At 70.7% G+C, this 57,671-nt stretch carries 51 protein-coding genes and 2 pseudogenes (1 of these 53 running past the window's edge); 3 read left to right on the forward strand and 50 right to left on the reverse strand.

The genetic code is table 11. The annotated features are described in order from the left end of the window. Positions 1-17: 17 nt before the first annotated feature. Complete coding sequence (locus BMG523DRAFT_RS06285; RefSeq protein ID WP_035731370.1) at positions 18-197, reverse strand: hypothetical protein; 180 nt, start codon at positions 195-197, stop codon at positions 18-20. An 83-nt stretch (positions 198-280) separates the two neighbouring features. Between BMG523DRAFT_RS06285 and BMG523DRAFT_RS27260 the strand changes: the two genes are divergently transcribed. Next, entirely contained in the window at positions 281-616 is a 336-nt protein-coding gene (locus BMG523DRAFT_RS27260; RefSeq protein WP_148214940.1) for a hypothetical protein, read from the forward strand. Positions 617-700: 84 nt separating this feature from the next. On the opposite strand, the gene BMG523DRAFT_RS06295 is transcribed toward BMG523DRAFT_RS27260, so the two are convergent. The 35 genes and pseudogenes from BMG523DRAFT_RS06295 to rimP form a co-directional block, all read right to left on the reverse strand. Beyond that, positions 701-1,459, reverse strand: coding sequence for a hypothetical protein (locus tag BMG523DRAFT_RS06295; RefSeq protein WP_011437910.1), 759 nt, complete (start codon positions 1,457-1,459; stop codon positions 701-703). 19 nt (positions 1,460-1,478) lie between these two features. Continuing rightward, positions 1,479-2,372 (reverse strand): PspA/IM30 family protein, encoded by an 894-nt coding sequence (locus tag BMG523DRAFT_RS06300; protein WP_043590640.1) that lies wholly within the window; start codon positions 2,370-2,372, stop codon positions 1,479-1,481. A 48-nt stretch (positions 2,373-2,420) separates the two neighbouring features. Next, on the reverse strand, positions 2,421-2,615 hold the full coding sequence (locus BMG523DRAFT_RS06305) for a hypothetical protein (RefSeq protein ID WP_023840200.1): 195 nt from the start codon (positions 2,613-2,615) through the stop codon (positions 2,421-2,423). A gap of 178 nt (positions 2,616-2,793) precedes the next feature. Further along, the gene (locus BMG523DRAFT_RS06310; RefSeq protein WP_011437912.1) at positions 2,794-3,261 is read right to left on the reverse strand and encodes a Dps family protein; all 468 of its coding nucleotides are present in this window, start codon (positions 3,259-3,261) and stop codon (positions 2,794-2,796) included. Positions 3,262-3,614: 353 nt separating this feature from the next. Continuing rightward, positions 3,615-3,863: pseudogene (locus BMG523DRAFT_RS06315) on the reverse strand (helix-turn-helix domain-containing protein); the annotation flags it as partial. 121 nt (positions 3,864-3,984) lie between these two features. Continuing rightward, on the reverse strand, positions 3,985-5,286 hold the full coding sequence (locus tag BMG523DRAFT_RS06320; RefSeq protein WP_011437914.1) for a competence/damage-inducible protein A: 1,302 nt from the start codon (positions 5,284-5,286) through the stop codon (positions 3,985-3,987). After that, entirely contained in the window at positions 5,276-6,085 is an 810-nt protein-coding gene (locus tag BMG523DRAFT_RS06325) for a CDP-alcohol phosphatidyltransferase family protein (RefSeq protein ID WP_011437915.1), read from the reverse strand. The genes BMG523DRAFT_RS06320 and BMG523DRAFT_RS06325 overlap by 11 nt, the downstream gene beginning before the upstream one ends. After that, a complete protein-coding gene (locus BMG523DRAFT_RS06330; protein ID WP_043590642.1) occupies positions 6,075-7,646 on the reverse strand; it encodes a MiaB/RimO family radical SAM methylthiotransferase in 1,572 nt (523 codons plus the stop codon). The genes BMG523DRAFT_RS06325 and BMG523DRAFT_RS06330 overlap by 11 nt, the downstream gene beginning before the upstream one ends. Before the next feature lie 4 nt (positions 7,647-7,650). Next, positions 7,651-8,520, reverse strand: a complete 870-nt coding sequence (locus BMG523DRAFT_RS06335) for a helix-turn-helix domain-containing protein (protein WP_043590643.1) — start codon at positions 8,518-8,520, stop codon at positions 7,651-7,653. A 106-nt stretch (positions 8,521-8,626) separates the two neighbouring features. Next, a complete protein-coding gene (locus tag BMG523DRAFT_RS06340; protein ID WP_235462909.1) occupies positions 8,627-11,149 on the reverse strand; it encodes a DNA translocase FtsK in 2,523 nt (840 codons plus the stop codon). A 372-nt stretch (positions 11,150-11,521) separates the two neighbouring features. After that, complete coding sequence (locus tag BMG523DRAFT_RS06345) at positions 11,522-13,207, reverse strand: ribonuclease J (protein WP_011437919.1); 1,686 nt, start codon at positions 13,205-13,207, stop codon at positions 11,522-11,524. Beyond that, positions 13,204-14,262 carry a 4-hydroxy-tetrahydrodipicolinate synthase gene (gene dapA, locus BMG523DRAFT_RS06350; protein WP_011437920.1) on the reverse strand — a complete coding sequence of 353 codons (1,059 nt, stop codon included), beginning with the start codon at positions 14,260-14,262 and terminating at the stop codon, positions 13,204-13,206. The genes BMG523DRAFT_RS06345 and dapA overlap by 4 nt, the downstream gene beginning before the upstream one ends. 517 nt (positions 14,263-14,779) lie before the next feature. Then, a complete protein-coding gene (locus tag BMG523DRAFT_RS06355) occupies positions 14,780-15,964 on the reverse strand; it encodes an acetate/propionate family kinase (protein ID WP_043590647.1) in 1,185 nt (394 codons plus the stop codon). A gap of 32 nt (positions 15,965-15,996) precedes the next feature. Next, positions 15,997-18,405, reverse strand: coding sequence for a phosphoketolase (locus BMG523DRAFT_RS06360; RefSeq protein ID WP_011437922.1), 2,409 nt, complete (start codon positions 18,403-18,405; stop codon positions 15,997-15,999). A gap of 65 nt (positions 18,406-18,470) precedes the next feature. Next, a complete protein-coding gene (gene thyX, locus BMG523DRAFT_RS06365) occupies positions 18,471-19,256 on the reverse strand; it encodes an FAD-dependent thymidylate synthase (protein WP_051623787.1) in 786 nt (261 codons plus the stop codon). Between the two features lie 445 nt (positions 19,257-19,701). Next, entirely contained in the window at positions 19,702-21,024 is a 1,323-nt protein-coding gene (gene hisS / locus BMG523DRAFT_RS06370; protein WP_011437924.1) for a histidine--tRNA ligase, read from the reverse strand. 204 nt (positions 21,025-21,228) lie between these two features. After that, positions 21,229-22,857, reverse strand: a complete 1,629-nt coding sequence (locus BMG523DRAFT_RS06375; protein ID WP_051623788.1) for a UDP-glucose/GDP-mannose dehydrogenase family protein — start codon at positions 22,855-22,857, stop codon at positions 21,229-21,231. Beyond that, positions 22,835-23,902 (reverse strand): UDP-glucose 4-epimerase GalE, encoded by a 1,068-nt coding sequence (galE, locus tag BMG523DRAFT_RS06380; protein ID WP_011437926.1) that lies wholly within the window; start codon positions 23,900-23,902, stop codon positions 22,835-22,837. The genes BMG523DRAFT_RS06375 and galE overlap by 23 nt, the downstream gene beginning before the upstream one ends. A gap of 26 nt (positions 23,903-23,928) precedes the next feature. Then, the gene (locus BMG523DRAFT_RS06385) at positions 23,929-24,273 is read right to left on the reverse strand and encodes a hypothetical protein (RefSeq protein WP_035911383.1); all 345 of its coding nucleotides are present in this window, start codon (positions 24,271-24,273) and stop codon (positions 23,929-23,931) included. 409 nt (positions 24,274-24,682) lie between these two features. Then, positions 24,683-25,633: a UDP-glucuronic acid decarboxylase family protein gene (locus BMG523DRAFT_RS06390; protein WP_023840212.1), complete on the reverse strand. Its 951-nt coding sequence runs from the start codon at positions 25,631-25,633 to the stop codon at positions 24,683-24,685. A gap of 498 nt (positions 25,634-26,131) precedes the next feature. Then, positions 26,132-26,632 (reverse strand): hypothetical protein, encoded by a 501-nt coding sequence (locus tag BMG523DRAFT_RS06395; RefSeq protein ID WP_011437928.1) that lies wholly within the window; start codon positions 26,630-26,632, stop codon positions 26,132-26,134. Continuing rightward, complete coding sequence (locus tag BMG523DRAFT_RS06400) at positions 26,629-26,853, reverse strand: hypothetical protein (protein WP_023840213.1); 225 nt, start codon at positions 26,851-26,853, stop codon at positions 26,629-26,631. The genes BMG523DRAFT_RS06395 and BMG523DRAFT_RS06400 overlap by 4 nt, the downstream gene beginning before the upstream one ends. 65 nt (positions 26,854-26,918) lie before the next feature. Further along, positions 26,919-27,653, reverse strand: coding sequence for a 4-hydroxy-tetrahydrodipicolinate reductase (gene dapB, locus BMG523DRAFT_RS06405; RefSeq protein ID WP_011437929.1), 735 nt, complete (start codon positions 27,651-27,653; stop codon positions 26,919-26,921). A gap of 101 nt (positions 27,654-27,754) precedes the next feature. Continuing rightward, complete coding sequence (locus BMG523DRAFT_RS06410; RefSeq protein ID WP_049761120.1) at positions 27,755-29,134, reverse strand: pitrilysin family protein; 1,380 nt, start codon at positions 29,132-29,134, stop codon at positions 27,755-27,757. Between the two features lie 33 nt (positions 29,135-29,167). Continuing rightward, positions 29,168-31,357 carry a polyribonucleotide nucleotidyltransferase gene (locus tag BMG523DRAFT_RS06415; RefSeq protein WP_011437931.1) on the reverse strand — a complete coding sequence of 730 codons (2,190 nt, stop codon included), beginning with the start codon at positions 31,355-31,357 and terminating at the stop codon, positions 29,168-29,170. 285 nt (positions 31,358-31,642) lie between these two features. After that, positions 31,643-31,912 carry a 30S ribosomal protein S15 gene (rpsO, locus tag BMG523DRAFT_RS06420; protein ID WP_011437932.1) on the reverse strand — a complete coding sequence of 90 codons (270 nt, stop codon included), beginning with the start codon at positions 31,910-31,912 and terminating at the stop codon, positions 31,643-31,645. A gap of 194 nt (positions 31,913-32,106) precedes the next feature. Next, complete coding sequence (locus BMG523DRAFT_RS06425) at positions 32,107-33,036, reverse strand: bifunctional riboflavin kinase/FAD synthetase (protein ID WP_011437933.1); 930 nt, start codon at positions 33,034-33,036, stop codon at positions 32,107-32,109. Between the two features lie 66 nt (positions 33,037-33,102). Further along, entirely contained in the window at positions 33,103-34,086 is a 984-nt protein-coding gene (gene truB, locus BMG523DRAFT_RS06430; protein WP_011437934.1) for a tRNA pseudouridine(55) synthase TruB, read from the reverse strand. Then, positions 34,083-35,207, reverse strand: a complete 1,125-nt coding sequence (locus BMG523DRAFT_RS06435; RefSeq protein ID WP_023840216.1) for a bifunctional oligoribonuclease/PAP phosphatase NrnA — start codon at positions 35,205-35,207, stop codon at positions 34,083-34,085. The genes truB and BMG523DRAFT_RS06435 overlap by 4 nt, the downstream gene beginning before the upstream one ends. Positions 35,208-35,268: 61 nt before the next feature. Next, on the reverse strand, positions 35,269-35,775 hold the full coding sequence (rbfA, locus tag BMG523DRAFT_RS06440) for a 30S ribosome-binding factor RbfA (protein WP_011437936.1): 507 nt from the start codon (positions 35,773-35,775) through the stop codon (positions 35,269-35,271). A 94-nt stretch (positions 35,776-35,869) separates the two neighbouring features. Further along, positions 35,870-36,166: pseudogene (locus BMG523DRAFT_RS06445) on the reverse strand (DUF503 domain-containing protein); the annotation flags it as partial. 78 nt (positions 36,167-36,244) lie between these two features. Beyond that, positions 36,245-39,448, reverse strand: a complete 3,204-nt coding sequence (gene infB, locus BMG523DRAFT_RS06450) for a translation initiation factor IF-2 (protein WP_043590650.1) — start codon at positions 39,446-39,448, stop codon at positions 36,245-36,247. 282 nt (positions 39,449-39,730) lie between these two features. Beyond that, the gene (locus BMG523DRAFT_RS22745) at positions 39,731-40,000 is read right to left on the reverse strand and encodes a YlxR family protein (protein WP_011437939.1); all 270 of its coding nucleotides are present in this window, start codon (positions 39,998-40,000) and stop codon (positions 39,731-39,733) included. A 7-nt stretch (positions 40,001-40,007) separates the two neighbouring features. Continuing rightward, positions 40,008-41,105, reverse strand: coding sequence for a transcription termination factor NusA (nusA, locus tag BMG523DRAFT_RS06455; RefSeq protein ID WP_011437940.1), 1,098 nt, complete (start codon positions 41,103-41,105; stop codon positions 40,008-40,010). After that, a complete protein-coding gene (gene rimP, locus BMG523DRAFT_RS06460; RefSeq protein WP_011437941.1) occupies positions 41,102-41,908 on the reverse strand; it encodes a ribosome maturation factor RimP in 807 nt (268 codons plus the stop codon). The genes nusA and rimP overlap by 4 nt, the downstream gene beginning before the upstream one ends. 289 nt (positions 41,909-42,197) lie before the next feature. On the opposite strand from rimP, the gene BMG523DRAFT_RS06465 reads away from it, so the two are divergent. Both BMG523DRAFT_RS06465 and BMG523DRAFT_RS06470 read left to right on the forward strand, forming a co-directional pair. Further along, entirely contained in the window at positions 42,198-42,929 is a 732-nt protein-coding gene (locus BMG523DRAFT_RS06465; RefSeq protein ID WP_152987833.1) for a hypothetical protein, read from the forward strand. Beyond that, the gene (locus BMG523DRAFT_RS06470) at positions 42,926-43,450 is read left to right on the forward strand and encodes a DUF4439 domain-containing protein (protein ID WP_011437943.1); all 525 of its coding nucleotides are present in this window, start codon (positions 42,926-42,928) and stop codon (positions 43,448-43,450) included. The genes BMG523DRAFT_RS06465 and BMG523DRAFT_RS06470 overlap by 4 nt, the downstream gene beginning before the upstream one ends. 31 nt (positions 43,451-43,481) lie before the next feature. On the opposite strand, the gene BMG523DRAFT_RS06475 is transcribed toward BMG523DRAFT_RS06470, so the two are convergent. The 14 genes from BMG523DRAFT_RS06475 to rpsB all read right to left on the reverse strand — a co-directional run. Beyond that, positions 43,482-43,937: an Rrf2 family transcriptional regulator gene (locus BMG523DRAFT_RS06475; protein ID WP_011437944.1), complete on the reverse strand. Its 456-nt coding sequence runs from the start codon at positions 43,935-43,937 to the stop codon at positions 43,482-43,484. A gap of 153 nt (positions 43,938-44,090) precedes the next feature. Continuing rightward, positions 44,091-45,128: an ABC transporter permease gene (locus BMG523DRAFT_RS06480; RefSeq protein ID WP_011437945.1), complete on the reverse strand. Its 1,038-nt coding sequence runs from the start codon at positions 45,126-45,128 to the stop codon at positions 44,091-44,093. Continuing rightward, on the reverse strand, positions 45,118-45,915 hold the full coding sequence (locus BMG523DRAFT_RS06485; RefSeq protein WP_011437946.1) for an ABC transporter ATP-binding protein: 798 nt from the start codon (positions 45,913-45,915) through the stop codon (positions 45,118-45,120). Before BMG523DRAFT_RS06485 ends, BMG523DRAFT_RS06480 begins: the two co-directional genes overlap by 11 nt. 157 nt (positions 45,916-46,072) lie before the next feature. Then, the gene (locus BMG523DRAFT_RS06490) at positions 46,073-47,146 is read right to left on the reverse strand and encodes an ABC transporter substrate-binding protein (RefSeq protein ID WP_011437947.1); all 1,074 of its coding nucleotides are present in this window, start codon (positions 47,144-47,146) and stop codon (positions 46,073-46,075) included. Between the two features lie 258 nt (positions 47,147-47,404). Further along, positions 47,405-48,256 (reverse strand): GNAT family N-acetyltransferase, encoded by an 852-nt coding sequence (locus BMG523DRAFT_RS06495; protein WP_043590654.1) that lies wholly within the window; start codon positions 48,254-48,256, stop codon positions 47,405-47,407. A 13-nt stretch (positions 48,257-48,269) separates the two neighbouring features. After that, the gene (gene ispG, locus BMG523DRAFT_RS06500) at positions 48,270-49,424 is read right to left on the reverse strand and encodes a flavodoxin-dependent (E)-4-hydroxy-3-methylbut-2-enyl-diphosphate synthase (protein WP_011437949.1); all 1,155 of its coding nucleotides are present in this window, start codon (positions 49,422-49,424) and stop codon (positions 48,270-48,272) included. Positions 49,425-49,533: 109 nt separating this feature from the next. Further along, positions 49,534-50,718, reverse strand: a complete 1,185-nt coding sequence (locus BMG523DRAFT_RS06505; protein ID WP_011437950.1) for an RIP metalloprotease — start codon at positions 50,716-50,718, stop codon at positions 49,534-49,536. A 31-nt stretch (positions 50,719-50,749) separates the two neighbouring features. Beyond that, complete coding sequence (gene dxr / locus BMG523DRAFT_RS06510) at positions 50,750-51,985, reverse strand: 1-deoxy-D-xylulose-5-phosphate reductoisomerase (RefSeq protein ID WP_035731407.1); 1,236 nt, start codon at positions 51,983-51,985, stop codon at positions 50,750-50,752. 206 nt (positions 51,986-52,191) lie between these two features. Further along, positions 52,192-53,514, reverse strand: coding sequence for a PHB depolymerase family esterase (locus tag BMG523DRAFT_RS06515; RefSeq protein WP_235462911.1), 1,323 nt, complete (start codon positions 53,512-53,514; stop codon positions 52,192-52,194). Beyond that, positions 53,501-54,766, reverse strand: coding sequence for a 23S rRNA (adenine(2503)-C(2))-methyltransferase RlmN (rlmN, locus tag BMG523DRAFT_RS06520; protein ID WP_051623789.1), 1,266 nt, complete (start codon positions 54,764-54,766; stop codon positions 53,501-53,503). Before rlmN ends, BMG523DRAFT_RS06515 begins: the two co-directional genes overlap by 14 nt. Positions 54,767-54,867: 101 nt before the next feature. Next, a complete protein-coding gene (locus tag BMG523DRAFT_RS06525) occupies positions 54,868-55,809 on the reverse strand; it encodes a phosphatidate cytidylyltransferase (RefSeq protein ID WP_011437954.1) in 942 nt (313 codons plus the stop codon). 138 nt (positions 55,810-55,947) lie between these two features. Next, a complete protein-coding gene (gene frr, locus BMG523DRAFT_RS06530; protein WP_011437955.1) occupies positions 55,948-56,505 on the reverse strand; it encodes a ribosome recycling factor in 558 nt (185 codons plus the stop codon). Positions 56,506-56,788: 283 nt separating this feature from the next. After that, positions 56,789-57,403, reverse strand: coding sequence for a translation elongation factor Ts (gene tsf, locus BMG523DRAFT_RS06535; protein ID WP_011437956.1), 615 nt, complete (start codon positions 57,401-57,403; stop codon positions 56,789-56,791). 265 nt (positions 57,404-57,668) lie between these two features. After that, a protein-coding gene (gene rpsB, locus BMG523DRAFT_RS06540) for a 30S ribosomal protein S2 (protein ID WP_043590656.1) crosses the window boundary here: on the reverse strand, positions 57,669-57,671 show its 3' end. It continues 882 nt past the right edge of the window; only the last 3 of its 885 coding nucleotides appear in the window; the start codon falls outside the window, past its right edge; it ends in the stop codon at positions 57,669-57,671.

A 57,671-nucleotide genomic window follows, 5' to 3' on the forward strand; every position in this document is an offset into this window, starting at 1 on the left:
TACCCGTTCCTGACCACCTACGGGCCGACGACGACGTTCGCGGTCGTCCGCGACCTGGTGAGCCCGGAGTTGTTCGCCTGCGCGGCCGACGCCGCGCGGGCGTGTGGCGGCCATTCCGAGAACGTGCTCAGGAAGGCGCTGAACGTCCTGACCGCGATCGTGATCCATACCGGTGGCAGCCTGAACGAGGTGACCACAGGCGACCTCCTCGCGTTCCAGTCAGCCACGGCGCCCAGCCGCGGCCGCAAGATCAAAATCCGGATAAGTCGGGCCGTGGGACCTGCCCCCGGCCTGGTTCGACCAACTCGCCCCCGGCGGTACGCTCGTGGTCCCGCTGCACTGGCGGGGCCAGGCCCGCAGTGTCGCCTTCGCCCGTCAGGACACCCATCTCCGGGCGGAAAGCAGCCAGCTCTGCGGGTTCATTCCCATGATCGGTATCGTGTCGACCGGCGAGCAGACCGGCACGATCACTGACAACGTGGACCTGTGCTGGGATGCCGACCAGAACATCGCCCCGGCCGCCCTGCACGAGATGTTCACTGGACCGAGACCACCGCGTGGTCCGGCGCCTCCGTCGTCGCCAACGAGCCGTTTGACCACATCTGGCTGTGGCTGACCGCCACCTCACCCGGCACCTGCCGCATCGCAACTGAAATCTTCGCTGGCAACCGACACCCGGGATCACCGTCGACATCCGCGATCAACCGGAAAGTTCACGCAGTGCGGCAGCGTAGCCACGCAGAGCCTCGATCTGCTGGGTCAGTCGGGCCAGGTCCGGCGAAGACGCGACCACCGTGCCCACGACCTCGCTGGCCGCTGCCAGCAGGTCGTCCAGAGTGGCCACCGACGCCGACATTTCGGCCACCAGGTCCTTCCTCGTCGCCAGGATCTCGGCTCGTCGAGCGGGATACGTCACCGCTCGGGCCGCCCTTTCACACGCGACGACCCGCATGGCGGTGACCCGCAGCCCGTCCACCAGATCGGCGGCGCCGGCCACGGCCGCCCGCACCGGGCCGCGGGCGGCGCCGGGAGCAAGCGTCCGGGCCATCGCGACGAGCGCCGCCAGACCCGCCTCGCCACGGCGCAACGGCTCGGCGGCCGCCGAGTGCCGCAACGCCCAGGGAGGCGGAGCGGGAGCGCTCGGCAGGGCGAACCCGCGGTCCTCCCGCCGGATGACGGCCGTCTCCCAGCCCGCGAGACCCGCCCTGATGATCGCCGCAGCGCCCACGACCAGCCAACCCCAACCGTCCACGACGGCGGCGACCGGCGTCACCGAGGCCACGGCGATCCATCCGAAGGCGGTCACCGCCGCCCGACGACGCGCCCACCGGACGCCACGCCCGGCGCGCCGTTCGGTCCGCAGCAACGACCGGCGTTCGACATCGGCACGCACCCAGTCCGGCAACGCCGGCCGCAGTGCCCCGCCCGGCGCCCCGTCCCAACCCGGCCAGCCGGTCACGGCCGGTCCGCCATCCGACTCACGGCGTCCCACCGCCGGTGGGCTTGGCCGCGGAACCAGGCGACGCCGCGGAACCAGGCGACGCCGCGGAACCAGGCGACGCCGCGGAACCAGGCGACGCCGCGGAACCAGGCGACGCCGCGGAATCGGGCGATGCGGCGGAACCGCCCGCGCCAGCGGGAAGCTGGCCCCCGGCCGCCATGTCACCGCGCAACTCGGCGAGGCGGGAGGAGGCCCGGGCGTCCATGGTCGCGCGCCGCACCTCGATCATCCGCGCCTCCATCCCCTGGGAGGCGAGCTCGTGACGCCCAAGAGCGACCGCGTAGCGCTGCTCGACCTTGTCGCGGATCTCCCCGAGGGTGGGCGTGTCCCCCGCCGGGGCGAGCGAGGACATCCCCTCCATCGCCTTGGTCATCTGCTCCTGCATGGCGGCGTGCTCGATCTGTGTCAGCAGGCGGGCACGCTCGGCGAGATGGCGTTGCATCCGCACGGTGTTGTCCTCGACCGCGGTTCGGGCCTGCTGGGCGGACGCGGCGGCCTGGCGGTGCAGGTTCTTCAGGTCCTCCAGCGATGCTTCCGCCGAGACCAGCTGGCTGGCGAATGCCTGGGCCGTCTCCTCGTACCCGGCCGCGGTGACCAGGTCACCGGCCGCTCGCGCGTTGTCAGCCAGCAGCAACGAGGACCGGGCGGACTCGGTGAGGTTCGCGACCTCGTCCACCTGGCGTGCCATGCGCATCTCCAGCTGACGCTGGTTACCCACGACGAGCGCCGCCTGCTGGACCAGCGCCTCGTGCTGCTGCCGGGCCTCCATGATGGCCTGGTCGATCTGCACCCGCGGGTCGGCCTTCTCGTCGAACTTCCGGTTCGCCGAGGCCGACAGATAGCGGTAGATCTTGCGGACGACATTCGCCATACATCGATCGTCGCACGCCGGAGCCGCGGCGGTTACCCCGCGGCGGACTCAGACGGGCGGCTGCAGCGCCGTGCGGCCGCGTCCCGCGCAGACCAGACACGTCCGGCAGGCCGGCACAAAGCCGCCGCGCATGGTGGCGAAGACCACCAGCAGCTCGCCCAATCCGTTGCAGCTCTTGCACACCTGGACCAGCCGGCACTCCGACCAGCCGTCGTCGTCCTCCGGCCACGCGGGGGTATTCACGTGATCTTCTTTCCCTGCGGGCCATGCCCGGGAGTCCGCCCGGGAACGACGATCGACACCAACCTGCGCCACGAGAACTATCTCGGGATAGTCGCGGAGGGGTCCGCCAGCCGCCACCAGACAACCCTTTTCGGGGGAGGGCCCTTTCGGGGAGGGCAAACCGCCACCGGCGCGGGACTCACACCATCGCCTGGAACATCCAGTGCTGCTCCTCCAGGTCGTGGACGATCTCGATGATCAGGTTCTGGGTGACCGGGTCGGCCTTCTCGGTCGCGTCCATGCGGGTACGCATCCTCGTGACCACCCCGGCGAGGACCTCGGTTGTCTGCCGGATCACCTTCTCATCCGGGATGTACCCCACCTCCACTCCCGGCAGGTGGGTGCTTCGGGCGACCGTCGAGGACTGACCGTCCGGGTTGACCCCGATCGCGACGGCACGTTCGGCGGTGGCGTCCGCGTAACGACGCGCCAGATCGACAACCTCGTCGAGTTGGCGATGCACACTACGGAAGGTGCGCCCGGTGACGTTCCAGTGCAGCTGCTTGGCGGACAGGGACAGGTCGATCAGGTCGATCAACGTGCCCTGGAGGGCCTCACCGGTGACACTTCGTGCCCCGTCGGACAGCGGGCTGCGGATGGCACTCATACTCGACCTCTCTCACGCCGGAGACATCTGCTCCCTGCGGCGTGCCCCGTGAAGAGATCCGTATGCGACCAGAACACCCGACGTCCAGAACGCCCCGACGTCCAGCACAGCCCGACGTCCAGCACAGCCCGACGTCCAGCACAGCCCGACATCGCGAACGAGACACACATCGAGACCTACCTCATCGGGACCTACATCACGAACGGAGCGCACGTCATGAACGGAGCAGACCCCGAACGTGAACGGGACAGCCGACGTGGCAGGACACCGGAAGACGCCGGACGCGCAACTCAGGCCGCCCGGTCGACGACCGCGGCGCGGGCGGGAACCACCACGGTGGGCGCGCCGACCCGCGCGGCGACCGCCAGTTCGGCGAGTTCGAGATCCTCACTCACCTCGCGCAGCAGGTCCGCGAGCCGTACTCCCAGTGCGTCACAGATGGCGGCGAGCAACTCGGAGCTGGCCTCCTTCTGCCCACGCTCGACTTCCGAGAGGTAGCCGAGCGACACCCGTGCCGCCGACGACACCTCCCGAAGCGTGCGGTGCTGATCCTGACGGCGGCGGCGCAACGCCTCGCCGAGCATGCGTCGGAGCAGGACCATCGAGCCTCCTCCTTCGTCCGCGGGATGCGTTCACCGTATACCCACCGCCGCGACCATCGGGCCCTCGTTGACGGGACTGTAACTGTGTAAGCACCTCAGATCCGGTGATTGGTCTCGCGCATCAGGGTGCGCCGTCTCCGGTTGTGGTCATCTCGCTGTTCGGCAGCCCGGCGAGCATCCGACGCACCAGGTCCAGCGCGGACACCACCGCGTAGGTGCGGATGCGCGGCCGGTCCCCGGGCAGCCGTACCGACCGGGTGACGGTGCCGTCCGGTCCGGCCAGGCCGATATGCAGCGTTCCGACCGGTTTGTCCTCCTGCGGCTGCGGGCCCGCGACTCCCGTGGTGGCCAACCCGTAGGTGGCGCCCAGCCGGGACCGGACCCCCGCCGCCATCGCGGCGGCCGTCCTCGACGACACCGCGCCCTCGGCGGCCAACAGCCCCTCGTCGACACCGAGCGCCGACGCCTTGACCTCCGTGGCGTAGGAGACGATGCCGCCACGGAACGCGGCGCTCGCACCGGGGACGTCGGTCAGCCGCCCGGCGAGCAGCCCCCCGGTGATGGACTCCGCGACGGCCAGCGTCGCCGACCGCTGGACGAGCAGCCCCAGGACCACGCCTTCGAGGGAGTCGTCCGCACCGCCGTACACCCCGGCGCCCAGTGCGGTCCGGGCCGCGGTCTCCACCGGTGCGATCAGCATCTCGGCCTCGGCCCGATCCCGGGCCCGGGCCGTGATACGCACCCGGGTCTGGCCACCACTGGCCAGGAACGCGATGCGCGGATTGCCGATCCGGGCAAGCCGGTCGACCTCGTCCGCGAGGGCCTCGGCGACGGCCGACTCCCACATGCCCGCCGTGCGCAGCACCCGGTGGACGACCACCGCGGGCTGCCCGGCCCGGCGCAGGATGTCGGGCAGCACGCTGGCGGTGAACATGCCGTTCATCTCGAACGGCACACCGGGCATCGCGTAGACGACGCCAGTCCCGATCTCCATCCGTATCCCCGGGGCTGTTCCGGTGCCGTTCGGCAGCGGTTGTGCCCCCTCGGGCAGGTCCGCCTGCCGGTAGTTCATCTGGGGCACGCGCCGGCCACCGTCACCGCGGCCCATGTCCCGGAACCGTCGCCGCAGCATCGACTCCAGGAAGTCGTCCCGGCGCAGGCCGACGCCGGCCGCGGCGGCGATGCCCTCGCGGGTCAGGTCGTCCTGGGTGGGACCGAGCCCTCCGGTCATGATGACGACGTCAGCCCGGTCCAGTGCCACCCGGATCGCCGTGGCGATCATGTCGATGTCGTCACCGACGACCGTTGACGTCGTGACGGTCACTCCGACGTCGGCCAGCTGCCGACCCAACCAGGCCGCGTTGCCGTTGACGATGTCGCCGTAGAGAAGTTCGTCCCCCACCGCCAGCAGCTCAGCGCGCATCGGTCCGCCCCTCCGTCTTCCTGATGGTCGGTCCGGCCGCCGTCGACGGGTCGGACCCGGCCGGCCCCGCCATCCGGTGGCGCACCGAGGGGCCGGTGCCGGGCGAGAGGCCGGTGGATGGTGCGCCCCTCGGCGGGGTGACACCGCCGGAATCCCGCGAGGCCCGCCGCCGCAGCGTGAGAGCTCGACAGACGTAATCGATCCCGGTGACCATGGCGACCACCACGCCGGCCGCGAGAATCACGGCCCGGCTCGTGGCGGCAACGCCCGCCAGCGGAAGCACGTAGAGACCGATCGCGACGTTCAGCAGCAGGGTCTTGGCCTTGCCCCCACGGCTCGCCGCGATCACCCCGAAGCGGATCACCCACAAGCGCAGGAGGGTGACACCGACCTCCCGCAGGAGGATCAGTGCGGTGACCGGCCAGGGCAGCTCGCCGAGCACGGACAGCGAGATCAACGCGGCACCGGTCAGCGCCTTGTCGGCGATCGGATCGACCAGGATGCCGAAGTCGGTGACGAGGTGCCAGCGGCGGGCGATGGAGCCGTCGATCTGGTCGGTCATCGCGGCCACCGCATAGGCGCCGAAGGCGGCGTACCGCCAGGTGTGACCGTCGGGCCCGGCGAACAGGAAGACCACGAAGACCGGCACCAACACCAGCCGCGTGATCGTCAGCAGGTTGGCGACGTTGACCACCGGGGCCGCGGGGACCACCGGGGCAGAAACGGGCTCCGCGGGGAGCGGCGACGGCCCTTCGCCGCGCTCCCCCTGGCGTCGGCGCCCGACGCCGTCACGTCCCATCCGCGACGCCCCGGCCCACGAGGGCCGCCGCCCGGTCCGGCGTCGGCCGCGCGACCGCAGCCGTGGGACGGGCCCGATCGAGCACCGCGATGAACTCCGCGATCAGATCGACACCCTCGGTGGCGACCACCCGGGCCTCGACGAGATCCCCCACCCCGACGAGATCCCCCACCCCGAGGCGCTCCGGCCCGTCATCCGCCGCGCCGCCCGGGGACAGTCGCACGACGCACCCGCCGTCGACCTCCGCCTGCTGGTGGGCGGCGCAGCCGGTGGCCAGACCACCGGCGACCTCCTCCACCAGGACCTGTACCCGGGAGCCGATCCGCGCGTCCGCCCGGGCGGCGGTCAGCTGCTCGACGAGGTCGGTGACGCGTACCCGGCGGCGCTCGATCAGCTCATCGGGGATCTTGTCTGTCAGCCCGGCGGCCTCGGTACCCTCCTCGTCGGAGTAGCCGAACACGCCGACGGCGTCGAGCTCGGCGGCCTCGAGGAACTCCGCGAGGATGTCGACATCCTCGGGGGTCTCCCCCGGGAACCCGACGATGACGTTGGATCGCGCCCCCAGCTCGGGCGCCAGCGCGCGGGCGCGGGCGAGCAGGTCGAGGAAGTGCCCACTGCCACCGAAGCGGCGCATCCGGCGCAGCACCGGCGGGCTCGCGTGCTGGAAGGACAGATCGAGATAGGGCGCGAGGCCCGGAGTGGTCAGCAGCACCTCGAGCAGCGACGGACGCATCTCGGCGGGCTGCAGGTAGACCGTGCGCACCCGGACGATGCCCGACACCGCCGCGAGTTGCGGCAGCAGCTTCTCCAGCGCGCGCAGATCCCCGAGGTCCTTGCCGTAGGAGGTGGAGTTCTCGCTGACCAGGACCAGCTCGCGGGCACCCTGACCGGCCAGCCATTCGGCCTCGGCGAGCACGTCGTCGGGTGACCGCGAGACGTGGGAGCCGCGGAACGACGGGATCGCGCAGAAGGCGCAGCGCCGGTCACACCCGCTGGAGATCTTCAGGACGGCGACCGGCCCGGTCGTTAACCGCCGGCGCAGCGGAACGGCTCCGGTGGACACCGCGGCCGGCGGGAGAGCGGGGGCGGCCCGGTCCACCGGGGTGATCGGCAGCATCGTCCGCCGGTCACGCGGGGAGTGCGCGGGCACCGGGGTACCGGCCAGCACGGCCGCGAGGTGCGTGGCGATGTTCGGATAGGCATCGAATCCGAGGACCGCGTCCGCCTCGGGCAGGCTCTCGGCGAGCTCGGTTCCGTAACGCTCGGCCAGGCAGCCCACGGCCACCACCGCGCGCGGACCCGGGCCGGCGCCGTCCGCGGGACCGGACGGACCGCCACCGGCCCGCAGGCCGTCCGCCGCAAGCAGAGCGTCGATGGAGTCCTTCTTCGCCGCGTCGACGAATCCACAGGTGTTGACGAGCACGGCGTCGGCGTCGGCGGCGTCGGAGACGAGCTCCCACCCGTCCGCGCCGAGCCGGGCGGCCAGCTCCTCCGAATCCACCTCGTTCCGGGAACAACCGAGCGTGATCAGAGCTACCCGGCGATGGAGGCGTGTGGACACCAGGTCAGGCTACCGGGACCGGCGCGGGCGGTGGCGCGGCCACGAGACCGCTACGCTGTTCGTCGCCGACCTCGCAGGCGCCGGAGGCTGCGGCGCTCACCCGGATCGTCACGACCTGCCCGAGCCCGCCCGGCGCCCCGAGGCTCCTGCCGTTGCACGACACATCGACCGCACCGGCATTGCCCACCCTGATGTGCAGGGCCCCCGACGCCGTCACCGTCCGGCTGTCGCCGGACTGCAGGAGCTGGGAGAGCAGGACATGCTCGGCGTCGTCGCGCACCTCCAGCCAGCTCTGCGCGTCGCGTACCGTCAGGACGACGTTCACCCCTGTCGGCGCGGGCGTGGTCACGCTGGGAGCGGCCGGGCTCGTCGAGACCGGCGGGACGCTCACGGTCGGAGTGAGCCCCACGGCCCCTCCCGGCCCCGGCGCGGCCCTGTCGTCCGAGGAACCGGAGGAACCTGGCAGCAGCAACGCGAGAGCCGCGATGACGCACACCACGACCAGCGAAACGATCATTGCCGGACCCCACCGGAACCCGCCGCGCCGCCGGCGGGACCCCCCGCGCAGCGGATCGAACTCGGCCGAGGGGATAATCACCAATGGGCCGGTGTGGTGCTCGTGCGAGGCGTCGTAAGCCGCCAGCACCCGCCCGGGATCGAGCCCGAGGGTGGTGGCGATGCTGCGCAGATGCCCGCGGGCATACACCGTGCCGCCGCACTGCGAGAAGTCGTCCCGCTCGATCTGATCGATCAGACCCGCCCTGACCCGGGTGCGCTCGCTGACCTGGGAGACCGTGAGACCGCGGTCACGCCGCGCCGCGGCCAGGATGGACCCGACGCTGTCCCGCGGCTGCGGATCGTCCGCGGACTGCATGAGCGAACCTCCGCAACCGTCTTTTCCGCCTACCGTGGGCGCGAGGCCTTCAGTTTACGGTGCGTCCCCCGGCGCTGAAAGCGGGGACATTCCACCGGAGGCTTCCTCATCCGTTACGCAGGGTTGTGAGCAAACCCTCCAACTCGTCCGGCATGACCAGCACGTCACGCGCCTTCGATCCCTCACTTGCGCCGACGATGCCCCGGCTCTCCATCAGGTCCATCAGCCGCCCGGCCTTCGCGAACCCGACCCGCAGCTTGCGCTGCAACATCGAGGTGGAGCCGAACTGCGTGCTCACCACGAGCTCGACGGCCTGCAGGAAGAGCTGCAGATCGTCTCCGATCTCCTCGTCGATCTCCTTCCTGGCCTCGCCGCCGGCGTCGAACACGTCCTCCCGGAACGCCGCCGGCGCCTGTTCCTTCGTGTGGTCGACGATGGCCGCGATCTCATCCTCGGAAACGAAGGCACCCTGGATACGGGCGGGTTTACCCGCTCCCATCGGCAGGAAGAGCGCGTCCCCCAGGCCGACGAGCTTCTCCGCGCCGGCCTGGTCGAGGATCGTCCGGCTGTCCGCCAACGACGCTGTCGCGAAGGCGAGCCGGGACGGCACGTTCGCCTTGATCAGGCCGGTCACCACGTCGACGGAGGGCCGCTGGGTGGCGAGCACCAGGTGGATGCCCACCGCCCGGGCCATGGCGGTGATCCGGCAGATGGCGTCCTCGACGTCGCGCGGCGCCACCATCATCAGGTCGGCGAGCTCGTCGACGATGGCCAGGATGTAGGGGTAGGGCACGTAGACACGTTCGGATCCCGGCGGGGCGGCGATCTCGCCGTTACGCACTTTGCGGTTGAAGTCGTCGACGTGACGCACCCCGCACGCGGCCAGGTCCTCGTACCGGTTCTCCATCTCCTTCACGACCCATTGCAACGCATCGGCCGCCTTTTTGGGATTCGTGATGATCGGCGTGATCAGATGGGGAATACCCTGATAGTTCGTCAGCTCGACCCGCTTGGGGTCCACCAGCACCATGCGCACCTGGTCAGGGGTGGCCCGGGCCAGCACCGAGGTGATGAGGGTGTTGATACACGTCGACTTGCCGGCTCCGGTCGCCCCGGCGATGAGGATGTGCGGCATCTTGGCCAGGTTGGCGAGCACGTAGCCGCCCTCGATGTCCTTGCCGAGACCGACAACCAGCGGATGCGGGTTACCGATCGCCTCCCCGCTGCGCAGGACGTCGCCGAGCGACACCAACTCCCGGTCGGTGTTGGGAATCTCGATACCGACCGCGCTCTTGCCCGGGATCGGACTGATGATCCGCACGTCCGGGCTCTTCACCGCGTACGCGATGTTCTTCGTGAGCTGGATGATCCGCTCGACCTTGACCGCGGCACCGAGCTCGACCTCGTAGCGGGTCACCGTCGGTCCCCGGGTGAAGCCGGTGACCTGGGCGTCCACTTTGAACTGGGCGAACACGTCGGTCAGCGAGGCAATCACCCCGTCGGTCGCGGCCGAGCGGACCTTGGGCGGCGTACCGGAACGCAGCAGGGTCGGCGACGGCAGCCGGTAGTCACCGTCGGTCGGGGGGACCAGATGCTCGATCTCGCCGCCGAAGTCCGCGGAACCCGGACCGGGGACGCCGGTCGCGGTGTCCGCCGCACCCGCGGTCACCCGGGCTGTCCGGGCCCGGGCCCTGCGCTGCGACCCGGGCGGTGCGGCCCCCGCTACCGGTTCCCCGCCACCGGCGGCCGCACCGCCCGGGTCGGGGGCCGTGGTCACGTAGCCGGTGTCCGCCTCCGGGCCGGCGAGCTCGCCGAACAGGTCGAGGGCGAGATCCCCGGCGGGCGGCCCGGCGGCATCGGCGGCATCGGCGGCATCGCCATCACCCGGGGACGTTCCCCCAGGCGGGGTCGCCCGACCACCACGCCGACGCCGACCCCTACCCGCCCCGGCCGCCCCGGCTGCGAGCAGGCCGTCGGACAGCTCCGAATCGTCCTCGGGGTCGTCGCGGAAGTCCGCGTCCGCGTCGTACTCGCCGGCATCCCGGGCGGGACCGCGCACCCCGATGGTGAGCCGATCAACGAGTTCACCGAGCCGCTCGGGCACCTGGCGGACAGGGGTCGCCGTGATGACGAGAACGCCGAAGAACGTCAGCAGCAGCAACAGCGGAACGGCGACGTACGGCGTCACCGCGCTCGCCAGCGGGAGGCCACCGAGCAGCCCGACGACGCCACCGGCCGCCCGCATCCGGGCGACGCCGTCCGAGAAGTCGGGCAGGCCACGGGCGATGTGCACCATGCCGAGCAGACCGACGGCGACCGCCGTCCACCCGATCACCACCCGGCCCCGGCTATCCGGATCGGTCGGGGACCGGACCAGCCGCCACGCGGCGCCCAGGCCGAACAGCGGCAGTACCCAGGCGCCGGCGCCGACCAGCAGCTCCAGGATCGCGGCCACATACCTCCCCAGCGGCCCGGCGGCGGAGAACCACACCGAGGCGCCGGCCAGGATCGCCCCGCCGAACGCGGTCAGGCCGAGCCCGTCACGCCGGTGCCCTGGATCGATGTGCAGCTCACGGGCGCCCCGACCGGCCCGGCGCAGCACGGTGCCCAGCGCCGTCGCCGCGCCCATCCACAGCCGGTAGACGCTCTTGACGACTGTCTGGCCGATCAGCAGCGACAGCGGGGGGCGACTCGCCCGCGCCGGTGGACGGGCCGGTGTCCTACCGCGGCCGGCCGCGCGGGAGCTGCCCGACCGGCCAGAGCCGCCCGACCGGCCAGCCGCCGTCGATGCGCGTGCCTTGCCGCCCTGACCGCCGCCTCGCGAGGTACCTTCACCCCGCGAGGTGCCTTGACGCCCACCACCGCCCCTCGGCCGGGACGTGGCCGTCTCCGTCTGCGCACGCGTCCGCGCGCCACTGGTCCGTGTGGCCACCGTCGAAACGGTACACACGAGCGTGCCCGAGTACTGGCAACCCCGACGAACCGGGCGCGCCGCAACGCCTCAGACCTCGAGAACCACCGGAACGATCATCGGACGGCGCCGGTAGTTCTCGTTGACCCAGCGACCGACCGTACGCCGCACGAGCTGCTGCAGGGCCGTCAGATCGTTCATCCCGGTGCGCATCGCGTCCACCAGCCCGTCGCTGACCAGTTTGGAGACGGAGTCGAAGGCGCCCGGCGCATCGGAGAAGCCGCGGGCGGAGAGATCCGGGCCGACGACGACCTTGCCCGCCGCGGCGTCCACCACGACGGTGATCGTGATGAAACCCTCCTCGCCGAGGATCCGGCGGTCCTTCAGGCTCGGCTCACCGACGTCCCCGACCGCGGCGCCGTCAACGTAGACATAGCCGCAGGGAACAACGCCGGTGATCCGCGCCCGGCCGTCAAGCAGGTCGATGACCATGCCGTCCTCGGCGAGCACTACGTGGTCCGGGGGCACCCCGGTCGCCTCGGCGAGCTTGGCATGGGCCCGCAGGTGCCGCCATTCGCCGTGGACCGGCATGACGTTGGACGGCCTGGTGGCGTTCAGAACGTAGAGCAACTCGCCCGCCGGGGCGTGACCCGAGGTGTGCACCTTCGCCACGCCCTTGTGAACGACCTTGGCGCCGTAGCGGGTCAGCCCGTTGATCACCCGGAACACCGCGTTCTCGTTGCCGGGGATGAGGCTGGAAGCGAGCACGACCGTGTCGCCGGCCTGGATGCGGATCTGGTGATCCCGGTTGGCCATCCGGGACAGGGCCGAGAGCGGCTCCCCCTGGGAGCCCGTGGAGATCAGGCAGATGTTGCGGTCCGGCAGCGCGTCCACGTCCCGGGCGTCGACGATCAGACCCGGTGGCACCCGCAGCAACCCGAGGTCGCGGGCCACTCCCATGTTGCGGACCATCGACCTGCCCACGAAGCAGACCGACCGGCCGTGCTCCTCGGCCGCGTCGAGCACCTGCTGCACCCGGTGCACATGGCTGGCGAAGCAGGCGATGATGATCCGGCGGGTCGCCTCGCGGAAGACTCCGTCGAGCACCGGGGCGATCTCCCGCTCGGAGGTGACGAACCCGGGCACCTCGGCGTTGGTCGAGTCGGACAGCAGCAGGTCCACACCCTCGCGGCCGAGCCGCGCGAAGCCCCCCAGGTCGGTCAGCCGGCCGTCGAGCGGCAGCTGGTCCATCTTGAAGTCGCCGGTGTGCAGGACGAGCCCGGCCTCGGTGCGGATGGCCACGGCCACGGCGTCCGGGATGGAGTGGTTGACCGCGAAGAACTCGCACTCGAACGGCCCGAAGGCGTGCCGCTCCTCCTCCCGGATCTCCTGAGTGACCGCCTTGACGCGGTGCTCGGCGAGCTTCGCGTTCATCAGCGCCAGGGTGAGCCGGGTGCCGATCAGCGGGATGTCACGCCGTTCCCGCAGCAGGTAGGGCACCGCCCCGATGTGATCCTCGTGTGCGTGGGTGAGGATCACCGCCTCGATGTCGTCGAGGCGATCCCGGATGGCGGTGAAGTCGGGCAGGATCAGGTCGATCCCCGGCTGGACGTCCTCCGGGAACAACACCCCGCAGTCCACGATCAGCAGCCGGCCGGCGTGTTCGAAGACGGTCATGTTGCGACCGATCTCCCCAACCCCACCGAGCGGGATGATCCGAAGGCCGTCCGCGCGCAGCGGCGGCGGCGGGCCGAGGTCGGGATGCGGATGGCTCATGAGACCTCACCCGCCGCGGCGACGGCCAGCCCGACGGACGACCCGGACCCGGACGACCCGGACCCGGACGAGGCGCCGGCCGGCGCGCCCCGCCCCCCGGCCTCGACGCCGCCAGGCGCGCCCGGCGGCCCGGCGGCGTCGAGGAGCGCCTCGGCGAGGTCCGCCCGCAGCCGCGCGACCTCGGCGGGAGTGGCGTCCACCAACGGTGGCCGGACCGGCCCCGCGGGCAGCCCGGCCAGCCGCAGCGCGGCCTTGGCCAGGATCACGCCCTGGGTGCGGAACATTCCTTCGTACGCGGGCAGCAAGCCCTGATGCAGCGCGATCGCCCGACCCACCTCACCGGCCCCGAAGGCCTCGATCATGGCACGGATCGCGGGTGCGGCCACGTGCCCGACAACACTGATGACTCCGCATGCCCCGATGGACAGCAACGGCAGATTGAGCGCGTCGGTGCCGGAGTAATACGCCAGACCGGTCCGCGCCAGCACCCAGGAGGATGCGGGCAGATCGTCCTTAGCGTCCTTGACCGCGACGATACGCGGGTGTTCGGCCAACCGCACCAAAGTCTCCGACGCCACCGGAACCCCGGTCCGGCCGGGGATGTCGTAGACGACGACCGGTAGCCCGGTCGCCTCGGCGACGGTGACGAAATGCCGCAGCAACCCGGCCTGCGGTGGCTTGTTGTAGTAGGGCGTCACGACGAGCAGGCCGTGCGCGCCCGCGGCTTCGGCGGCCCGCGCCAGTTCCACGCTGTGCGCGGTGTCACTCGTCCCGACACCGGAGATCACGCGGGCACGGCTTCCCACGGCCTCGACGACGACCCGCACCAGGCGGTCCTTCTCCTCGTCGGTGGTCGTCGGAGACTCCCCGGTGGTGCCGTTGACCACGAGCCCGTCGTTGCCGGCGTCCACCAGACGGCTCGCGAGCTGCGCGGCACCCGCCTCATCGAGACCGCCGTCCGCCCGGAACGGCGTGACCATCGCTGTGATCACGCGCCCGAACGGCGCCGGCGGCAACATTGACATACCGGTCACGCTAGACGGCACCTCCGACATCACCTCGGCGACCGACGTCACCCGCCGGACCGCCGAACCTCCACGTTCACTCCTCCGACACCGCCGGGCCGGCACCGGTCCATCCTCCGCCCACGCCGCCTTTCCCGCTCCGCCGGCCCGAGCCGGGTCTGCTCCCCGGACCCGCCCACAAGCACCACCGGCGACCGGCGCGAGACCCGCGGGGGCCGCCGGGCCACCACACGCGGATACCATCCGGCCCAGCCCGGGGACGGCGCACCGCGCGGTGTCGAGCACCGCGACCGGGTCGGACGCCGATCGGACCCTGCCGTCACCGGATGGAGACGGATCGCGACCGGCCGGGCCCCGCTCGGGGACGACGGGACGACCGGCGAAGACAACACCGCACCGCACCGGACCGCGCAGCACCGTCCCACTCGCCGCGACAGAGCCTCCAGAGTACCGCCACCGGATCGTCCGGGCGGTGCCATCCGGCGGCGCGCGGGTCCGCCAGGATCGCACCCGCCACCCGGGACATTACCGTAATGCCGGACTACCATCACCCATTGCCACCAGCGAGGGCCGCCCGGGTCCCGCGGGCGATCTCCAGGTCCTCGCGTGCCTCGATCACGAGCGTGCGCACGGCGGCCCCCGGCACGCCGATCTCGCGCTCCGTGCCACCAGATGGGCCCGTACCACCAGATGGGCCCGTACCACCAGATGGGCCCGTGCCGCCCGGCAGACCCGTACCACCGGCCCGGGCCGGATCGTTACGCTCGGGATCCACCGCCACGCCCAGGTAGCCGAGTCCGGCCGCGGCCCCGGCCCGCACGGAGGCGGAGTTCTCCCCGACGCCGCCGGTGAACACCAGGGCGTCCAGCCCGCCCAGCGCGGCGGTCATCGCGGCGATCCCGGCGCGCAGCCGGTGCAGGTAGACCGCCAGCGCCAGCGCGGCGGCAGGCTCACCCGCGGCGACGCCGGACTCGACATCCCGCATGTCCGCCGTCCCCGCGAGCGCGCGCAGCCCCGCCGAGGTGAACAGGCGATCGGTGAGCTCGTGCGCGCTCAGTCCCGCCTCCGTCTGCAGCCACAGCAGCGCGCCGGGATCCACGGTGCCGGACCGGGTGGCCATCACCAGGCCCTCCAGCGGGGTGAAGCCCATCGTGGTGTCCACCCCCACCCCGTCGAGAACGGCGGCGAGCGACGCGCCCGAGCCGAGATGACAGGTCACGATGCGCCGCGCCCCGGTGAGCGCGGCCGCCCGCCGGGAGACGTGGGCGTGGGACAGGCCGTGGAAGCCGTACCGGCGGATGCCATACCGCTCCCGCCACTCGGCCGGGATGGCGTAGGTGATGGCCTCCGCCGGCATCCGGCTGTGGAACGCCGTGTCGAAGCAAGCGACCTGCGCCACCTCGGGCACGGCCGCCCCGACCTCGTCGAGGGCGGCAAGTGCCGCAGGCTGGTGCAGGGGGGCGAGGGCGGTCAGCCTCCGCAGCCGCTCGGCCACGGCCCGGTCGACGACCACGGGTGCGGTGAAATCCGTCCCGCCGTGCACGATGCGGTGCCCGACCGCGCCCGGCTGGCCACCCTCGTGGGTGAGCTCGCGCAACGCGGCGATGACCCCGGCCGGGTCCACCCGACCGGCTGGCGCGGTGAGATCGCGCGCGGCGAGCAGGACGTCGTCCGGGCCGATCAGCCGCAGCTTGAGGCTGGCCGATCCGGCGTTGACCACCAGGACGTTCATCGCGACGGGGCGGGGCTCGGTAGGGGCGGGGCTCAGTAGGGCCAAGTCCAGTTCCGGATCTCCGGGGCGTCCTCGCCGTGGTCCCGGGTGTAGGTCCGGGCCGCGAGCCGCGCGTCGATCATCTGCTGCCGGACGTGCGCGGCGCGGGCGCCCAGGCTCGGTACCCGGTCGATGACGTCCGCCACCAGGTGGAACCGGTCGAGGTTGTTCAGCATGACCATGTCGAACGGGGTGGTGGTCGTCCCCTCCTCGATGTAGCCACGGACATGCAGGTTGTGATGGTTGTGCCGCCGGTAGGTCAGCCGGTGGATCAGCCAGGGATAGCCGTGGTAGGCGAAGATGATCGGCCGGTCGGTGGTGAACAGCGCGTCGAAGCGGGCGTGCGAGATGCCGTGCGGATGTTCCGCCTCGTCCTGCAGGGACATCAGGTCGACGACGTTGACGACGCGCACCTTCAGATCGGGGAAGTGCTGGCGCAGGAGGTCCACCGCGGCGAGGGTCTCCAGGGTCGGGATGTCCCCGGCACAGGCCATCACCACATCCGGCAGCCCGTCGCCGGGCGCGTCGTGGTCGTTGCTGGCCCAGTCCCAGATGCCCAGGCCACGGGTGCAGTGGGCGATCGCCGCCGGCATCGACAGGTAGTTCAACGCCGGCTGCTTGCCGGCCACGATCACGTTGATGTAGTGCCGGCTGCGCAGGCAGTGGTTGCCGACGGAGAGCAGGGTGTTCGCGTCCGGGGGCAGGTACACCCGGACGACCTCGGCCTTCTTGTTCACGACGTGGTCGATGAATCCGGGGTCCTGATGGGAGAAGCCGTTGTGGTCCTGCCGCCACACGTGGCTGGTCAACAGGTAGTTCAACGATGCGATCGGGCGCCGCCACGGGATGTGCCGGGTGGTCTTCAGCCATTTCGCGTGCTGATTGACCATCGAGTCGACGATGTGGATGAACGCCTCGTAGCAGGAGAAGAACCCGTGCCGGCCGGTGAGCAGATAGCCCTCCAGCCAGCCCTGGCACAGATGCTCGGAAAGCACCTCCATGACCCGACCGTCCACGGCCAGGTGCTCGTCCGTCGGTTCCGTCCCGGCGTTCCAGACGCGGTCGGTCACCTCGAAGAGCGCACCCAGCCGATTGGAGGCGGTCTCATCCGGGCCCATCACCCGGAAGGTGCTCGGATTGGCGGCCACCACGTCCCGTAGGAACGCGCCCAGGATCCGGGTCGGCTCGGCGAGGGTGGTCCCGGGGGCGGTGACGTCGACCGCGTAGTCACGGAAGTCGGGAAGAGTCAGATCACGCAGCAGCTCGCCCCCGTTGGCATGCGGGTTCGCACTCATCCGCCGGGGACCGCGGGGGGCGAGCGCGGCGAGTTCGGCCCGCGGGGCGCCGCCGGCATCGAAGAGCTCCTCCGGCCGGTAGGAGCGCAGCCACGCCTCCAGCTGGGCCAAGTGCCCGGGGTTGTCGTGCAACTGCGCGACGGGCACCTGGTGGGACCGCCACGTGCCCTCGACCGGCAGGCCGTCAACAGTGGCCGGCCCGGTCCACCCCTTGGGGGTCCGCAGCACGATCATCGGCCAGGTGGGGCGCTCGGTGCGGCCGTGGCGGCGGGCCCGGTCCTGGATCTCGTGGATCTCGCCGACGGCGGCGTCCAGGACGCCCGCCATCCGCTGGTGCACCGCGGCCGGGTCGTCCCCGACCACGAAGTACGGATGGTACCCGTAGCCACGCAGGAGCGCGGTCAGCTCCTGCTCGGGGATGCGGGCCAGGATCGTCGGATTGGCGATCTTGTAGCCGTTGAGGTGCAGGACCGGCAGCACCGCGCCGTCGCGACCCGGGTCGAGGAACTTGTTGGAGTGCCAGCTCGCCGCGAGCGGGCCCGTCTCGGCCTCCCCGTCCCCCACGACGGCGCAGACCACCAGGTCGGGATTGTCGAAGGCCGCGCCGTAGGCGTGGGTCAGCGCGTAACCGAGCTCGCCGCCCTCATGAATGGACCCGGGAGTCTCCGGCGCGACGTGGCTGGGAATTCCGCCGGGGAAGGAAAACTGCCGGAACAGCCGCCGCATCCCCGCCACATCCCGGCCGATCGAGGGGTAGACCTCGCTGTAGGTGCCTTCCAGGTAGGCGTTCGCCACGATGCCGGGACCGCCGTGACCCGGACCGATGATGTAGATGGCGTTCAGGTCCTTTGCCCGGATCACGCGGTTCAGATGGGCGTAGATGAGGTTCAGGCCGGGAGTCGTGCCCCAGTGCCCGAGCAGGCGCGGTTTGACGTGCTCCGGACGCAGCGGCTCGGTGAGCAGGGGATTGTCGAGCAGGTAGATCTGTCCGACGGACAGATAGTTCGCCGCTCGCCAGTAGGCGTGGATGAGGTCAAGCTCCGCCGGGGACAACGGCCCCGCGGCCGGATCCGCCCCGCTCCGCTCGGCGTCGACGACGCTCGTCATCGGCTGTACTCTTTCTCTTTCTCCCAGTAAATCAATAGACGGCCGGCGGCGGGAAGGTCCGGCGCTCAGCCCTCCCCCACCAGCGGGCTGGAGGCGACCTCGGTGCCGTCATCCAGCGTCGAGATCCGGAAGTCGGCGAACACGTTGGGCGCCACCCGGAGCAGTTCCCGCAGGACGGCGACGGCAAGCCCGCGGATCTCCACGTCGGCATGCTCACTCGCCCGCATCCCGATGAAGTGCCGCCACGCCCGGTAGTTCCCGGTGACCACGATCCGGGTCTCGGTCGCGTTCATCAGCACCGACCGGGCCGCCTGGCGCGCCTGCTTGCGCCGTGAGATGGGCGCGGAAACGTCGGCGAACCGCTTCTCCAGACCTTCCAACAGGCGCCCGTAGGCCTCCAGCGAGGCCGCCGCGGCCTGTTGGAACAGGGCGTGCAGCTCCGGATCGGCCGCGATGACCTCCGGTTCCACCACGGCGGCGTCCCGCTCGGGGACGTAGCGCTGGGAGAGCTGGCTGTAGGAGAAGTGCCGGTGCCGGACCAGCTCATGGGTGAGGCTGCGCGACACCCCGGTGAGATAGAGCGATACGGTCCCGTGCTCGAGCACGGACAGATGCCCGACGTCGAGAATGTGCCGTAGGTAGCCGGCGTTGGTCGCGGTCGCCGGATTCGGCTTGTTCCAGCTCTGGTAGCAGGCCCGCCCGGCGAACTCGGCGAGGGCCTGACCGCCGTCGGCGTCGGTGCTCCAGGCCACGTCGTCCGGGGGGATGAACTCGGTCTTGGCGATCACCTGGACCCGAAGCCGCACGGACGTCGGTTCGGACGTCGGCTGCGACACTGCCACCTCCATCATCCATCATCTGGACGCGGGACCCGTTGCCCGGTCGCTGGCGGACTCCGCCCACGATAGACGGCGCCCATCCGCCGGGGCGCGGGGACCTCACCCGGCGGCGGCATGCACCCGGACGCCAGGCCTGCAATCACCCGACCGGGCCAGCAATCGCCCAACCGGGATCGTGTCGGCATCCACTTACCCGTCCGGTCACCCGATCGACGCGCGGGGATTGGCAGTCACGACCCGCGTGGTACACCGGAGGTGGACGCCTCGTCAGTCCCCAGCGACGAGGAGTCGCAGTGCCCGCCCTCACGGCGTGGCATGGCGCGGCCGGGGATCTCCGCCCCCGTCAATCCCCGGCCGCCCGGCCACGTCACGACGGACAGCCTCCCGGCGATGGCGCGGCGGCACGCCCGCCGCGCGCATCGGACCGCGGGCTGCGCACGACCCCCGGGCCCGCCGGTCAGCCCGCGGACGGGGTCCAGGTCGCCGGGTCCGCCGCGGACTGGTCCCCGGTGGCCATGTTCTTCACCTCGTGCGCCCGGCCATCGTCGAAGGGCGGGAACCAGACGAATCCGATGCCCTTGCGGGAGGCGTAGCGGACCTGCCTGGCCACCTTGTCCGGCTGGTGGTAGGTCTCCACCCGCAGCCCCCGGGTGCGCAGCTCGGCGGCCGTCGCGAGGGCGGCGGCGCGGCGCGGCGCGGCGGGGATCACGACCAGCACGTCGGCGGGGCTGGACGGCCCGGTGGTGAGCAGGCCCTCGGCCAGGAGCTTGGCGAAGATGCGGGTGAGGCCGATCGAGATCCCGACGCCGGGGAGGTTGCGGCGGATGAAGGAGCCGGCAAGGTTGTCGTACCGCCCCCCCGAGCAGATGCTGCCGAAGTCCGGCCAGTCGACGAACTTCGCCTCGTAGACGGTCCCGGTGTAGTAGTCGAGACCGCGGGCGATCGAGAGGTCCGCGACCACGTCGCCGGCGGGCAGGTCGGCGAGATCGCCGAGAACCGCGGCGAGCTCGTCGAGCCCCTCGGAGAGCAGGTCCGATTTCACCCCGAGCCGGCGTACCTCCTCGACGACGCCGGGATCGCAGCCCCGAATGCCCGTGAGCTCCAGGCAGGCGCGCACCTGGTCCGGGTCGAGCCCGACCGCGGTGGTCAGCAGCCCCTCCACCCCCGCGAGGCCGATCTTGTCGAGCTTGTCGGCGACCCGGATGACGGCCAGCGGATCGCCGATGCCCAGACCCTCGTAGAAGCCCTGGAGCACCTTGCGATTGTTGATGTTGAGGGTCCAGGGCGGAACGCCGAGGGTGCCCAGGACCTCGTGCACGATGCGGGGAAGTTCCGCGTCGAAGTGCAGGGGCACCTGATCAACGTTGATCACGTCGATGTCGCACTGGGTGAACTCGCGGAAGCGGCCCTCCTGAGGACGCTCCCCCCGCCACACCCGCTGGATCTGGTAGCGCTTGAACGGGAACACGAGGTCGTTGAAGTGGGCGGCCACGTACCGCGCGAAAGGCACTGTGAGGTCGAAGTGCAGGCCGAGGCGGGCGCTGTCGTCGTCGGCGTCGGCCTGCAGGCGGCGTAGCATGTAGACCTCCTGGGAGGTCTCCCCCTTCGCGGTCAGCACCTCGAGCGCCTCGACCGAGGGGGTCTCCACCGAGCAGAAGCCGTACCGCTCGAACGTCGCTCGGATGGTGTCGAGCCAGCGCTGCTCGACGAGACGGACCTCGGGCAGCCACTCGGGAAATCCGCTCACGGGCAGGGGACGGACGATCGGCGCGTCACTCATCGCCGCGGAATCTCCTCATCATCTCGAACGGACGGGCACCTGCCGCCCCGGGCACGGTCAACCGCGAAGCCGGGTGGCAGTCACCGATGTCGAGCGAGGAGACGCATAAGCAGCAGCCTATCGCGTGGGGCTCGTTGACCTCACAGCCGGAGAGCGATTCCACGGCGGGGATGGGGCCCGTTCCACCGGGCCCCATCCCGTCGATCACACCGGGTGCCCCGCGCGCGCCTCGACCTCCGCGAGCCGCGCACCCGTCTCGCCGCACTGCTCGACCGGCGCCGGCGGCGCTCCGTCCCCCCGGTGCCGCTGCTCCGGCAACGAGCTCGGGATGACGCCGGTCGGCCGGCCGGGGGCCAGGTAGACCCATCCGGCCTGGCGCCACTGGTCGGCGTCGAGCGCGTGCCGGGCGTCCACCACGACCTTGCGCCGGACCACGGCCCCGAGCCGGGCCGGGTCCAGGTCGGCGAACTGGCGCCACTCGGTGAGCAGGACCAGCGCGTCGGCCCCCTCGACCACGGCCTCGACGGAGTCGCTGTAGGCGAGGCCGGGCAGGGCCTGCCGGGCGTTGTGCGTCGCGACCGGATCCACGACCGTCACCCCGGCGCCGGTCTCGGCCAGTAGCCCCGCGACCGCGAGCGCCGGGGAGTCCCGCACGTCGTCGGAGTTGGGCTTGAACGCGGCGCCCAGCACGACGAGGCGCCGGCCGACCAGCGTGCCGTCGAGGGCCGCGGTGACCAGGTCCACCACACGGTCCCGGCGACGATTGTTGATCTCGTCGATCTCACGCAGGAAACGCAGCGCCGCACCGACCCCGAGCTCGTCTGCGCGGGCCTGGAAGGCCCGGATGTCCTTGGGTAGGCAGCCGCCCCCGANCCCCNCCCCCGGACGCAGGAAGTTCCCGCCGATGCGCACGTCGTGGGACAGCGCCTCGGCCAGCGTCAGGACATCGGCATCGACCGCCTCGCACACCTCCGCCATCGCGTTGATGAAGGAGATCTTCGTCGCGAGAAAGGAGTTGGCCGCCGTCTTCACCAGCTCGGCCGTCGCGTAGTCGGTCACGATGACCGGCACCCCCTGGGCGATCACCGGCGCGAAAGCGGCCCGCAGCGCTCCCTCCGCAGCCGGGGAGGCGACACCGAAGACGAGCCGGTCCGGTCGCAGGGTGTCGGCCACCGCGAAGCCCTCCCGGAGGAACTCCGGGTTCCAGGCCAGCTGGACGCCGGCGAGATCGCTGGAGATGTCGGCGGCGGGCTCGTCCACCTCGTCATGGCCCAACCCGTCATGACCCACCTCGACGCGGCCCAACCCGTCGGCCCCCGCCGCGCCGGGCGCCGTCTCGCCCGCGACCGGGCGGTTCGCCGGGGCGAGCTGCGCGATCGTCCGGGCGAGCCCCGCAGCCGTGCCGGCCGGCACCGTCGACTTGCCGACCACGAGGCACGGCCGGGTCAGCAGCGGCGCGAGGCGCTCGATGGCGGCGTGCAGGTGGCTCAGGTCCGCCCCGTAACCGTCGGCACGCTGGGGGGTGCCCACACAGACGAAGTGCACGTCGCCGAACTCGGCAATCTCCTCGAAGGAGGTGGTGAAACGCAGCCGTCCGGTCCGGAGGTTCGCGCGCAGGAGGTCGGCGAGGTCGGGCTCGAAGAACGGGATCTCCCCCGCGGACAACCGCTCGATCTTCGAATGGTCGACGTCCACGGCGAGCACCTCGAAGCCAAGCTCCGCCATGCACACCGCGTGGGTGGCCCCCAGGTACCCGGTGCCGATGACGGTCAGGCGTGGACGAGGCCCGGTTCCGGGCGCCGCCGCATCATCAAGGCTGTCCGACGAGCTCATCAGGCTCCTCCTCATCGTCGTACCCCCCTGGATTGAGACGCTGAAACTCCCAGGCGTCCCGGCACATGTCCGCGACATCCCGGCGGGCTGACCAGCCGAGTGCCGTACGGGCGAGCGCCGCGTCGGCGACCAGGGCGGCGACGTCCCCCGGCCGCCTCGCCACGACGCGACTGGGGAGATCACGAGCGCAGGCCGCGGAGAAGGCCGCGAGCAGTTCCCGCACGGAGGTGCCAGCGCCGGTCCCGAGGTTGATGACCCGATGTCCCGCCTGGTCATCGAGATGATCGAGAGCGAGTCGATGGCCCTCCGCCAGGTCGACCACGTGGATGTAGTCGCGTACGCCCGTGCCGTCGGGCGTGGGGTAGTCGTCGCCGAAGATGGACAGCTCCGGGCGCCGGGCGACCGCCACCTGGGCCAGGTAGGGCATGACGTTGTTCGGCACCCCACGGGGATCCTCGCCGAGCAGGCCCGACTCGTGCGCCCCGGCGGGGTTGAAGTATCGCAGGGACGTCACGTGCCAGGACGGATCCCGGGCGCAGAGGTCGGCGAGGATCTGCTCGCACATCCATTTGGTGCGCGCGTAGGGATTGGTCGGGCGGGCCGGCGTGTCCTCGGCGATCGGTACCTTGTCCGCCGCTCCGTAGATTGCGCACGAGGACGAGAAGACCAGCCGGCGCACGCCGTGCTCCGCCATCACGCGGACCAGACCCAACGTCGCGTTGACGTTCGTGTCGTAGTACTCCAGCGGGATGTCGACCGACTCGCCGACGGCTTTGAGAGCGGCGAAGTGAATAACGGAATCGATCTTCCATCGGCGGAACACGTCACCGAGCGCCGCCCGGTCACGGACATCGAGCCGCACGAAGTCGATGTCGCCGTCCACCACCTTACGCAGCCTGTCCAGCACCCGCGGTGAGCTGTTGACGAAGTTGTCCACTCCCACTACCCGATGACCCGCGGCGAGCAGGTCCACCCAGGTATGAGAGCCGATGAACCCCGTCGCCCCGGTCACCAGGACCGTCTCGGCTCGACTCGTCGACGTCATAGCTCGGTTATCCACTTCTTCGGTGATCAACTGAAACAACTCGTCACCGGTGCTCCACACCGGCCCGGAACAACCGATCCCGGCAGCAGGATCAACCCGACGGCGGCTAGGATCCGTACCACGGCCACGGCCACGGCCACGGCCACGGCCACGGCCACGGCCACGGCCACCGCCACCGCCCTTCGGCTGGACCGCGCGGTCCCGACCGTTCGGGCAGCGAACACCGCGATGGGCACGGGCACACCCGGGGCGACGGACATCGGGCACAGCAGAACATAACCCCCAGGTCGGTGCATCGCCGACCTGGTAGCGGCCGCGGCGATCCCGGTGAACCAGACGATCGGCGCGAGCAGGAGCCCCGGTCCGGTCACAGCGCCAGCGTCGGGTAGTGCACGGCCGGTGGCAAGAACCGCGCGCACGGCACCCGGGACCGGCGGCCCACGTCCCGGAAGAAGATGTCCGGGAGGTGGCGTGGCCACGGGAACTCTCGGGTCACCATTGCCGCGGACGTCCCGGGCCCGTCGCCGTTCGCCCACGCATCGGCGGCGAGGGCCCCGCCTCGGCCTGAGCGCGCACGGCAGGTAGGTGGCGCTGACATCCTCGGCGGGTTGCGGACCAATGCCACCGATCTCACGTAACGCGGCGGTGCACACGGCGTGGCGCCGGCCATCACGAACCCTCCCCCCGCAAACAGAAAGTCACGTTCCCCGCGCGGCCACGTTCCTGGAAAGCCACGTCCCCGGAAAGCTCGGTGGCGGGGCGGGACACCTGTGACGCCGGTCAAGCGACCTGACGGCTCTCCGCGAGCTGGCCGGCGAACCAGGAGATCGTCCGGGTGAGCCCGTCGTGCAGGCTCGTCTTCGGTTCCCAGCCCAGGAGGGTCCGGGCGAGGGTGATGTCGGGTTGACGCACCGAGGGGTCGTCCTGGGGCCGCGGGACGAAGGTGATCGGCGCCGTCGATCCGCACAGGTCACGGACGAGCACCGCGGTGTCGAGGATCGACATCTCGTGCGGGTTCCCAATGTTCACGGGCCCGGGCAGGTCCGAGTGCAGAAGTCGGACGATGCCGTCGATCAGGTCGTCGACGTAACAGATGGACCGGGTCTGGGTTCCGTCACCGGCGACCGTGATGGGCTCGCCCCGCAGCGCCTGGGAGATGAAGGCGGGAATGGCGCGACCGTCATCGACCCGCATCCGCGGGCCGTAGGTGTTGAAGATGCGGACAATACCGGTGTCGACACCGTGCTTGCGCCGATAGGCCATGGTCACCGCCTCGGAGAAGCGCTTGGCCTCGTCGTACACACTGCGCGGGCCGACCGGGTTCACGTTGCCCCAGTAGCCTTCCGGCTGGGGATTGACCTGTGGATCGCCGTAGGACTCCGAGGTCGAGGCGAGCAGGAACCGAGCATTCTTCTGCCGCGCCAGGCCAAGGGCGTGGAAGGTACCGAGCGAGCCGACCTTGAGCGTTTCGATCGGCAGCTCGTAGTAATCCACCGGAGATGCCGGGGACGCAAAGTGCAACACGGCGTCGACCGGACCAGAAACATAAATGAAATCATTCACATCCCGGTTGACCAGGCGGAAACGTGGGTCGGCGAGCAGATGCTCCACATTCTCCGGCCGGCCGGTGATGAAGTTGTCGAAACAGATGACCTCGTAGCCGCCGCCCAGTAGGCGTTCACAGAGATGACTGCCCAGAAAACCGGCGCCGCCGGTCACTATCGCACGCACGTCGTGTGCTCCCGGATCTGGAATACAGAGGACCCCGGAGAGTGCCCGTCGATCGCTGTCCGGAGTCCGGCGACGACGGGCGTCCTCCCTTGAGCCATGCGAAGGAGGCGGCGCATCCGATCAGATCGCGCCGCGAGGCCAGGTTGGAGGATCGGGGGAAACGGACATCAAATGATCGGAGATCAGAGGATCAGTAGCTGCTCACCCGCCGGAGCACTCAGCATGGACACTGCCGGACCGATCTCGAATGGCCGCAGGACACGAACACCGCACTACCCCCCAGTAGTCTGATGGCCGACAACGCCGACCCTCTGCGGCATCGTACACAGGTCATCGACGCGTTAAGTACGCGGCCCGGCCCAGTCTCCCTCCTAGCCACGTCGATACGATATAACCACCCGTCACCGATGGCGCCCGACTCCCTACGGGAGATGTCAATGGCCGTCCCGGAGCCGCCTGCATTGGATGAGCAATTCACCGCCAGGGGACGGAGCACGGTCACCCGCGGGAGTGCCGCTCAAGGACGATCGCGTGACGCATCGCGGCGCGTCCCCGGCGGGTGTCCCCGGCATCTCCATAGGAGACCGCGAGCCGGTACCAGCGACGCCATTCACCCGGCGCCGCCTCGACCTCCGCCCGACGCTGGGCGAACGCGGCGTCGGCCGAGGCGCGGTCGATCCGGCCCGACGGCCGGCGCACGAGAACCGGCTCGTCGGCACGGGCGCCGGGGTCGAAGCCGCGGGCGGTGCCGGACTCGACGTCAGCCGTCGCATCCGCGGCTACGTCGAACATCCGGGCAAGCCGCTCGGTGTCGCGGCCGAAACGCAGCTCACGCAGGATGACGACGGCGCCGATCATCGGAAGCAGCACGACACCGAGACCGAGTCCACGGGCCGCCCAGCGATCGTCGCCGAGCAACTGGATTCCCCGCCACCCGATCAGCCCGAGGTAGAAGCCACACGCCGCGACGAGCACGGCCACCAGCCACCGGGCCCTCACCTGGACGCCCCACCGGATGCCGACGCCACCGGGCCGTCCGGATCCAGCCGGATCCGCGCCCCGGGTGCCGCCAAGGTCGCCACGACCGGCATCCGCCGCTTGACCAGGGAGCACACGTCGTCGGGGCGCGCCCGGGCCAGGCAGCTGAACGTCGTACCAAGATCGATACCAAAGACGCTACGGGTACCCGCCGGGAAACGACGGTCAACGTGTCCGACCACATCCGGAAACCTATCTTTCGCGGCCCGTGGTGGCAGCAGACACCTGCCCCAAGATGCCCGCGGCGCTAGTCCAGGTCGAGCAGCGACTCCAGACCGACCGTGAGTCCCGGTCGCTCGCCGACCTTCCGCACGCTTAGCAGCACCCCCGGCATGAACGAGGTGCGGTCGTAGGAATCGTGTCGCAGGGTGAGGGTCTCCCCGGCGCCCCCGAGCAGGACCTCCTGATGCGCGACGAGCCCGGCGAGGCGGACGGCATGCACCGGCACGCCGTCGACCCGGGCGCCGCGGGCACCGTCGAGGGCGGCGGTTGTCGCGTCCGGGCCGGCCACCGGCAACCCGGCGGTGGTACGCGCCGCGGCGACCAGCTGCGCGGTACGCCGGGCGGTGCCGCTCGGCGCGTCGGCCTTGCCGGGATGGTGCAACTCGATGATCTCCACCGAGTCGAAGAACCGGGCGGCCCGGGCGGCGAACGTCATCATCAGCACGGCGGCTACCCCGAAGTTCGGCGCGACGAGCACCCCGACCCCCGGTGCCGCGGCCAGCCAGCCACGCAGGGTCGCGAGCCGCGGCTCGTCGAAGCCGGTGGTGCCGACGACGACGTGCTTGCCGGCCTGGACGCACCAGCGGAGGTTGTCCATCACCGCGTCGGGGGTGGTGAAGTCGACGACGACGTCGGCCGCGGCGAGCGCACCACGGTCATCGCCGGTGCCGAGGGCCGCGACCAGCGCCAGGTCGGCGGCGGCCTCGACGGCGGCACACACCGTCGACCCCATCCGTCCCCGTGCACCGAGCACCCCCACCGCTGTCCCGGTTACCGGGACAGCGCCGGTTACCGGGACAGCGCCGGTTACCGGGCGGGACTCGGAGTCGGACATCGGTGAACCTCTCGGGACGAGAGTCGCTAACGGGCGACGGCGGCGCTGAAGTCGTGGTCGTCGAAGGGTCCGATGACGCCCAGGGCCCAGGACTGGTCCAGCAGCTCCCGCGCGATCGCGGTGACATCGTCGAGGGTGACCGCGTCCACCCGGGCGATGATCTCGTCGACCGACAGGACCTCACCGTGGACGAGCTCGCTCTTGCCGAGGCGGCTCATCCGGGATCCGGTGTCCTCCAAGCCGAGGATCATCGAGCCGCGGTTCTGCCCACGGGCCCGGTCGAGTTCCTCGGCACTGATCCCGTGCTCGGCGATCTGGCGTACCTGCTCACGGGCGAGCTCGAGGACCACGTCGGCACGCTTGGGGGCGCATCCGGCATAGACGCCGAACAGGCCCGCGTCGGCGAAGTGGGAGGCGAACGAGCCCACCGAGTACGCCAGCCCCCGCTTCTCCCGGATCTCCTGGAACAGCCGCGAGCTCATCCCACCGCCCAGCGCCGTCGACAGCACGCCGAGCGTGTAACGGCGCGGATCGTGCCGGGACAGTCCCCTGGTGCCGAGCACGAGATGCGCCTGCTCGGTCGGCCGGTCGGTCACGACGATGCCGGGCGGCGGCGGGTAGTCGTACGATCCGCCACGCACCTCGAACGGCTCGGCGCTCACCGTCAGACGGTCGGCGAACGCCTCGGCGACCAGCGCCAGCGCCCGGTCGTGCGCCAGGTTGCCGGCGATGGAGACCACCATCGCCGGCGGGACGTACCGGGAGCGGTAGTAGTCCGCGATGGTCTCCCGGCCCAGCCCCTCGATCGACTCGGTCGTCCCGAGCACCGGGCGGCCGAGTACCGACGACCCGAGCATCGCCGCCGCGAATACGTCATGGACGAGGTCACCCGGGTCGTCCTCGTACATGGCGATCTCCTCCAGGATCACGCCACGCTCGGCCTCGACGTCGTCGGCTGTCACCAGCGAGTTGGTGACCATGTCGGCGATGACGTTGACGGCCATCGCGAGATCGGAGTCGAGCACCCGCACGTAGTAGCAGGTGTACTCCTTGCCGGTGAAGGCGTTGATGTCCCCGCCGACCGCCTCGACCGACGCGCTGATAGTCAACGCGTCCCGGCTGGGCGTGCCCTTGAACAGCAGGTGCTCCAGGTAGTGGGAGCATCCGGCGGTCACCGGCGTCTCGTCGCGCGAGCCCACCGCGACCCAGACGCCGATCGCGACCGAGCGCACCCCGGGGACCCGCTCGGTGATGACCCGCAGACCGCCGGGGAGCACGGTGCGGCGCGCCGTGCCGTCCAGCAACGATTCGCCACTGACTCCGCCAGCAGCGAGCAGGTGCGCGGCCCGGGCGCCGGGAACCGGCTTGTTCCGCGGCGCGCCGGCGGTCCCCGCTGAGCAGGTCAGGTCGGGCGTGGGAGTGTCGGACACGACGGGCCGTCAGGAGGCGGCGGCCGCCGCGTCGGCGGCTTCGGCGCTCGGGGACAGGCTGATCTTCCCGCGGCTGTCGATCTCGGTGATCTCGACCTGGAGCTTCTGGCCCACCGTCAGGACGTCCTCCACCTTCTCTACCCGCTTACCGCCGGAGAGTGTCTTGAGCTTGCTGACGTGGAGCAGGCCGTCCCGGCCCGGGGTGAGCGAGACGAAGGCCCCAAAATTGGTGATCTTCACAATCGTCCCCAGATAACGCTCGCCGACCTCGGGCATCTGCGGGTTGGCGATCGCGTTGATCGCCGACCGGGCGGACTCCGCCGACGGACCGTCCACCGCGCCGATGTAGATCGTCCCGTCGTCCTCGACGGTGATCTCGGCACCGCTGTCCGCCTGGATCTGGTTGATCATCTTACCCTTGGGTCCGATGACCTCCCCGATCTTGTCCACCGGGATCTTGACGGAGATGACCCGCGGGGCGTGAGCGGACATCTCGTCCGGGCTGCCGATGGCCTCGGCCATCACGTCGAGGATCGCGAGCCGCGCCCCGCGCGCCTGCTGGAGCGCCGCGGCGAGGACCGAGGCCGGGATGCCGTCGAGCTTGGTGTCGAGCTGGAGCGCGGTGACGAAGTCCCGGGTGCCGGCGACCTTGAAGTCCATGTCCCCGTAGGCGTCCTCGGCCCCGAGGATGTCGGTCAGGGTGACGTAGGAGTCGTCGGCGTGGATGAGGCCCATCGCGATCCCGGCGACCGGCGCCTTGAGCGGTACCCCGGCGTTGAGCAGCGACAGGGTGCTCGCGCACACCGAGCCCATGCTCGTTGACCCGTTCGAACCCAGCGCCTCGGATACCTGCCGGATCGCGTAGGGGAACTCCTCGCGGCTGGGCAGCACCGGGAGCAGGGCCCGCTCGGCGAGTGCCCCGTGGCCGATCTCTCGGCGCTTCGGCGAACCGACGCGGCCGGTCTCGCCGGTGGAGTACGGCGGGAAGTTGTAGTTGTGCATGTACCGCTTGGTGCGGTCGGGGTTGAGCGTGTCGACCGTCTGCTCCATGCGCAGCATGGCCAAGGTCGTGACGCCGAGGATCTGCGTCTCGCCCCGCTCGAACAGCGCCGAGCCGTGTACCCGCGGGATGTAGTCGACCTCGGCCGACAGCGCGCGGATCTCGGTTGTCGAGCGACCGTCGATGCGCACGCTCTCGGTCACGATGCGGGAGCGGACGAGCTTCTTGGTCAGCGCCCGGTAGGCGGCGCCGATCTCTTTCTCTCGCCCCTCGAACTGGGAGGCCACCTTCTCGGCCGCGAGCTGGCGGACCCGGTCGAGCTCGTTCTCGCGCTCAGCCTTGCCGGGGATGCGCAGCGCGGCGGACAGCTCGTCGCCGATTGCCGCGGACAGCGCGTCCAGCACGTCGTCGTGATAGTCGATGAAGACGGGGAACTCCCGGGCAGGCTTCGCGGCGAGCGCGGCCAGCTCGCTCTGGGCCCGGCAGAGCTCACGGATGGCGGGCTTCGCCGCCTCGAGGCCCGCGGCCACGACCTCCTCGGTGGGAGCCGGCGCGCCGTGCGCGAGCAGCTCGACCGTGCCCGGGGTCGCCTCGGCCTCCACCATCATGATCGCGACGTCCGAGCCGTCCTCGATCACCCGACCGGCCACGACCATGTCGAAGGTCGCCCGAGCGAGCTCCGCATGGGTCGGGAAGGCGATCCACTCGCCGTCGACGAACCCGACCCGGGTCGCACCGATCGGCCCGGTGAAGGGCAGGCCGGACAGCGTCGTCGACGCGCTGGCCGCGTTGATGGCGACCACGTCGTAAAGGGTGTCGGGATCCAGGGCGAGCACGGTGGCCACGACCTGGATCTCGTTGCGCAGCCCCTTGGCGAACGACGGCCGCAGCGGCCGGTCGATGAGCCGGCAGGTGAGGATCGCGTCCTCGCTGGGGCGGCCCTCCCGCCGGAAGAACGAACCGGGGATGCGCCCGGCCGCGTACATCCGCTCCTCGACATCCACCGTCAGCGGGAAGAAGTCGAGCTGTTCCTTGGGCTGCTTGCTGACCGTCGTCGCCGAGAGCACCATCGTGTCGCCCAGGTAGGCGACGGCGGAGCCGGCGGCCTGCTTGGCGAGACGTCCGGTCTCGAACCGAACCGTCCGGTCTCCGGCCGGGGTCGCGATGACCGCTTCGGCCGCATGTGTCGAGTCGTCCACTCGAACCACTCCATCCTCTTCCTCGGCCGGATCCACGCGGCCGAGCCTCTTCTACGGCCGGGTCCACGCCAACGAGGATGCCGGTGCTCAGTCGAAGTCCCCGGGTCCGGTGCCCGTACCCATCCCGGCGACCACGACCGAGGACCGGCGGCTCGCACCACCACGGACCCGGCCAGGTCCTCCACACCGCCGAGCGGACGACTCCGCCGACGGCTCGACGCATTCGGTACCTACCCCCGATGCGTCAGAGGGAGCGTCCCACCCGGGCCGCTCCCCCTCTTCGCGCTACCGCCGTAGCCCGAGTCGCTCGATCAGAGCGCGGTATCGGTTGATATCCGTCTTCGCCAGGTAGTTCAGCAGCCGTCGGCGACGGCCGACGAGCAGCAGCAGACCGCGGCGGCTGTGGTGATCGTGCTTATGCACCTTGAGATGCTCGGTCAGGTCACTGATCCGACGGGTCAGCATCGCGACCTGCACCTCGGGCGAGCCCGTGTCCCGCTCGACGGTGGCGTAATCGGACATGATCTTCTGCTTGACGTCGCTCGCGAGCGGCACGCTCCACCTTCTCCTTCTGTTTCGGGACGGCGCGCGTCCGGGGTCTTCCCCACCCGGATCGATCACCGGACCTCGGCATCATCGCCGTCCGGTCCGGACACACCGCACCCGCCTGACCGGGAAGCCTATCAACCCGAGGAGAGCCGCTCGGCCACCGGCGGAGTTCAGCCGAGTTCAGACGAGTTCAGACGAGTTCAGACGAGCAGGGTTGCCGCGCGGGTGGCCTCCACATCCGCGGCCATCTGGGTGACGAGCTCGGCCACCGAGTCGAAGCGCAGGGTCGGACGCAGCCGATGGGTGAACTCGTAGGCCATGTACTCGCCGTAGAGATCCTCGTCGAAGTCCAGGAGAAACGCTTCGACGCGCCGGTCGCGTCCCTCGAACGTCGGATTCGTACCGATCGAGATGGCGGCGGGCTGGCGGCGGCCGGACCAGCAGGCGAAGCCCGCGTACACGCCGTCCGCCGGAACGGCGGCCCACGGCGTCACCTGGATGTTCGCCGTAGGATAGCCGATGGTGCGGCCACGCGCGTCGCCGTGCACGACGACACCCTCGACCCGATGCGGCCGGTCCAGCGCGGCCGCCGCAGCCGCCACGTCGCCCTCGGCCACCCGGGCACGGATCGCCGTCGAGGAGAGCACCTGCTCGCCGGAGCGGACGAGACGGACCCCGTCAACCTCGAATCCCTCCCGGGCGCCCGCCTCCGACAGCGTCGCGAGCGTCCCGGCGGCCCGGTGACCGTAGGTGAAGTTCTCCCCCACCACGACCACGCTCGCCCGCAGCCGCTCGACCAGTATCCCGTGCACGAAGTCAGCCGGGGAGACCCGACTGAACTCCAGCGTGAACGGCTCGACGCAGAGCGCGTCCACCCCGGTCCCGGCCAACAGCTCGGCCTTGAAACGCAGCGTCGTGAGCAGGGCGGGATGGCTGCCGGGTCGCAGCACCTCACCGGGATGCGGGTCGAAGGTCAACACCAGCGAACGCTCACCGCGTTCCCGCGCCAGCCGGACCGCCCGGCCGATGATCTGCCGGTGCCCGAGGTGCACCCCGTCGAAGAAGCCAATCGTGACGACCCCGCCCCGCCACTGGACAGGCGTGTTCTCCGCCCCTCGCCACGTTTGCACGTGCGAAGCCTAGGACATTCTCGTGGGGCGCTGTCGGGCCACCGAACCCCGGCCGGGGCCGCCGGACTAGACCGGGGCGAAGACGACGAGCGACCGGACCGCATGCTCGGTCTCCTCGACCAGGGCCAGCACGGTCCCGTCGGGACCGAAGACGCCGTACGTACCCGGCCGTCCCACCGGGGGCAACCGTCGGCCATGGGACACGTCCGCTGCCGCCTCCGCCGTCACGTCGCGGCGCAGGAAGCCGGCCGCGACCGCGTCGGTCAGCGATGTGACCGCCCGCGGCCCCAGCTCGGCGAACGTGTCGAGAGTCACTGCGCCCGCCAGGTCGAAGGGACCAACGGCGGTGCGCCGCAGGGCGGTCAGATGCGCCCCGCAGTCCAACGCCGCCCCGAGATCACGGGCGAGCGCCCGCACGTATGTTCCACTGGAGCAACCGACCGTGACCTCCAAATCGGTTCCGGCCGGGTCCACCGCCCCGTCGCCCGCGGCCCGCCGCGCCAGCAGGTCGAAGCGGTGGACCGTCACCCGGCGTGGGGCGAGATCGACCACCTCGCCGGCCCGGACCCTGGCGTACGCGCGTACCCCGCCCACCTTGACCGCGCTCACGCTGGCAGGAACCTGGTCGAGCACCCCGGTAAGGGCGGCCATGGCCCGCGTGAGCCGGTCGGCGTCGACGTCCACCGGACGGTCCTCGACCGGCGCGCCCTCGGCGTCGTCGGTCGTGGTAGTCCGGCCGAGCCGGATCGTGGCGTCGTACACCTTGTCGGTGAGGGCGAGATGTCCGAGCAGGCGGGTTCCCCGGCCGGCTCCCAGCACCAGCACGCCCGTCGCCATCGGATCGAGGGTGCCCGCGTGGCCGATCCGACGCTGCCCGAGAATGCGCCGCGCCCTGGCGACGACATCGTGCGACGTCCAGCCGGCCGGCTTGTCCACGACGACGAGCCCGTCGACCTGTGGCCCGGGACTGGGACCGGGACCGGATCCCCGGCGGGATGCGGCTCCCCCCGGCCGCGCGGATCCCCGGGTGGATCCCCCCCGGGTGCTCACCGCGGGCTCCGGACCGCGTTCCTCGGGCCACCCGGGCCGCGCGGATTCTCCGGAGTCCCCGGGCCCCCCAGGCGCGGAGCCCGCGCCAGCGCGTCCCGAAGCACGTCCATCAACTCGTCGAGCGTCGTCCCGCAGGAGAATCCGGCGGCGAAGCGATGGCCGCCACCACCGAGAGCCGTACAGACCGCGCCGACGTCAACGTCCCCCTTGGAACGGACCGAGACCTTCCAGACGTCACCATCCTGCTTGCAGACAAGGGCGACCTCTGCCTCCGACACGGTGCGCACCGTGTCGATGAGCCCCTCGATCTCGTCGTACTCCAGTCCCGCGGCGCGCAGATCGGCCTGGCCGCACCAGGACCAGACGAGGTCGTACTCGGGCTCCAGCCGGACGCGGCCGAGAACCTCCCCGAGTAGCTTGAGATAGCCGAAGCGGTGGGTGTCCCACAGGGCACGGCTGATCAGGTCGGGACGGATGCCCGTGGCCACCAGCCGGGCGGCCAGCTGGTGCACCGCCGGTGTCGTCGCGGCGAAACGGAACGATCCCGTGTCGGTTACCAGACCGGTGTAGATCGCTGTCGCGATGTCCCGGTCGAGCCGCACGCCCAGGGCATCGACGAGGTCGATGACCATGGCGCTGGTCGAGGCCGCCTCGGGGTCGACCAGATTGAGATCGCCGAACCGGGTGTTGGAGGCATGGTGGTCGACGACCAGGACCCGGCAACCGGCCGTGGTGCTGGCGAGCCTGCCCAGCCGGGACCGGCTGCCGGCGTCCAGGGTCACCACGAGACCCGGCCGGCCGGTGACGGCCTCGGGGGCCACCAACAGATCCTGACCGGCGAGGAAACGAAGCACCCGGGGAACGACGAAGGGATCCGCGTCGAAGGACACCCGCGGCCTTCCGCCCAGCGACCGCAGCGCGAGCCCCAGCGCCAACGCCGATCCGAGACTGTCCCCGTCGGGGTTCACGTGGGCGATCAGCAGGATGTCGTCACCGGCGTCGATCGCGCCGGTCAGTGCGGTCACCGCGGCCTGGAAATCACCGGTCGGACCGGCACCGTCCGGGCGGGAGCGGTTGACCGACGCCGCCGGCGGGCCCGCGAGATCGGTCGCATCGCTCATCGTCAGTTCCCATCGCAGCTGTCTCGTGCCTGTCACCGCGGTGTCCCGGGCCCGTACCCCGTCATCCCTCCTGCCGGGCCGTCCCGCCGTACTCGTCCACCTCGCTCAGCTCATCCACCTCGCTCAGCTCATCCACCTCGCCGGCGGCGGGGCGCGGCCGGCGGTAGGGATCGTCGTCGCCCGCCGGGCGAGCATCCCGACGGACCTCGGCCAGATACGCGTCGCGTTCCCGGGCAACGCTGATCAACTTCTCCAGATGCTGGGCGTCGTCGGGAAGTCGGTCATGAACGAAGGTGAGCGTCGGGGTCACCTTCACCCCCGTGGCCCGGCCGACCTGGCTGCGCAGCAGCCCCCGGGCGGATTCGAGCGCCTGGGCCGACGCCTGCCGCGCCGTCTCATCGCCGTAGACGGTGTAGAAGACCGTCGCGTCGACCAGATCCGGCGTCAGCCGCACATCCGTGACGGTCACCATGCCGAGTCGAGGATCCTTGACGCCACGCTCCAGCGTGGACGCCACAACCTCGCGGATACGCACGGCCAGCCGCCGTGCCCGGGCCGGATCAGCCACCGTCCACCTCCTCGTTCGCCGGTCCCGCCGGCGGCACGCTCACCGCGGCAGATGCACCGGGTGCGTGCGGTTCACCGGGTGCATGCGGTTCGTCGTCCGCGTCGTCCGCCGAAAAGTAGCGCGCCCGCGCGGCGAGGACCTCGACGTCCGGTCGCTGGGCCACCAGATGCTCGCAGGAACAGAGGACCTCGACGCAGTGCGCCCGGTCCGCGGCGACGACCGCCATCCCGATCTCGGCTCGCCGGTGCAGATCATGATGGCCGGTCTCGGCCACGCTGAGGGCGAAACGGCGACGCAGCTCCGCCACGATCGGCCGCACCACCGACCGTTTCTCCTTCAACGAGTGCACGTCACCGAGCAGCAGATCAAGGCTGAGGGTTCCGATCCACATGGTCGTCTCCCGCCGCCGGGCACACACCGCCGGTGACGATCGGGCAGACAGCTCGATCGTCACCGGCCGCGGAGGTGCTCAGGCGCGGGGAACCTCCCGTTGCTCGAACGTCTCGATCACGTCATCGATCTTGATGTCGTTGAACGACCCGAGACCGATACCGCACTCGTAGCCCTCGCGGACCTCCGTCGCGTCGTCCTTGAAACGCTTGAGCGACTCGACCGTGAGGTTGTCGGCCACGACGACGCCGTCGCGGATGAGCCTGGCCTTGGTGTTCCGCCGGATGACGCCGGAACGGACCAGAGAGCCGGCCACGTTGCCGATCCGCGGCACGCGGAAGACCTCGCGGACCTCGGCGGTACCGAGCTGCGCTTCCTCGTAGACGGGCTTGAGCATGCCCTTCAGGGCGTTCTCGATGTCCTCGATAGCCTGGTAGATCACCGAGTAGTACCGGACCTCGACGCCCTCACGGTCGGCCAGCTCCGTCGCCTTGCCCTGCGGCCGGACGTTGAAGCCGATGATGATCGCGTCGGACGCCGACGCCAGCATCACGTTGGTCTCAGTGATCGCGCCGACCCCACGGTCGATGATCCGCAGACCGACCTCGTCACCGACATCGATCTTGAGCAAGGCGTCCTCGAGCGCCTCGACCGAACCGGACACATCGCCCTTGAGGATGAGGTTGAGCTGGGTCTTCTCGCCCTCCTTCATCCGCTCGAGGATCGTCTCCAGCGTCGGACGGCCCCGGCTCAGCGCCAGCTCCGCGTTACGCTCGCGGGCCTGACGCCGTTCGGCGATCTGACGGGCCACCCGGTCCTCGGGCACCACCAGGAAGTTGTCACCCGCGTCGGGAACGCTGGTGAACCCCAGGACCTGGACGGGTCGGGCCGGGCCCGCCTCGACCACCTGACCACCGTGTTCGTCGAGCATCGCCCGAACCCGACCGAACGCCTCGCCGGCGACGACCGAGTCACCGACCCTCAGCGTGCCGCGCTGGACCAGCACGGTCGCCACCGGACCCCGGCCCCGGTCGAGCCGACCTTCGATGGCGACACCCTGCGCCTCGACCTCGGTCGGAGCCCGCAGGTCCAGGGATGCGTCGGCGGTCAGGACGATCGCCTCGAGCAGGCCGTCGATGTTCGTCCGGTTGCGGGCGGAGACGTCAACGAACATCGTGTCGCCGCCGTACTCCTCCGCCACCAGGCCGTACTCGGTGAGCTGACCCCGCACCTTGGCCGGGTCGGCGCCCTCCTTGTCGACCTTGTTGACCGCCACCACGACCGGGACGCCGGCCGCCTGGGCGTGGTTCAGCGCCTCGATGGTCTGCGGCTTCACCCCGTCGTCGGCGGCCACGACCAGGACCACGATGTCCGTCACCTGCGCACCGCGGGCCCGCATGGCCGTGAAGGTCTCGTGGCCCGGAGTGTCGATGAAGGTGATCGGACGCTCGTCGCCGTCGACCTTGGCCCGCACCTGGTAGGCACCGATGTGCTGGGTGATACCACCGGCCTCGCCCCCGACCACGTCGGTGGAGCGGATGGCGTCCAGCAGTTTCGTCTTACCATGATCGACGTGACCCATGACGGTCACGACCGGCGGCCGGGAGCTGAGCTCGACGTCGTCGCCGTACTCCCCGCCGAAGGAGAGGTCGAAGCTCTCGAGAAGCTCCTTGTCCTCGTCCTCCGGGCTGACGATCTGGACCTCGTAGCCGAGCGTGACACCCAACAGCTGCAGCGTCTCGTCGGTGCAGGACTGGGTCGCGGTCACCATCTCGCCGAGCTGGGTGAACACGACCTGGACCAGAGCGCCCGGGTTCGCGTCGATCTTGTCGGCGAAATCGGCCAGCGAGGCGCCACGGGGAAGCCGGATGGCCTGCCCGTTGCCGCGGGGCACCATCGCGCCCATGCGCGGCGCTTCGAGCCCGCTCTCCCATTCCTGCCGCTTCGCGCGCTTGGACTTGCGCTGGCGACCGGGGCGACCACGGCCACCGGGGCCGAAGGCGCCCGCCGTGGTCCCACCGCGGCCACGGCCGCCGGCCGCGGGACGACCGGGCGCACCGCCACCGCCGCCACCACCACCGGGACGACCGGGCGCACCACCACCGCCGCCACCACCACCGGGACGACCGGGCGCACCACCCCGCCCGGCGAATCCGCCGGGACGCGGACCGCCGCCACCGCCGGGACGACCGGGCGCGCCACCACCGCCGGGACGACCGGGCGCGCCACCACCGCCCGGGCGTCCGGGAGGGCCACCGGCGGGCCGAGGCTGGAACATGTTCGCGTTGGGGCGCGGCCCCCCGGTGCCACCTGGGCGGGGCGGCATGCCGCCCCCCGCTCCTGACCGTGGACCGCCGGGACGTGGTGGCATCCCGCCGGGAGTGGGCCGTGGACCACCGGCACCGGTGCCACCGGGGCGCGGTCCACCCGGCCGGGGGGTACCTGGCCGGGGGGTACCCGACCGCGGGGCGCTGGGCCGGGGAGTGGGCGTCGATGGCGGACCCGACTGCCCGGCCGACGGACGCGGCCCAGCGGACGGACGCGGCCCAGCGGACGGCGTCGTGTAGGGGTTGTTACCGGGCGCAGCCGACCGGGGTCCGGGACGCGGCCCGGGCCGGGGGCCGCCTGCGGTCGGACCGCCAGCGGTCGGACCGCCAGCGGTGGGACCGCCAGCGGTGGGACCGCCAGCGGTGGGACCCGAGGGAGGAACCGGGGTGCCGGGACGCGGACGGCCACCGCCCTGCGGGGCACCGGGACGCGGAGCGTTCGGCCCGGGTCGCGGCCCGGAGGGAGCGGACGGCACGGACGGCATCGGCGGCGCGGGCACGGCGGAGGCCGCGGCCGGACGGGGAGCGGCGGGTGCAGACGTCGGCGAAGCCTGCACCGGGGAGGCCTGCACCGGCGAAGCCTGCACCGGGGAGGCCGGTAGCGGCGGGGACGCGGGCGAGGGGGACGGCGCCGGGGTCGCCGGACCGGGCCGGCCGAGGGGACCAGGCCGCCCGGGAACCGGGCGCGGACCGGGCCGAGGCGCCAGACCAGGACGGGACGGCGGGGTCGGACGAGCGCCGCCACCCGGCGGTCCCGGACGGCTGGTGGCCCGGCCCGGGGAAGTGGGTGCGCCGTCGGCGGGGAACGCTTCCTTCAATTTGCGGACGACGGGTGCCTCGACAGTGGACGAAGCGGACTTCACGAACTCGCCGAGATCCTTGAGCTTGGCGAGCACGGTCTTACTGTCGACACCAAGCTCCTTGGCGAGCTCGTGTACGCGGGCCTTTCCTGCCACGGTGCTCCTTCGTTCGGCCCGCGGTCCGTGCCCGCGTGACCTCGTTACCTGCCGGTCGTGATCATGGCTGGGTGCTCATTGAGCGGTCATCGCTGTCTCGACCTGCTTCCCTGTCGACGTCTGTTGGCGCCGCCTGTGGGAGCGGATGCCGCTGGCGCGGGTACCCACTCCGTCTGACCCGGCCGGCCCGCTGCCGCGGTCCGCCCGTTCCATCCATCCATCTTTACCTGGTATCTCCCTGTGCCTGGCGCGACTACGGCGGACCGCTCCCGGAGGGACCGGCTACCGCGGGCGAAACCGCTCCAGATACAGCCTGACCTGCTTCGACCCGAGCGGGCCTGACACCCGCAGTGCTCGTGAGAACGCCTTGCGACGCTCCGCGAGATCGAGGCACGCAAGATCAGGATGCACGTGCGCACCCCGACCACGCATCCGACGACGAGCATCCGGCAGAAGCTCGCCGCCTTCTACGACGATACGCAGTAGGTCAGAACTCGACGCACGGCTTCGGCATCCGACACAGGTACGGACGGGCTCCGCACGACGCGCCATCGTAAGTCTATCCCGCCTGGCCCCGAGAATGGCCACCCGCGGCAGGTGATCGCCGCGGCACCGTAGCTGGTCCCGATCGTCGAGGCGCTCCAGCGGAGTCCCGTTCGGATCCGCTCCCACCGCCCTCGCCGGAGTCCTCGGTGTCAGAGTGGATGTCGATGCGCCACCCCGTCAGCCGGGCGGCGAGGCGGGCGTTCTGCCCCTCACGCCCGATGGCCAACGACAGCTGGTAATCGGGCACCACCACCCGCGCCGAGCGGCTCGCCGGATCCGTCACCTCGACCCGGGCCACCCGGGCCGGAGACAGCGCGCTCCCGACGAAGGTTGCCGGGTCGGCCGACCAGTCAACGATATCGATCTTCTCGCCCCGCAGTTCGGCCATGACGGCACGCACCCGGCTGCCCATCGGCCCGATGCACGCGCCCTTGGGGTTGACCCCGGCCACCCGGGACCGCACCGCTATCTTGCTGCGATGCCCGGCCTCGCGGGCGATCGCGGCGAGTTCCACGGTGCCGTCGGCGACCTCGGGCACCTCCAGCCGGAACAGCCCCTTCACCAGCTCGGGATGGGTGCGGGACAACGTCACCGTGGGTCCGTGCGGCCCCCGCGCGACGTGCACCACATAACACTTGATTCGGTCGCCGTGCTCAAGCCGCTCGCCGGGGACCTGCTCGGCCGGCGGCAGGACACCCTCGACGGTGCCGAGATTGACGAGCACGACCCTGGAGCCGGCCCGCTGTTCGTGATGTTGCACCACACCGGAAACGATCTCGTGCTCCCGGTCGGCGTACTGGCCGTAGGTGACCTCCTGCTGGGCCTCGCGCAGCCGCTGCATGATCACCTGTTTGGCGGTCATGGTCGCGATCCGCCCGAAGTCCGCCGGGGTGTCGTCGTACTCCCGGCTGGTGCCGTCCGGGCCCTGTTCCCGGGCAAGGACGGAGACATCTCCGGTCGTCCGGTCGATCACCACCCGGGCGTCCTGCGCGGACCCGGCCGTGTGGTGATAAGCCGTCAGCAGGGCCGTCTCCATCGCCTGCACCAAGGTGTCAAAGGCAATGTCCTTCTCCCGCTCGATTCCGCGCAGCGCGGCCACGTCGAGCTTCACCGGGTCATCTCCTTACCGGCCGCGCCCCGGGGGCCGGCCTCCCGGCCGTCGTCATTGGATTCCCTCCCCGGCGCCGCCGGAAGATCGTCGTCCGGCTCTCCGTACCCGAGATCGGCTGTCTCGCCGGGTTCCACCAACACGGCGGACAAAGACGGCGTCTCCACCGACTCGATAGAAAGATCATCATACGCCTCGGCCGAGAACTCGACCTCGACGGTAGCCCGGGCCACCTGTGCGAAGGTCACCCGCGCGAGCCGCCGACGCGGGGGGCGTCCGGGCCGCGCGGGATCCGTCGCCACCGCCAGATCCGCCCCCGATTCGTCGGCGGACAGGACACGCCCGGCGAGGACGATGCCGTCTCGATCACGTACCGTGACAAGCCTGCCGATCGCGCGGCGCCAGTGCCGAGGCTCGGTCAGCGGCCGTTCGACGCCCGGTGAGGTGACCTCGAGAACATAAGGCCCGGCGACCAGGCCCTGGCCGTCGGTCTCGGCGGCGTCAAGCAGCTCGGAGGCGAGCCGGCTGGCGTCCGCGACCGCGTCCAGGTCGACTCCTCCGTCGCGGTCCACCACCACCCGCACCACGCTGCGCGATCCGGCCCGTGTGACCGTCACATCCTCGAGATCGAAGCCCGCGTCGGCGAGGCCAGCCGCCAGCCGAGCCCGCAGCGCCGTCCGAACGCCGCCGCGCCCGCGGGCCGATCCGGATGGGCTCCGGTCACGCGCGCGGCCGGCCTCCCCCGCCCCTACCACTTCGACCGTCCCTTCCCGCATCCGCGATGCCTGATCATCCGCCGAACCCACGACGTCGCTCCCCACGCCGTAGGCCGGCCGCTACGTTGTCATCCCCCGGGGGCGATACCCAGGTTCGGCCGGCGCCATCAAGCCGTGCGACCCTCGTCGACCCGACCCGCGGCACCGTCGAACAGCGAGGACCGACCGCCGACGGTCCCGCCGGGCTGGGCCGCCCCGGGGCGACGGCATCCCGGGTGAGATCCATAGCCTACGTCCGCCCCGACCGGGGTCCGTCGCGACCCGGGGGTAACCGGATCAGGCCGCGCGGACCACACGGCGCTCCGGACGACAGCAGGGGATGTGCAAAGCTGCGACGGTGGATCCGGCGAACCTCACCCACGCCTCCCGACGACGGCTCCTCACCGGGCTGACCAGCCTTGCCCTTACCGGATTCGCCGGATTTGCCGGATTCGAGGCCGCCGGCTGCAGCACCACGGTCACGACGAATCGGACCGGTCCCGCGGTGGGTCCGGACGGCGACGACCGCCGGGCGGCGAGGGCCGCCGCCGTCCGGGCGGCCGCGCTGGCCGCGGCGTACCGGACGGCGGCCGAGCGCCACCCGTCCCTGCGTCCCCTGTTCGACACGCTGCGGGCCCATCACGAGGTCCAGCTCCGGACCTTGGCCGAACAGTTCCCGGGCTCCGCACCGGCCACCCCGACCCAGGCGACCACCCCGACCCAGGCGACCACCCCGACCCAGGCAGCCACCCCGACCCAGGCAGCCACCCCGACCCAGGCAGCCACCCCGACCCAGGCAGCCACCCCGACCCAGGCAGCCACCCCGACCCAGGCGATCGGGCGTGACGGCGCCGGGACGGCGGGAACGGCGCAGCTCGTCAACGAGTCACCCACGGCCCGCGCCGCCACCCTCGCCTCCCTGACCGGGATGGAGGGTGCGGCGACGAACGCCGCCCGCACCGACTGCCTGCGCGCGGGCGGTCCGCTCGCGTCCCTGCTGGCGAGCATGTGCGCCGCCGGGACCGCGCATGCGGAGCTGCTGGCCCTCGCTGCGAGCCGGGTGTCCGGATGACCGCCGACACACCATCGGGCGATCCGGCGTCGGCGACCCCCACGGAATCGACCGCCGCAACCGAGCACCCGGATCCCGCGGGCGTCGCGGCACTGGTCACGATGCTCACGGCCACGCATGCCGCGGTCTACGCCACCGCGGCGGCGGGAGGTGCCGTCGCGCCGCTCGGCCCGGCCGCGGCTCAGGCGCGCGAGCTCGCGCGACTGAGCTGTCTGGCGCACCAGGCGCTGCGCGACGACCTCATCACCGCGATCCGGGCCCGCGGCGGGGATGCGCCACCGGCACTGCCCGCCTATCGGCTCCCCGTCGCGCCGGAGGGCATCGGGGCGGCACTGGCCCTCCTGGCCAGGATCGAGGACGCCTGCGCCATGGCGGCCCACGACGCTGTCGCTGTGCTCGTCGGGGACGTCCGTGCGCTGGCTCTGGACGCGCTGACCGGCACCGCCGTACGCGCGCAGCGGGCCCGCATCGCGGCCGGCATGCCGCTGGCAGCCGCGAGCCGCGCGCTACCGGGGACATGACCTGGCGTCCAGGGAGGCCGGGCCGCTCCCGTCAGCGGGTGACCCACGCGTCGGGATCGCAGCCGAGGGTGGTCACGATGTCCGGAAGCTGACCACTCGCCACGTCGGCGAGGGTCACGGCCTCCAGCACCCGCCGCAGGTTCACTCGAACCGCGATCCACACATCCTGCAGGTGCTTGGCCGCGCCGTCGTAATTCGTGTCCTCAGGACGCCGGCCCCGCACGCTGGCGAGCGGACCGTCGGTCGCCCGGATCACCGTGGCGATGGTGATCCGCTCGGGGGGAAGGCTCAGCTGGTATCCCCCGTCCGCGCCCCGGCGGCTCTGGACCAGCCCCGCCCGGCGTAGATCGGTGAGGATGTTCTCGAGGAAGCGCAGCGGCAGATCCTGCGCCGCGGCAAGCGCCTCGCCCTTGACGAGCCGACCGTTGCTCGCGGCCAACGTCAGGAGTGCGCGCAATGCGTAGTCGGCGCGAGCGGAGATCTGCATGCATCCATTTTGCCGCCGGTCCTCGCCGAATGGGTGGGCCGGGTCGGCACCGGGCGAGGCACGGCCCCGCGCCGACGGGCGCTGTTCCCGCCGCCGGCTCGGCCAACGAACCTGCCGGCCAACGAACCTGCCGGCCGGGGAATCGGGACTTCCTCAGCCAGCCCTCTCGGGACGGGGGGCGTCCGTGCCGCCTCCGGCGGAGGAGGTGGCCGTGGTGGCGGCCGCGGCGGACCCGTCGGCGCTGCCGCTCCGGCGACGCCGAGCTGCCCGGACCGCCGTCGTACCCTCCGCAACCAGCCCACGGCGCTGCCGCATCCGCTGGTCCGCCGCGTTGAACCCGGCGTCGATGAGCACCCCGATCACGAAAATCGTGATCATCGAGGCCAGTACCCCGACCGTGTCGAGTAGTTCGCGGGCATTCTGCAGGTCAGCTCCGACGGACGGATGCCCCGGAACGATGACCAGCAATTCGCCGGCCATCAGGCTGCGCCAAGCGAACGCCCAGCCCTGCTTCAGGCCCGCGAGCACCGAGGGCAGGGCCGCCGGTACCACGACGTACCGGTAGAGGGACAGGCTACGCGCGCCCATGCTGCGGCCGACCTGGACCAGCAGAGGCGGCACGTAGTCCACGCCGTAGATGACGCCGTTGGCCACCGAGGGCGCCGCCCCGAGCACCACCACGAACATGATTGCGGACTCGCTGAGCTTGAACAGCAGGACGGCGAGCGGGAACCAGACGATCGAGGGCATCGTCTGCACCGCGGTGATGAACGATCCCACCGCGGTACGCAGGACTCCGAAGCGGGACACCGCGATCCCGACCACGGTGCCGATGAGCACGGCGAGAGCGTATCCCTCCAGGGCCCGGACCAGGGTGCGGGCGAGGGCGTCCCAGAAGTGTCCGCTGCCCAGCTGGTCGACGAACTCGCCCAGTGCCTCGCCCGGGCCGGGCAACACATAGCTGGGCTTCCAGCCACTCCAGACGACGATCTGCCAGAGCAGCAGGAACAGGAGCAGAGCGCCGAGCTTCGGCCAGCTGGCCGCCCAGACGCGGACCGCGAACGGCCGCCGTTGCGCGGTCGGGATGTCCAGCGCGTCGAGGCCGGCGAGGGCCGTGTCGACGTCGAAGGACTTACCCGCCTCGCCGAGCAGGACACTCTTATCGCTGGAGACGCTGACGTCAGTGGCCATGGCGGCCGACCTCCTCGCGTAGCCGCGCGGTCACCTTGGTGGCGAGCTCCGAGACGTGGGTGGAGTCGATCCGGCGGGGGCGGTCGAGGTCGACGTCGAAGATCTCCGCGACCCGGCCAGGCCGGGAGGACAGCAGCACGATGCGGTCACCGAGCCGGACCGCCTCACGCACATCGTGGGTGACGAAGATGACGGTGACCCCCGTCTCCCGCCAGATCCGTTCAAGTTCGTCGTGGAGCAGATCGCGGGTCATCGCGTCGAGCGCACCGAACGGCTCATCCATGCACAGGATGTCGGCCTCCTGCGCGAAGGCCCGGGCCAGGCTCACCCGCTGGCGCATGCCGCCGGACAGCTCATGGGGGCGCTTCGCGGACATACCGGCGAGCCGGACCATCGCGAGCAGACTCTCGACCCGGTCCCGCCGCTCGGCCTTGCCGATCCCCCGCAGCCGCAGCGGCACCTCGACGTTGCCGCCCGCGGTCAGCCAGGGCAGCAACGCCGAGTCCTGGAACATCATCCCAACCCGCCGGCCGGTGGTGTCGACGACGCCCACAGACGGCTGGTCGAGACCGGCGACCAAGCCGAGCAGGGTCGATTTCCCACAGCCGGACGCGCCGAGGAGACAGACGAACTCGCCCGCCCGGACGTCCAGGGAGACGTCGTCGAGCGCCTTGACGCTGGCGGGCCCGGATCCGAAGACCCGACTGACGCGGTGGATGCGCAGCGCGGTGTCGGCGGGTACAGCGGTGTCGGCGAGTACAGCGGTGTCGGCGAGTACAGCGGTCATGGTTCATTCCCCCGTCGCGGTGTATGCGGCCGGTGTGCATGGACGGATGGACGGACGGACCAGGCCGGGGCATCGATGATCGACACCCCGGCCTGGTCGTCGCCCTGTGGTCTCGGACCGAGGTTCAGCCGGCCCGGCTACCGCCGGGTGCCGCGGGTCAGGAGTCGGCGACCGTCGGTTTGCCCTGCTTGGCGAGGATCTCGTTGAGGACCGTCAGATCGAACAGACCGTCGAGCTTCGGGTTCTTGATGAGGCCGAGCTCCTCCTGGTGCTTTGCCGAGGTGAACAGGGACGCCGCGATCGGGTCCGGAGTGAAGGTCAGCCCCTTCCAGGCCAAGGTGAGGATCTTGTCGGACAGCGGCTTGCCGCTCAGCTTGCCCAGCGCCGTGTTGGTGACCTTCGCGCCGGCGTCACGGTCGGCGTTGAGCGCGTTGATCGATTCCACATTCGCCGTGATGAGCCGGCGGACGATCTCCGGGTTCTTCTTCAGATAGTCCGTGCTCACCAGAAGCACCGTCGTGACGAACTGGCCCTTGGTCTCCGGCCACTCGTCGGCCTCGTCGACGAGCACCTTGCCCCCCGCTGCGACGAGCCGGGAGGCCGTCGGCTCGGGCACCCAGGCCCCGTCGATGGCCCTGTTGGCGAAGGCGTCCACCGTCACGGTGTTGTCCTGGGGCTTGATGGAGACATCACCCCCACCCTGGGTGTCGGTCTTCAGCCCGTTCTTCTTGAGGAAGTACCGCAGCGCCACGTCCTGGGTGTTGCCCAGGCTCGGGGTGGCGAGCGTGGTGCCCTTGAGCTGCGCGACGGAGGTGATCTCAGGCTTGACCACCAGCGACGCACCACCCGAGGTAGCGCCGGAGACGATCCGCACCGCCTCCCCGTGCGACTTGATGAAGCTGTTGACCGCCGGGTTGGGACCGATATAACCGGCATCGATGGCGCCGGACAGAATCGCCTCCGCCTCCTGCACGCCGGAGTTGAAGGTCGATGTCTTGAGCGTGACTCCAGAGCCGAGGTCCTTGGCGAAGATCCCCTTCTCGGCGCCGTAGAGAGCTGGCGCGTGGGTGAGGTTCGGGAAGTACCCGAGCCGTAGGGTGCCGGTGATCTGGCCGTTCGAGGCGACCGTCTGGGAGTCCCCGTCGTCACTCGAGCAGCCCACCACCGCCAGTACAAGCGCCCCCGCGGCGATGAGTGGCGTCGCTGCACGCCACAGTCTGCTCGGCCTCATAGATACCCCCTCACGCGGGCTGACACCCGCGCCATGCAAGTCGATCGAAGTCATCGGGATGGTAAGCATGCCAGATGGTGCCCATCCTGGCCAGGTGGCTTCATCACGATGACATCGATCTGCAATATCTTTGACCAGACAGGAGCACATATCCGACAAAACAGACATTTTTTTCGCTGGAGCGCAGAGGCCCCGGACACCATAGGAGCGGGTCCGGGACGCTCTCAGACCGGGATCGACCTCAGAACAGGATCGACCTCAGAACAGGATCGACGCGAAGGTCCCGACCCGCTGAAAGCCCACCCGGTCGTAGACTCGGCGGGCGGCATGGTTGAAGTCGTTGACGTACAGGCTGACCCGCGGGGCGAAGGCGGCCCGCGCCAGCGCGACCACGCTCGCGGTTCCCGCGGCGCCGAGGCCGCGCCCACGCAGCGCCGGGTCGACCCAGACGCCCTGGATCTGGCAGACGTCGCCCGCGACGGCGCCGATCTCGGCCTTGAACAGCACCCGGCCGTCGGCGATGTGGGCGAAGGAACGCCGCTGACCGACAAACTCGGCGACGCGGGCGCGGTAAAGGGCGCCGCCGTCGGCGAGCACCGGGGACACCCCGATCTCCTCGGTAAACATGGCGATGCAGGCCGGCAGGATGACGTCCAGCTCGTCCGGGCGCACCGGACGCACCGCCGGATCGGGGGCGACCCGCGGCGGGCGGTCGATCACCAGCAGGGGCTGGTCGGCCCGTACCTCTCGGGCCCGCCCCCAGGTCGGCTCCAGATGCTTCCACATCGCCGTCACCGAGGAGGAGACGCCGACGATGGACGAGCAGCGCCGTCCCTGCCGGCGGGCCCGCTCGGCGAACAGTCTCGCCGAGGTGGGGCCCGCCGCCACGGGCCAGAGGTTGGCGCCGAAATAACACAGGGCGACCAGGCGGCCGTCCACGGTGTGCCCCCACATCTCGGCGCCGAGACGCCACGGGTCGAGCCCCGCCGCCTCGACCCGAGATGCGACGAACACATCGGCGACCGGGTTGCGGGCCAAGAGCTCGCGGACGGCCGGAAGATCCCTGTCGTCAAGCAGACGGGTCGGCGCGGACCGCAGAGGTAGGCCCATCCGGTCGAACCGGTTAACCCACGGAAACCGAGGGTTCGCCGGACGGGGTGCCGTCCGCCGCCATCTCCTCGGCCAGCCGCATGGCTTCCTCAATGAGGGTTTCCACGATCTGCGCCTCCGGAACGGTCTTCACGACCTCACCTCGGACGAAGATCTGACCCTTGCCGTTCCCGGATGCGACGCCGAGATCGGCCTCCCTGGCCTCGCCCGGCCCGTTCACGACGCAGCCCATGACGGCGACGCGCAACGGGACCTCCATGCCCTCGAGACCGGCGCTGACCTGATTGGCAAGGGTGTAGACATCGACCTGAGCCCGACCGCAGGAAGGGCAGGATACGATTTCGAGCTTACGCTGCCGAAGTCCCAGGGACTCCAGGATCGCGGTGCCGACCTTCACCTCCTCGACCGGCGGTGCCGACAGCGACACCCTGATCGTGTCACCGATTCCCTCGGCGAGCAGGGCCCCGAAGGCGACCGCGGACTTGACCGTGCCCTGGAAGGACGGTCCGGCCTCGGTGACACCGAGGTGCAGCGGGTAGTCGCAGGCCTGGGCGAGCAGCCGGTACGCCTGGATCATGACGACCGGGTCGTGGTGCTTCACCGAGATCTTGATGTCACGGAAGTCGTGCTCCTCGAACAGCGAGCATTCCCACAAGGCCGACTCCGTCAGCGCCTCCGGCGTGGCCTTGCCGTACTTCGCCAACAGCCGCTTGTCGAGTGAACCCGCGTTGACCCCGATCCGGATCGGAACGCCGGCGGCCTTCGCCGCGCGAGCAATCTCCCCGACCTTGTCGTCAAAAGCCTTGATGTTGCCGGGGTTGACCCGGACCGCGGCGCAGCCCGCGTCGATCGCGGCGAAGACGTACTTGGGCTGGAAGTGGATATCGGCAATCACCGGGATCGGGGACTTGCGGGCGATCGCGGCGAGGGCGTCGGCGTCGTCCTGGCTTGGCACCGCGACCCGGACGATCTGGCATCCCGACGCTGTCAGCTGTGCGATCTGCTGCAGCGTGGCGTTGACGTCCGACGTCAACGTGGTGCACATCGACTGAACGGAGACCGGAGCGTCACCCCCGACCAGGACGTTGCCCACGTGGATCTGCCGGCTGTGCCGCCGCGTGCCGAGCGGACGGGCCGGAGCGGTTGGCATGCCCAGAGTTACGGTCACGTTGTCCTCACTGGCGAATCGGAGACGAAGATCGACGTGCGACTGACTCGGCCTGTCGGCTGCAGGAGGCAGGGCAGAATGGCACACCGTCGCGCATGTTCATACGAAATTACTGATTCAGGCGAATGGGATTGACGATGTCGGCGGACAGGACAAGCAGACTGAACCCGAGCAATACGACGACCGTGGCGTACGTGGCTGGTAACAGTTTGGCGAAATCCACCTTCTGCACCGGACCGCGATAACCCCGGAGCCTGCGTAGACCGTGCCGGGCCTGCTCGAAGCCCAGCACGGCAATATGACCGCCGTCCAACGGGAGTAGGGGCAACAGGTTAAAAATTCCGACCGCGAGATTGATCGCGGCGACCAGAATGAGAAGGTTCCGCACCCGGTCCACGGCCGAACTGCCCTCGGCCGAGACCACGTCACCGCCGATACGCGCCGCTCCCACCACGCTGATGAAACCCTGGGGGTCGCGGTTGTCGCTGAAGATATTACCGATATCACCGATCCGGCGGGTCAGCGTTTCGTACATGCCGGTGAACCCGGACCCGATGACATCGAAGGTGCGGGGCACCGCTTCGATCGGGTTGTAGTGCACTGTCTCGGTTCCCGGTTTGACGCCCAAGGCGCCGACCCGGTCGTCGCCCGCCTGCCCGGTCTCCCGATCGCGCCGGACCTCCACCAGGTTCGGCGTGAGAGTGAGGGTGCGGCCGTCCCGTTCGACGACCATCACCGCAGGCCCCGCTCCGTGCGCACGCACCTGCCGGGTGAACTGCGTCCAGGTCGTGACCGGAACTCCGCCGAAGCTGACGATCCGGTCACCCGGCCGCAGACCGGCCGCCGCGGCCGGCCCCGGTCCGGAACAAGTCGCGGTCGTGGCGATGCAACTCGTCGCGCCGACCCTCGACTCGCTGATCGTGGTCGTGCCCAGGACAACGAGCACTCCGTAGACCAGCACGATGGCGATGACGAAATGCACGAAGGAACCGGCCGACATGACCACGAGCCGGGCCCGCGCCCGCGCATTGTGGAAGGCGCGGGGTTCATCGGCCGGATCGATCTCCTCGAGCGGAGTCATCCCCTCGATCTTGACGAAACCGCCGGCCGGAATGGCCTTGACACCGTACTCGGTCTCCCCCCGCCGCCGGGACCAGATGGTCGGCCCGAAACCGACGAAGAACTTGGAGGCCTTCATGCCGTAGTGCCGGGCCGTCACGAAATGCCCGGCCTCGTGCGCGACGACCGACACCAGCAGGGCCAGTGCGAACGCCGCAATGCCGAGAAGCTCCATCAGACCGCCCCCTCGGCGCCGGGGGGGCGGCTCATACCGTGTCCCGTTCGGTCTCGCGCCGGATCAGCCGCCCTGCCGCCGCCCGCGCGGCTCGTTCGGTGGCGAACACCTCCTCCACCGTGGGATGATCGATCACTTCGTGCTCGGCGATGACCTCGGCCACCAGGTCGACGATACGGATGAAGGGCAGCCGCCCGGCGAGGAAGGCCGCCACCGCCTCCTCGTTCGCGGCGTTGAAGACCGCGGGGGCGGTGCCGCCGCGCCGCCCGGCTGTGCGCGCGAGCTCCACCGCCGGGAACGCCACCTCGTCCAGCGGTTCGAAGGTAAGCGCCTGCGCCCGCGACCAGTCCATCGGCGGCTGTGCCTGCGCCACCCGGTCCGGCCAGCCGAGCGCCAGCGCGATGGGCAGTCGCATGTCCGGTGGGGAGACCTGAGCGATCGTCGAGCCGTCGGTGAACTCGACCATCGAGTGCACCAACGACTGGGGGTGCACGACGACCTCGATGTCGTCGTAGGGAACCCCGAAGAACAGGTGCGCCTCGATCAGCTCAAGCCCCTTGTTCATCAGGGTCGCCGAGTTGATCGTCACCAGGGGTCCCATGTCCCAGGTGGGATGGGCCAACGCCTGCTCCGGGGTAACGGCGGCAAGCTCGTCGCGGCGGCGCCCGCGGAAGGGACCTCCGCTGGCGGTCAACACCAGTTTGCGTACCTCGTCCCGCCGCCCGCCACGCAGGCACTGCGCCAGTGCGGAGTGCTCGGAATCCACCGGCACCAGGCGGTCGGGGTCGCCACCGAGCGCGTCGAGCACCAACGGCCCCCCGGCGACCAACGATTCCTTGTTCGCCAACGCCACAGTCCGGCCGGCGGCCAGCGCCGCGAGCGTCGGGGCCAACCCGACCGAGCCGGTGATGCCGTTGAGGACGATGTCGCATGGCCACGCCGCGATCTCGCTCGCGGCGTCGGGACCGGCGAGAATCTTTGGCACGGGGAACTCACCCCGACGGTAGCCACGCCGCGACGCCTCGGCGAAGAAGGCCAGCTGGAGGTCCTGAGCGGCCGAGGCCGCCGCCACTCCCACGGCCTGGACGCCGAGGTCCAGTGCCTGAGCGGCGAGCAGGTCCACCCGGGACCCGCCGCCCATCAACGCCACCACCCGGAACCGCTGCGGGTTGCGGCGTACGACATCTATTGCCTGGGTTCCGATCGAACCGGTGGACCCGAGCAGGACAACCTCACGCAGGATCGAAGCCTCCACCACGTCACCTATTCTCTCAGGCCCACCGACCGCTCGACGCCGCCCTGTTCGGTTCATGACAGGTGCCACCCGAAGATGCGCAATGGGTCCAGTGACAACTACGTTTCGTCAGGTCTGGTGGGCAGGACTTTGCGGTCGCCGCCCACCCCGATCGGCCACCCCGATCGGGGTGGCACGTCGGCCCGGTCGGTCACGTCGACGACGGCTCCGACGTCTACTCATCCCCGGCCGGGTGAGGAAGAAGGTGTGGCGCCGGCTGCCGGCTGCCCGGACGGTTCGGCACGGGGGGCGGCATCCGGGGCGGCGGGCGACGCGGGCGTGGTGGCAGGTCCGGAGGATGCGGCGGGTCCGGAGGATTCAGCCGACGGTGCCGCGGGAGTCGGACTGGTGGCGACGCCCGGGCCGGCGGGACCGGCGGAGACGGCGGGAGCGGGCAGGCCACTTGTCGCGGGCGTAGGCGTGTAACCGAAATAGGTCAACGCCACAATGGTGGCACTCAGGCTGACGGAGGTCGGACCCAGCGCCGGGCGTGCCTGCGCCCCCGGCCAGGTGTGCCCCGCGCCCTGCATGGCTAACAGTCCGACATCGTGGCCGGCTGGGCAGCCGCTCCACACGGTGCGCTGCCAGGCGGCCGTGTCCCGGGAGGTCTGGCGGGCTCCGCCGCAGCCCAGAGCGGAGGCGTACCGGGCGAGCCGGTCTTCCACGGGCTGCGCGACGACCCCGGTGAAGGGGGCCGGTCGCGGAGCACCTCCGCCGGCATACGGTGCGATCTGGTCCGAGGTCCCATGGATCTCCAGGACGTTGGTGGCGGGCTTGGCGCAGGAGCCGGGCAGCACGCTCGACCCGACGGTCACCGCCGCCGCAAGACGGCCCGGCAGCGCGCAGGCCAGCGTGAGCACCATGTTCGCGCCGTCACCGTAGCCCACGGCGAAGACGCGTCCCGCGTCCAGGCACATCTGACCGACAAGGTCGTTGAGCAGCGCGCCGACGAAGAGTACGTCGTCGGGTCCCACCGCCTTCGATCTGGTGAAGTTCCACCGCATCTGCGTCCCGATCGGGGCGGCGACCACGAAGCCCGCCTTCGTCCCCTGATCGGCGAGCCGCGTGTACGCTTCCAGATCTTCCGGCGTCTGATTCAGATCATGGAAATTTAAGATCAGTGGTAGTGGCCTGGCCCGTGGACCCGCGGTCGGTACGGCGAGGACGTAGCCGCGCTCGGTTCCTCCCACCCGCAGCGTGCGGGTACCGATCCCGGACGGCAGGGTCTTCCCGGTGACGCAGCCGCTCTCGGGGGGTGGTGGGACCGTGGGCAACGGTATGGCCGACGCCACGGCGGCACCGGCGGCACGACCGCCGGATGCTCCGAGAGCGGCCTGGGTCGCCGAGGTCTTCGCCGGCCCCGGCTCCTGGGACATCGCGTACCACAGGAGCAGCAGCAACACTCCGGCGGCGGCCGTGATCGGCAGCCATACGGTGTTCGTCGCCCGGATACCCGGCCGGGAGGCCCCCCGGCGTCGACTCGTCGGACTACCGAAGGACACGGTCACCGTCAGGCGTCGTGCTCCCCACGGCACCGAACTCGACGAGACGGTCGGATCCGACCTGCTCCGGCCGGTCCCTCCGCTCCGGCTTCCCGGCCGGCTCGGCCGCGAGCTGTCCGCAGGCTGCCGCGATCTCCCGGCCCCGGGTGTCGCGCACCGTCGTCACGATGCCGCGGTCACGGAGCCGGCGGACGAACGCGCGCTGGCCGGCCGGGGCGCTGGCGCGCCACGAGGATCCACCGGTCGGATTCAACGGAATGAGGTTCACATGCGCGAGCCGGCCGACGAGCAGGTCCGCGAGGGCGTCGGCGCGTCCCACGTCATCGTTGACCCCGTCGATCAGCGCGTACTCGACGCTTACCCGTCTGCCGGTCATCTCGGCGTACTCCCAGGCGGCCGCGAGCACCTCGACCACCGGCCAACGGGTGTTGATGGGGACGAGTTCGTTCCGTAGAACGTCGTCCGGGGCGTGCAGGGACACCGCCAGAGTCACCGGCAGGCCCTCTCCGGCCAGACGACGAATCGCCGGAACGAGGCCGACGGTGCTGACCGTCAGGCCGCGAGCCGACAGGCCCAGGCCGTCGGGGGGGTGAGCGGTGAGGCGGCGTAGCGCGGCGATCACCGCGGCATAGTTCGCCAGCGGCTCGCCCATCCCCATGAAGACCACGTTCGACAACCTGGTCTCGCCGCCCGCGAGCTCACGGCGCCGGAGAACCCGGGCGGCGTGCACGACCTGTTCGACGATCTCCGCGGTCGACAGGTTGCGGGTCAGCCCCCCCTGACCGGTGGCACAGAACGGGCAGCCCATGCCGCAGCCCGCCTGGCTCGACACACAGACCGTCGCGCGATCCGGATATCTCATGATCACAGACTCGAGAGAAGCGCCGTCCACGGTCCGCCATGCCGTCTTGCGGGTCAGACCGTCGTCGCAGCTCAGCGTCCGCACCGGGACGAGCAGCCTCGGCAGCAGGGCGTCGAGGAGCGGCTGGCGGTCCCGCTCCGGCAGGTCGGTCATCGCCTCGGGCTCATCGGCGGCGATCAACCGCGCATAGTAGTGCCGGGCCACCTGATCGGCGCGGAAGGCCGGCTGCCCCAGCGACACCGCGACGTCACGCCGTTCCTGCCGGGTCAGGTCGGCGAGGTGACGCGGCGCTCGGCCCGCTCGCCGGGTGAGTGTCAGCCGCACGGGCCGGCCCGCCTCGGCGGTCGGGGGCTGGTCCGGACGTCCGGATTCGGCGGTCGTGGCAGTCATCGCGGATCCAGTCTGCCAGGTGACCGCGACCGAGACGAATGCACTGATCTGTCCGAAGGGGCCTACGAGAGGCGAGACCGGTCGACTGGACCCGGTTTCGATCAGTTCAGGAAGGAAGTGATCAGAAGCCAGGCGACCGGGGCGGTGCACAACAACGAGTCCAGACGGTCCATCAGGCCACCATGGCCGGGCAGCAGGCTGCTCATGTCCTTGATGCCGATGTCGCGCTTGAGCAGAGACTCACCCAGGTCGCCGATCGTCGCGGTACACGCGACCGCCAGCCCGAGCAGAACGCCCTGCCAGGCCTCGGCCTCCAGCGGCCAGGCCAGCACGATCCCGGCGACGATCACACAGGTCACCGCCGAACCGGCGAATCCCTCCCACGACTTCCCCGGGGAGACGGTGGGGGCCATCTTGTGCCGACCGCCGGAGAGGACACCGGCCGTGTAACCACCGACGTCGCTGGCCACCACCGTTCCCAGAAAGGCGACGACTCGCCAGCGACCATCGGAGGGTTCGGTGAGCAGCGCGGCGAAGCCTGCCGGAAAGCCGATGTAGCCGGCCACGAACGCGGCGCCGGCGACGTCGCGGAGCAGACCCGTGGACGGCCCGAAAGCACGGACCAGCGCCGCCACGCCGATGGTGCCGGCGAGAGTCAGCAGCAGGCCGGTGGTCCCGTCGGCGTACGCGACGACCGGCATGGCCGCCGCCCCGGCAACCAGGGGAAGCAGGGGAACCCGTACCTGCGTCAGTCGGATCGCGCGGACCACCTCGTGGGTGCCCAGGGCCATCGCGGCACTGATCACCCCGACAAAGATCACCCGCAGGGTGAACAGCGGAACGAGGATGACGGCACCGAGAAGGATGCCGACACCGATGGCGGCCGGCAGATTGCGGCCGGCACGTGAGGGCCGGGACGCCGTCCCGGCGGGCCGGCCGTGATTACCGGACCCAGGCGAGGATCCCGGCGGCGAGGATCCCGGCGGCGCGGATGACCCGGACGGCCCGGACTCAGCCACCGCGCGGCCGTCGACAGTCGTCATGGCTGCCCGGCCGTGGGCAGCGACCGCCGCATCGCGTATGCGTCATGCGCGGATCCGGGGACCGTCCAGGCGATTCCGAGACCATGGGAACCGAACATCGGAGCGAGCGGCCGGTATCGAGAACGGACGCGGGAGTGATCAAACCGAGAGAAGATCCGATTCCTTGAGCCGAAGAAGTTCATCCACCTGTCCGACGTATCGGTGGGTTGCCTCGTCGAGATCCTTCTCACCCCGCCGGCCCTCGTCCTCGCCGGCATCGCCGTCCCGCACGATCCGATCGATCGTGTCCTTGGCGTGACGTCGGACGTTGCGGATACTCACCCGGGCTTCCTCGGCCTTGGTCCGAGCCACCTTGACAAGATCGCGACGCCGTTGCTCGGACAGCTCCGGAAAAACACACCGGATGATGGTGCCGTCATTGCTCGGGTTGACCCCGAGATCGGAATCACGCACGGCCTTCTCGATCGCCCCCAGGGACGACTTGTCGTAAGGCGTGATGATCACCATACGTGGCTCCGGGATGTGGAACGACGCGAGCTGCTGCACCGGTGTCGGAGCGCCGTAGTAGTCCACCAGGATCTTGGAGAAGACCGCGGGAGTGATACGCCCCGTGCGGATGTTCGCGAAGTCCTCCCTGGCGACCGAGACCGCCTTCTCCATCTTCTCCTCGGCCTCGAGAAGCGTGTCGTCGATCACCGCATTTCCTTCCGTCTGTTCCTGGTCCGCCGGCGTCCACCGGGCGCCGGTCCTGTCATCACCGCGGTTCGGCCGAGCGCAGCCGAGTTCGTCGTCCCAGGGGCGAAGCCGTCCCGCCCGGTCCCGGATTCGCCTGACCGATGATCGCACAGCCGCCGCCTGCAGTGTGCCCTACCACGACGTCCCCGCCGACCTGGGCCGACACCGCACCCACCGAGAAGCCTCGGAGCCGACGGCCGCCGGCCGCCGGCCACCCGACAGGGAGCCGGCGGTCCGACGACGCTCAGGCCTGGCGGATGTTGAACCGGGAGAACCGACCGACCTCGATCTTCTCACCCAGTGACGCGCCGGCCTGGTCGAGCAGAGCTCGGATGGTCACCTTGCCGTCCTTCACCCATGGCTGGTCAAGCAGCACGCTGCTCTTCACATACCCGTTGACGCGCCCTTCAACGATCTTCGCGATCGCCTGCTCGGGCTTGCCCTCCTCGCGGGCCGCGGCCTCGTAGATCTTTCGCTCCGCCTCGAGGACCTCGTTCGGGATCTGCTCGGCGGTGACGTACAGCGGGTCCGCCGCGGCGATGTGCTGCGCGAGATCGCGGGCGAGTTGCTTGAAGTCCTCGGTCTTGGCCACGAAGTCCGTCTCGCAGCGAAGCTCGACGAGCACGCCGAGGGTGGGCGGGAGCTGCGGGTCGGTCCGATGCAGATAGGACTCGACCAGGCCGTTGGCGGCGCTGCGTGCCGCACGCTTGGCGACCTGCGCCTTGCCCTTCTCCCGCAGCCAGGACTTCGCCTTCTCGAAGTCCCCGGCGTTGTCGACCAACGCCTTCTTGACGTCGCTCATCCCAGCGCCGGTGAGCTCCCGGAGCTTCCGGATGTCAGCGACTGAAATCTCTGCCATGGTGCTCTTCTCGTCGGTGTGGGTCTGGATGCTGTCGTAGTTCTATCGGCCCCGGTCCCGCGGTGCCCGCCGGGCGCCGCGGGAGCGCCCGCCCGAGCGGCCCTGGCTGCGCGCCCGATCCGGTGCACGGGTCCGACCACCGGAACCAGGCCTGACATTCGGGAGCGGTGGTCCCCGACCCGACTCGGGGAACCACCGTCATCCTCACACAATGTCACCGTTGGTCGATCGCCACCACCGCAGGCGAATGAGACGCGGTAGCGGGTCA

The sequence above is a fragment of the Frankia sp. BMG5.23 genome (assembly GCF_000685765.2).
Lineage (GTDB): Bacteria > Actinomycetota > Actinomycetes > Frankiales > Frankiaceae > Frankia > Frankia casuarinae.

Excerpts from the sequence above, each read along its gene's own strand:
- BMG523DRAFT_RS06300 (WP_043590640.1), bottom strand. The coding sequence starts at position 2,372 with ATGGCGAATGTCGTCCGCAAGATCTACCGCTATCTGTCGGCCTCGGCG.
- BMG523DRAFT_RS06310 (WP_011437912.1), bottom strand. The coding sequence starts at position 3,261 with ATGAGTGCCATCCGCAGCCCGCTGTCCGACGGGGCACGAAGTGTCACC.
- BMG523DRAFT_RS06320 (WP_011437914.1), bottom strand. The coding sequence starts at position 5,286 with ATGCGCGCTGAGCTGCTGGCGGTGGGGGACGAACTTCTCTACGGCGAC.
- BMG523DRAFT_RS06325 (WP_011437915.1), bottom strand. The coding sequence starts at position 6,085 with ATGGGACGTGACGGCGTCGGGCGCCGACGCCAGGGGGAGCGCGGCGAA.
- BMG523DRAFT_RS06335 (WP_043590643.1), bottom strand. The coding sequence starts at position 8,520 with ATGCAGTCCGCGGACGATCCGCAGCCGCGGGACAGCGTCGGGTCCATC.
- BMG523DRAFT_RS06340 (WP_235462909.1), bottom strand. The coding sequence starts at position 11,149 with ATGGGCGCGGCGACGGCGCTGGGCACCGTGCTGCGCCGGGCCGGTCGG.
- BMG523DRAFT_RS06345 (WP_011437919.1), bottom strand. The coding sequence starts at position 13,207 with ATGAGCCATCCGCATCCCGACCTCGGCCCGCCGCCGCCGCTGCGCGCG.
- dapA (WP_011437920.1), bottom strand. The coding sequence starts at position 14,262 with ATGTCGGAGGTGCCGTCTAGCGTGACCGGTATGTCAATGTTGCCGCCG.
- BMG523DRAFT_RS06355 (WP_043590647.1), bottom strand. The coding sequence starts at position 15,964 with ATGAACGTCCTGGTGGTCAACGCCGGATCGGCCAGCCTCAAGCTGCGG.
- BMG523DRAFT_RS06360 (WP_011437922.1), bottom strand. The coding sequence starts at position 18,405 with ATGACGAGCGTCGTCGACGCCGAGCGGAGCGGGGCGGATCCGGCCGCG.
- thyX (WP_051623787.1), bottom strand. The coding sequence starts at position 19,256 with ATGATGGAGGTGGCAGTGTCGCAGCCGACGTCCGAACCGACGTCCGTG.
- hisS (WP_011437924.1), bottom strand. The coding sequence starts at position 21,024 with ATGAGTGACGCGCCGATCGTCCGTCCCCTGCCCGTGAGCGGATTTCCC.
- galE (WP_011437926.1), bottom strand. The coding sequence starts at position 23,902 with ATGACGTCGACGAGTCGAGCCGAGACGGTCCTGGTGACCGGGGCGACG.
- BMG523DRAFT_RS06435 (WP_023840216.1), bottom strand. The coding sequence starts at position 35,207 with ATGAGCGATGCGACCGATCTCGCGGGCCCGCCGGCGGCGTCGGTCAAC.
- BMG523DRAFT_RS22745 (WP_011437939.1), bottom strand. The coding sequence starts at position 40,000 with ATGGCGCGTCGTGCGGAGCCCGTCCGTACCTGTGTCGGATGCCGAAGC.
- BMG523DRAFT_RS06465 (WP_152987833.1), top strand. The coding sequence starts at position 42,198 with ATGTGCAAAGCTGCGACGGTGGATCCGGCGAACCTCACCCACGCCTCC.
- BMG523DRAFT_RS06470 (WP_011437943.1), top strand. The coding sequence starts at position 42,926 with ATGACCGCCGACACACCATCGGGCGATCCGGCGTCGGCGACCCCCACG.
- BMG523DRAFT_RS06475 (WP_011437944.1), bottom strand. The coding sequence starts at position 43,937 with ATGCAGATCTCCGCTCGCGCCGACTACGCATTGCGCGCACTCCTGACG.
- BMG523DRAFT_RS06480 (WP_011437945.1), bottom strand. The coding sequence starts at position 45,128 with ATGGCCACTGACGTCAGCGTCTCCAGCGATAAGAGTGTCCTGCTCGGC.
- BMG523DRAFT_RS06485 (WP_011437946.1), bottom strand. The coding sequence starts at position 45,915 with ATGACCGCTGTACTCGCCGACACCGCTGTACTCGCCGACACCGCTGTA.
- BMG523DRAFT_RS06490 (WP_011437947.1), bottom strand. The coding sequence starts at position 47,146 with ATGAGGCCGAGCAGACTGTGGCGTGCAGCGACGCCACTCATCGCCGCG.
- BMG523DRAFT_RS06495 (WP_043590654.1), bottom strand. The coding sequence starts at position 48,256 with ATGGGCCTACCTCTGCGGTCCGCGCCGACCCGTCTGCTTGACGACAGG.
- BMG523DRAFT_RS06505 (WP_011437950.1), bottom strand. The coding sequence starts at position 50,718 with ATGGAGCTTCTCGGCATTGCGGCGTTCGCACTGGCCCTGCTGGTGTCG.
- rlmN (WP_051623789.1), bottom strand. The coding sequence starts at position 54,766 with ATGACTGCCACGACCGCCGAATCCGGACGTCCGGACCAGCCCCCGACC.
- BMG523DRAFT_RS06525 (WP_011437954.1), bottom strand. The coding sequence starts at position 55,809 with ATGACGACTGTCGACGGCCGCGCGGTGGCTGAGTCCGGGCCGTCCGGG.
- tsf (WP_011437956.1), bottom strand. The coding sequence starts at position 57,403 with ATGGCAGAGATTTCAGTCGCTGACATCCGGAAGCTCCGGGAGCTCACC.